48 protein-coding genes, 1 tRNA gene, 1 pseudogene, 2 riboswitches and 1 other annotated feature (1 of these 53 running past the window's edge) are annotated in these 57671 nt (G+C 58.9%); of the genes and pseudogenes, 26 read left to right on the top strand and 24 right to left on the bottom strand.

The annotated features are described in order from the left end of the window. The 4 genes from bilR to EJL02_RS03770 all read right to left on the bottom strand — a co-directional run. A protein-coding gene (gene bilR, locus EJL02_RS03785; RefSeq protein ID WP_125115091.1) for a bilirubin reductase crosses the window boundary here: on the bottom strand, positions 1-216 show its beginning. The gene continues 897 nt to the left of window position 1, outside the view; 216 of the gene's 1113 nt are visible here — the first part of the coding sequence; it begins with the start codon at positions 214-216; the stop codon falls past the left edge of the window. Next, positions 201-629, bottom strand: a complete 429-nt coding sequence (gene bilQ / locus EJL02_RS03780; RefSeq protein ID WP_125115090.1) for a bilirubin utilization transcriptional regulator BilQ — start codon at positions 627-629, stop codon at positions 201-203. The genes bilR and bilQ overlap by 16 nt, the downstream gene beginning before the upstream one ends. 140 nt (positions 630-769) lie before the next feature. After that, complete coding sequence (locus tag EJL02_RS03775) at positions 770-1354, bottom strand: 4Fe-4S binding protein (protein ID WP_125115089.1); 585 nt, start codon at positions 1352-1354, stop codon at positions 770-772. Continuing rightward, a complete protein-coding gene (locus EJL02_RS03770; RefSeq protein WP_125115088.1) occupies positions 1351-1557 on the bottom strand; it encodes a 4Fe-4S binding protein in 207 nt (68 codons plus the stop codon). Before EJL02_RS03770 ends, EJL02_RS03775 begins: the two co-directional genes overlap by 4 nt. A gap of 120 nt (positions 1558-1677) precedes the next feature. Next, a riboswitch (Fluoride riboswitch) is annotated at positions 1678-1751 on the top strand. Positions 1752-1810: 59 nt separating this feature from the next. On the opposite strand from EJL02_RS03770, the gene EJL02_RS03765 reads away from it, so the two are divergent. Further along, entirely contained in the window at positions 1811-3013 is a 1203-nt protein-coding gene (locus tag EJL02_RS03765) for a cation:proton antiporter (protein WP_125115087.1), read from the top strand. Positions 3014-3058: 45 nt separating this feature from the next. On the opposite strand, the gene EJL02_RS03760 is transcribed toward EJL02_RS03765, so the two are convergent. From EJL02_RS03760 to EJL02_RS03715, 10 genes are all read right to left on the bottom strand, one after another. After that, on the bottom strand, positions 3059-4699 hold the full coding sequence (locus EJL02_RS03760) for a class I adenylate-forming enzyme family protein (RefSeq protein WP_206426947.1): 1641 nt from the start codon (positions 4697-4699) through the stop codon (positions 3059-3061). A gap of 12 nt (positions 4700-4711) precedes the next feature. Next, positions 4712-5947, bottom strand: a complete 1236-nt coding sequence (gene fabF / locus EJL02_RS03755; protein ID WP_125115086.1) for a beta-ketoacyl-ACP synthase II — start codon at positions 5945-5947, stop codon at positions 4712-4714. A 339-nt stretch (positions 5948-6286) separates the two neighbouring features. After that, entirely contained in the window at positions 6287-8983 is a 2697-nt protein-coding gene (locus tag EJL02_RS03750) for an ABC transporter permease (protein WP_243114393.1), read from the bottom strand. Positions 8984-8996: 13 nt separating this feature from the next. Then, entirely contained in the window at positions 8997-9665 is a 669-nt protein-coding gene (locus EJL02_RS03745; RefSeq protein ID WP_125115085.1) for an ABC transporter ATP-binding protein, read from the bottom strand. Positions 9666-9772: 107 nt separating this feature from the next. Beyond that, on the bottom strand, positions 9773-10684 hold the full coding sequence (locus EJL02_RS03740; RefSeq protein WP_125115084.1) for a sensor histidine kinase: 912 nt from the start codon (positions 10682-10684) through the stop codon (positions 9773-9775). After that, entirely contained in the window at positions 10681-11352 is a 672-nt protein-coding gene (locus EJL02_RS03735; RefSeq protein WP_125115083.1) for a response regulator transcription factor, read from the bottom strand. The genes EJL02_RS03740 and EJL02_RS03735 overlap by 4 nt, the downstream gene beginning before the upstream one ends. A gap of 269 nt (positions 11353-11621) precedes the next feature. Then, the gene (locus tag EJL02_RS03730; RefSeq protein ID WP_125115082.1) at positions 11622-12590 is read right to left on the bottom strand and encodes a copper amine oxidase N-terminal domain-containing protein; all 969 of its coding nucleotides are present in this window, start codon (positions 12588-12590) and stop codon (positions 11622-11624) included. Positions 12591-12860: 270 nt separating this feature from the next. After that, a complete protein-coding gene (locus tag EJL02_RS03725) occupies positions 12861-14168 on the bottom strand; it encodes a sensor histidine kinase (protein WP_125115081.1) in 1308 nt (435 codons plus the stop codon). Continuing rightward, on the bottom strand, positions 14165-14872 hold the full coding sequence (locus EJL02_RS03720; protein ID WP_125115080.1) for a LytR/AlgR family response regulator transcription factor: 708 nt from the start codon (positions 14870-14872) through the stop codon (positions 14165-14167). The genes EJL02_RS03725 and EJL02_RS03720 overlap by 4 nt, the downstream gene beginning before the upstream one ends. Before the next feature lie 335 nt (positions 14873-15207). Next, a tRNA-Gln gene (locus tag EJL02_RS03715) sits at positions 15208-15281 on the bottom strand. Positions 15282-15637: 356 nt separating this feature from the next. On the opposite strand from EJL02_RS03715, the gene EJL02_RS03710 reads away from it, so the two are divergent. From EJL02_RS03710 to EJL02_RS03675, 9 genes are all read left to right on the top strand, one after another. Then, positions 15638-16051, top strand: coding sequence for a PaaI family thioesterase (locus EJL02_RS03710; RefSeq protein WP_125115079.1), 414 nt, complete (start codon positions 15638-15640; stop codon positions 16049-16051). A gap of 56 nt (positions 16052-16107) precedes the next feature. Continuing rightward, positions 16108-16337 (top strand) — a binding site (T-box leader). Between the two features lie 52 nt (positions 16338-16389). Continuing rightward, positions 16390-18027, top strand: coding sequence for a class I adenylate-forming enzyme family protein (locus EJL02_RS03705; RefSeq protein WP_125115078.1), 1638 nt, complete (start codon positions 16390-16392; stop codon positions 18025-18027). Positions 18028-18068: 41 nt separating this feature from the next. Further along, the gene (locus tag EJL02_RS03700) at positions 18069-19622 is read left to right on the top strand and encodes a sodium:solute symporter family protein (protein WP_125115077.1); all 1554 of its coding nucleotides are present in this window, start codon (positions 18069-18071) and stop codon (positions 19620-19622) included. A 99-nt stretch (positions 19623-19721) separates the two neighbouring features. After that, positions 19722-21464: an indolepyruvate ferredoxin oxidoreductase subunit alpha gene (gene iorA, locus EJL02_RS03695; protein WP_125115076.1), complete on the top strand. Its 1743-nt coding sequence runs from the start codon at positions 19722-19724 to the stop codon at positions 21462-21464. A gap of 4 nt (positions 21465-21468) precedes the next feature. Then, on the top strand, positions 21469-22041 hold the full coding sequence (locus EJL02_RS03690; protein WP_125115075.1) for an indolepyruvate oxidoreductase subunit beta: 573 nt from the start codon (positions 21469-21471) through the stop codon (positions 22039-22041). A 61-nt stretch (positions 22042-22102) separates the two neighbouring features. Further along, on the top strand, positions 22103-23404 hold the full coding sequence (locus EJL02_RS03685; protein ID WP_125115074.1) for a phenylacetate--CoA ligase family protein: 1302 nt from the start codon (positions 22103-22105) through the stop codon (positions 23402-23404). Positions 23405-23416: 12 nt separating this feature from the next. Beyond that, positions 23417-23851, top strand: coding sequence for an ACT domain-containing protein (locus EJL02_RS03680; RefSeq protein ID WP_125115073.1), 435 nt, complete (start codon positions 23417-23419; stop codon positions 23849-23851). Between the two features lie 163 nt (positions 23852-24014). After that, positions 24015-24182 carry a hypothetical protein gene (locus tag EJL02_RS14120; protein ID WP_164510274.1) on the top strand — a complete coding sequence of 56 codons (168 nt, stop codon included), beginning with the start codon at positions 24015-24017 and terminating at the stop codon, positions 24180-24182. Further along, complete coding sequence (locus EJL02_RS03675) at positions 24166-25812, top strand: recombinase family protein (RefSeq protein ID WP_125115072.1); 1647 nt, start codon at positions 24166-24168, stop codon at positions 25810-25812. The genes EJL02_RS14120 and EJL02_RS03675 overlap by 17 nt, the downstream gene beginning before the upstream one ends. A gap of 53 nt (positions 25813-25865) precedes the next feature. Here the strand turns inward: EJL02_RS03675 and EJL02_RS03670 are convergent. Next, positions 25866-26336 (bottom strand): annotated as a pseudogene (locus EJL02_RS03670) (sigma-70 family RNA polymerase sigma factor); the annotation flags it as partial. Between the two features lie 272 nt (positions 26337-26608). On the opposite strand from EJL02_RS03670, the gene yajC reads away from it, so the two are divergent. From yajC to EJL02_RS03640, 6 genes are all read left to right on the top strand, one after another. Continuing rightward, the gene (yajC, locus tag EJL02_RS03665) at positions 26609-26941 is read left to right on the top strand and encodes a preprotein translocase subunit YajC (protein ID WP_125115071.1); all 333 of its coding nucleotides are present in this window, start codon (positions 26609-26611) and stop codon (positions 26939-26941) included. Positions 26942-27001: 60 nt separating this feature from the next. Next, positions 27002-27415, top strand: coding sequence for a TIGR04086 family membrane protein (locus EJL02_RS03660; RefSeq protein WP_164510273.1), 414 nt, complete (start codon positions 27002-27004; stop codon positions 27413-27415). Between the two features lie 12 nt (positions 27416-27427). Further along, positions 27428-27571, top strand: coding sequence for a six-cysteine ranthipeptide SCIFF (scfA, locus tag EJL02_RS03655; protein WP_078096990.1), 144 nt, complete (start codon positions 27428-27430; stop codon positions 27569-27571). Between the two features lie 84 nt (positions 27572-27655). Then, complete coding sequence (gene scfB / locus EJL02_RS03650) at positions 27656-29026, top strand: thioether cross-link-forming SCIFF peptide maturase (RefSeq protein WP_125115068.1); 1371 nt, start codon at positions 27656-27658, stop codon at positions 29024-29026. Between the two features lie 112 nt (positions 29027-29138). Further along, positions 29139-29630, top strand: a complete 492-nt coding sequence (locus EJL02_RS03645; protein WP_125115067.1) for a hypothetical protein — start codon at positions 29139-29141, stop codon at positions 29628-29630. A 60-nt stretch (positions 29631-29690) separates the two neighbouring features. After that, entirely contained in the window at positions 29691-30230 is a 540-nt protein-coding gene (locus EJL02_RS03640; RefSeq protein ID WP_125115066.1) for a hypothetical protein, read from the top strand. Between the two features lie 79 nt (positions 30231-30309). On the opposite strand, the gene thiH is transcribed toward EJL02_RS03640, so the two are convergent. The 4 genes from thiH to thiS form a co-directional block, all read right to left on the bottom strand. Further along, positions 30310-31500, bottom strand: a complete 1191-nt coding sequence (gene thiH / locus EJL02_RS03635) for a 2-iminoacetate synthase ThiH (protein WP_125115065.1) — start codon at positions 31498-31500, stop codon at positions 30310-30312. A 345-nt stretch (positions 31501-31845) separates the two neighbouring features. Next, positions 31846-32610: a thiazole synthase gene (locus tag EJL02_RS03630; protein ID WP_125115064.1), complete on the bottom strand. Its 765-nt coding sequence runs from the start codon at positions 32608-32610 to the stop codon at positions 31846-31848. 33 nt (positions 32611-32643) lie between these two features. Beyond that, positions 32644-33279 (bottom strand): sulfur carrier protein ThiS adenylyltransferase ThiF, encoded by a 636-nt coding sequence (thiF, locus tag EJL02_RS03625; protein WP_125115063.1) that lies wholly within the window; start codon positions 33277-33279, stop codon positions 32644-32646. 4 nt (positions 33280-33283) lie between these two features. Continuing rightward, the gene (gene thiS, locus EJL02_RS03620) at positions 33284-33478 is read right to left on the bottom strand and encodes a sulfur carrier protein ThiS (protein WP_125115062.1); all 195 of its coding nucleotides are present in this window, start codon (positions 33476-33478) and stop codon (positions 33284-33286) included. 66 nt (positions 33479-33544) lie between these two features. Continuing rightward, positions 33545-33647, bottom strand: a riboswitch (TPP riboswitch). Between the two features lie 88 nt (positions 33648-33735). On the opposite strand from thiS, the gene dinB reads away from it, so the two are divergent. After that, positions 33736-34965: a DNA polymerase IV gene (dinB, locus tag EJL02_RS03615; protein ID WP_125115061.1), complete on the top strand. Its 1230-nt coding sequence runs from the start codon at positions 33736-33738 to the stop codon at positions 34963-34965. A gap of 5 nt (positions 34966-34970) precedes the next feature. On the opposite strand, the gene pdxR is transcribed toward dinB, so the two are convergent. From pdxR to EJL02_RS03595, 4 genes are read right to left on the bottom strand one after another with little or no spacing between them, the layout of a single operon-like run. Further along, positions 34971-36380, bottom strand: a complete 1410-nt coding sequence (pdxR, locus tag EJL02_RS03610) for a MocR-like pyridoxine biosynthesis transcription factor PdxR (protein ID WP_125115060.1) — start codon at positions 36378-36380, stop codon at positions 34971-34973. Between the two features lie 12 nt (positions 36381-36392). Next, complete coding sequence (locus EJL02_RS03605) at positions 36393-36770, bottom strand: DUF5655 domain-containing protein (protein WP_243114392.1); 378 nt, start codon at positions 36768-36770, stop codon at positions 36393-36395. Between the two features lie 59 nt (positions 36771-36829). Beyond that, positions 36830-37759, bottom strand: coding sequence for an AEC family transporter (locus tag EJL02_RS03600; RefSeq protein WP_279221203.1), 930 nt, complete (start codon positions 37757-37759; stop codon positions 36830-36832). A gap of 13 nt (positions 37760-37772) precedes the next feature. Beyond that, positions 37773-38237, bottom strand: coding sequence for a MarR family winged helix-turn-helix transcriptional regulator (locus EJL02_RS03595; protein ID WP_125115058.1), 465 nt, complete (start codon positions 38235-38237; stop codon positions 37773-37775). A 182-nt stretch (positions 38238-38419) separates the two neighbouring features. Here EJL02_RS03595 and EJL02_RS03590 point away from each other — a divergent pair, with 182 nt between their 5' ends. The 4 genes from EJL02_RS03590 (at position 38420) to EJL02_RS03575 (ending at position 50263) form a co-directional block, all read left to right on the top strand. Beyond that, entirely contained in the window at positions 38420-40573 is a 2154-nt protein-coding gene (locus EJL02_RS03590) for an ATP-dependent helicase (protein WP_125115057.1), read from the top strand. Positions 40574-40840: 267 nt separating this feature from the next. Further along, positions 40841-42043, top strand: a complete 1203-nt coding sequence (locus tag EJL02_RS14615) for a LuxR C-terminal-related transcriptional regulator (protein ID WP_125115056.1) — start codon at positions 40841-40843, stop codon at positions 42041-42043. A 159-nt stretch (positions 42044-42202) separates the two neighbouring features. Further along, complete coding sequence (locus EJL02_RS03580) at positions 42203-42409, top strand: hypothetical protein (protein ID WP_125115055.1); 207 nt, start codon at positions 42203-42205, stop codon at positions 42407-42409. Positions 42410-42535: 126 nt separating this feature from the next. Then, positions 42536-50263: an InlB B-repeat-containing protein gene (locus tag EJL02_RS03575; protein ID WP_125115054.1), complete on the top strand. Its 7728-nt coding sequence runs from the start codon at positions 42536-42538 to the stop codon at positions 50261-50263. A gap of 416 nt (positions 50264-50679) precedes the next feature. On the opposite strand, the gene EJL02_RS03565 is transcribed toward EJL02_RS03575, so the two are convergent. Continuing rightward, on the bottom strand, positions 50680-52464 hold the full coding sequence (locus tag EJL02_RS03565) for a hypothetical protein (RefSeq protein ID WP_125115053.1): 1785 nt from the start codon (positions 52462-52464) through the stop codon (positions 50680-50682). Between the two features lie 194 nt (positions 52465-52658). Between EJL02_RS03565 and EJL02_RS03560 the strand changes: the two genes are divergently transcribed. From EJL02_RS03560 to EJL02_RS03540, 5 genes are all read left to right on the top strand, one after another. Continuing rightward, positions 52659-54140, top strand: coding sequence for a ParB/RepB/Spo0J family partition protein (locus EJL02_RS03560; protein ID WP_125115052.1), 1482 nt, complete (start codon positions 52659-52661; stop codon positions 54138-54140). A gap of 291 nt (positions 54141-54431) precedes the next feature. Next, positions 54432-54773, top strand: a complete 342-nt coding sequence (locus EJL02_RS03555; RefSeq protein ID WP_087272945.1) for a DUF7768 domain-containing protein — start codon at positions 54432-54434, stop codon at positions 54771-54773. Then, the gene (locus EJL02_RS03550) at positions 54773-55486 is read left to right on the top strand and encodes an antirestriction protein ArdA (RefSeq protein ID WP_125115051.1); all 714 of its coding nucleotides are present in this window, start codon (positions 54773-54775) and stop codon (positions 55484-55486) included. Before EJL02_RS03555 ends, EJL02_RS03550 begins: the two co-directional genes overlap by 1 nt. A 17-nt stretch (positions 55487-55503) precedes the next feature. Further along, the gene (locus EJL02_RS03545; protein ID WP_125115050.1) at positions 55504-56019 is read left to right on the top strand and encodes a PcfB family protein; all 516 of its coding nucleotides are present in this window, start codon (positions 55504-55506) and stop codon (positions 56017-56019) included. Continuing rightward, positions 56006-57671, top strand: a 1666-nt coding sequence (locus EJL02_RS03540) for a VirD4-like conjugal transfer protein, CD1115 family (RefSeq protein WP_164510272.1), incomplete at its 3' end; no start/stop codon positions are given. The genes EJL02_RS03545 and EJL02_RS03540, both read left to right, overlap by 14 nt.

Below are 57671 nucleotides of genomic sequence, written 5' to 3'. Positions count from 1 at the left end.
GGCAAAGCCCTTTTTGGTGTAGAGCGACGGGCCGAAACCGTGTTTGCGCACGGGCACGTCGCCGATGATGATCATCGCGCAGCCGCCTTGGGCGATGGCGCGATAGCGCGCGATCAGTTCGTCCTCGGGCAGGCCCATCGAGGTGGGGGAGAAAATGATGCGGTTTTTTAAGGTCAGCCCGCCGTAGTTGACCGGGCTGTTTATCGTCTCGTACATAGCTTGGTACTCGCTTCCTTTTGCTTGACTTTGGCGAGCAGCGTCAGCAGCTGCGCGCGTTCTTCCGGGGTGAGCGGCTGCAGGGCTTGGTCATCCCAGTCGAAAAAGACCTGATGGCTGGTTTCAAACGCCCGCATGCCTTTCTCGCTGAGCGAGAGGCGGTAGGCGCGGCCCTGCTTTTCCCGCAGGAAGAAACCGTCCTCCACCAGCCGCAGCGTGCTGCGCTGGCAGTAGCCCCAGTCCAGACCGAGGGCGCTTGTCAGTTCGGACTGCGTGCAGCCCGGATGCCGGCCGACATACAGCAGCAGGTACAGCAGCCCTTGGCTCAGCCCGATCTGCTCGAGCACATGTCCGGTGTAGGCGGCAAAGCTGCGGGAAAGTACGGTGGAATAGTATGCCAGGGTATTGACCATGTGGTGTGCGCTCCTTTCTTGACTTTGTCAAGTATAAGCCGAACACTTGACAAAGTCAAGAAGAAAAAGAGAAGTTTTCGATTTGTTCACAAATGCAAAAAACCCGAAGAACGCGGTGCTGCGTTCTTCGGGTTTGCGGGTCAGTCTTTGCCGAGGCGTTTGAGCTTGCAGATGCCCTGTGTCATGCTGCCCATCGGGCAGAACGAGCACCAGGTGCGCGGCCGGAACAGCACCATGGCGATCAGGCCGATCAGGAGCGAGGTCAGCATCAGACTGTAAAAGCCGAAGCTGAACTGCGCGACCCAAGCGGGCACGGTGCCCGCGGTGTACGCCCAGTCCCACGGCAGGCGGAAGGTCCAGAACAGCTTGATGCTTTCGCGCAGCGAGGACGCGCCCGCGCCGACCAGATAGGTCTGGAACAGCATGTTGCCGAACATGGCAAGGAAAAAGACCAGAAAGCCGTAGCGGAACCATTTGGAGCTCAGCCAGCGGGGCGCGGGCTTGCCGCGCGACAGCCCAAAGCGTCCGCCGAGCAGGGAAAACAGCTGTCCGCGGCCGCACAGGTTGTTGCAGAAAAATTTGTTGCCGCCGAACAGGGCAAACAGCAGCGGCAGGCCGAAGTCCAGCATGCCGAGCCACGCGAACAGGATGTTGAAAAAGCCGAGCACGAAAAACGCGATCGACCACAGCCATAAGTAGTCATACCAGTGCTTTTGCTTGTTCATGCCTGCACCTCCCGTTCGTGCAGCGTGATGCAGTCGGCCGGACAGATCTTGGCGCATTTTCCGCAGCCGACGCAGCGCAGCGCGTCGATGACCGCGTAGCAGCCATGGTGGATGCGGATGGCGTCGCGCGGACATTGCTTGGTGCACGCGCCGCAGGAGACGCAGCGGGTGCGGTCGGTTTGGGCAAATCGTTTGGACAGCATAAGTACCTCCGTGCAGGCTGATGCCTGATGTAGTGATAGCAACAGTATACGCGTTCTGCGGGCCGCTGTATGTGATTTGCTCACATAGCGCTTGACAGCGGCGGCAGCGCGGGGTATAATACCATCCGAGGGAATGAAGTTCTCCCGTGGCATGGCGCCAAAACCGCTGATTAGCTGATGACTTCTGCAAATGGTTTGCAGGGGCATCGGCTTTTTTTGTGCCTGCAAACGGGAAAACAAGGAGGAAAACAATATGTTGACAAGTCTTGCCCTGATTTTTCTGGTGGGGATGAGTTTAGGGTGGATCGTGACGCGGCTGCGGCTGCCCAGTCTGCTGGGCATGCTGCTGACCGGTATCCTGCTCGGTCCGTATGTGCTCGACCTGCTGGATGCGTCCATTCTGGGGATCTCGGCCGACCTGCGGCAGCTTGCGCTCATCATCATCCTGACGCGCGCGGGCTTGTCGCTCAATCTGGAGGATCTGAAAAAGGTGGGCCGCCCGGCGGTGCTGCTGTGCTTCGTGCCCGCGTGCTTTGAAATCGTGGGCATGGTGACGATCGCGCCGCACCTGCTCGGGATTTCGGTGCTGGATGCCGCGATCATGGGCGCGGTGGTCGCGGCGGTGTCGCCCGCGGTGATCGTGCCCAAGATGCTGCGCCTGATGGAACTGGGCTTCGGCACGCGCCGCAGCATCCCGCAGATGATTTTGGCGGGTGCCTCGGTGGACGACGTGTTCGTCATCGTCATGTTCACCGCGTTCACCGGTCTGGCGCAGGGCGGCACGTTCTCGCCCGCGACCTTTGTGCAGATCCCGATCTCGATCGTGACCGGCATCATCGTGGGGTTGGCCGTGGGCGTTGCCTTCGGCGCGGTGTACCGTCGCATCCATGTGCGCGACTCGGTCAAGGTGATCGTGCTGCTCAGCGTATCGTTCCTGTTCGTCGCGCTCGAAAACGCGGTCAAGGGCATCGTGCCGTTTTCCGGCCTGCTCGCGGTCATGAGCTGCGGCATTGCGATCAACCGCCGCCGTCCCGAGCTGGCCGCGCGCCTGTCGGGCAAGTACAACCGTCTGTGGGTCGCGGCCGAGGTGCTGCTGTTCGTGCTGGTCGGCGCGACGGTGGACATCGGCTATGCCGCGGCGGCGGGCGTGGCGGCCGTGCTGGTCGTGCTCGGCGCGCTGGTGTTCCGCATGGCGGGCGTGTTCGTCTGCCTGCTGCGCACGCCGCTGTCCGCGAAGGAGCGCCTGTTCTGCATGATCGCCTACACGCCCAAGGCGACCGTGCAGGCCGCAATCGGCTCGGTGCCGCTGACCATGGGATTGGGCTGCGGGCAGATCGTGCTGACCGTGGCGGTGCTCGCCATCCTGATCACGGCGCCGCTCGGTGCGTTTGCGATCGACCTGACCTACCGCCGCCTGCTTGGGCAGGCGGAAGCGCCGCAGCAAAGCGCGGCCTGAACACAGAAAAAGACGGCTTGAGAAGTCCTCAAGCCGTCTTTTGTTTTACTTTTCCTGAGTTTGCTGGCGCAGTTTGTAGTGCATCAGCTTGCCGGTTGCCGTGTGCGGCAGTTCCTTGACGATGTTGTAAATGCGGGGCCATTTGTAGGAGGACAGCATCGGGCTGTGCACACAGTAGTCTTTGAGCTCCTCCACGGTCAGGCTGTCGTCCGACGGGACGACATACGCCGCGACGACCTCGCCGCGCAGCTTGTCCGGGATGCCGATGACCGCGCTTTCCGCGACCTTGGGGTGTTCGTTGAGCACCGCTTCGATCTGGGTGGGGTAGATGTTTTCGCCCGCGGAGACGATCATGTCGTCCTTGCGGCCGGACACGGTGACGAACTCGTTTTCGTCCCAGGTGCCCACGTCGCCCGTGTACAGCCAGCCCTTGTAGAATTTCTTGGCCGTCATTTCCGGGTTGTTGAAGTAGCAGAACGCGCTCTTGGCGGGCGAGGAAATGATGATTTCGCCCGGGGTCTCGCCGTCGCGCGGCACGGTCTGGTCGGGTTCGGCATGTGTGCCGTCCTCGCGGATCTGCACCAGCCGCACGTCGTCGTCCGTGCACGAGCGACCGGCCGAGCCGGCCATATCCGGCAGGTCGAACGGGCGCAGGAAGGTGTTCCAGAAGGTTTCGGTCGTGCCGTAGCCGTTGAAGATGTTGGGGGTCAGCAGCTGCATGTATTTTTCACAGGCAGCCTTTTCAAACGGCGCGCCCATGGTGACGATGCCGCGCAGCGCGGACAGGTCGGAGGGCGAGCGCTCCTGCGTGCGGGCGAGCATCGCGATGATGGTCGGCACGCCGATCAGGAACGAGATCTGGTACTTTTCCGCGTACTCCAGACAGCGCTTGGGCGCAAAGTCGCGCAGGATGACGACCTCGCCGCCGGCGTACAGCGTCGGGCACGGGCCGCCCGAGTGGATGCCGCCGCGGTGGAACCACGGGGTCATGTTCATCGTGCGGTCGGTGGGGCCGAGCGGGAAGTGCATCATCACGTCGTGCGCGGACAGCACTTCGTTTACATTGTTGATCGGCACACCCTTGGGGCGGTTGGTCGTGCCCGAGGTGTACAGACGGGTGGTTTCGTCGTAGATATGCGGCGCAAAGTCGATCGGGGGATCGGTTTCGGGCTGGCCGAGGACGTATTCCTCATACCGGGTGTGGCCCGCGGGTGCGGCGGCCTCGCCCTTGTAATCGACCATGACGACGGTTTCCGGCTTGCACTGGCACATTTCGAGTGCGCCGCCGGACAGTTCGCCGAACTCCGCGTCATAGAAAAAGGCCTTGGGGCGGCTGTCGTCGATGACGAGTGCAATTTCGCCCGCGCCCTGCCGGTAGTTGACCGGGCAGGCGATCGCGCCGACCTTGTGTGCGGCCAGATAGCAGAACACAAACTCGGGCGAGTTGAGCAGGGTGAACATGACCACATCGTTTTTGCCCACGCCGTCCGCGCGCAGCGCGTGCGCCAGACGGTTGGCCTCGGCGTTGAGCTGGGCATAGGTCCAGCGGCGGCCGGAGATCGGGTCATGCAGCGCGGGGCGGCTGCCGAAGCGCGAAACATTGCGCAGGAAACCGTTCAGGTAGGTGAACCGCGTTTCGAACGTGTCGCGGAACATGGTGACATCATAGGTGTATTGATTCTGCAAAGTGGGATTCCCTCATTTCTGGTATTTGCTGACGATCACGCTGGAATTCTGTCCGCCGAAGCCGAGCGAGTTGCTCATCGCGGCGGAAATCTGCGCCGGACGGGCGGTGTTCGGCACATAATCCAGATCGCAGTCCGGGTCGGGGGTGGTCAGATGCAGCGTCGGCGGCAGCATGCCGGTCTGGATCGCCTTGATGCAGGCGATCGCCTCGGTCAGGCCGCCCGCGCCCATCAGATGGCCGGTCGCGGACTTGGTCGAGGACATCGGGGGCGCACTTTCGCGGCCGCCGAACACGTTCTTGACCGCAAGCGTCTCGGCCTTGTCGCCGAGCATGGTCGAGGTGCCGTGCGCGTTGATGTATCCGATGTCGGACGGCTGCATGCCGGCCTTTTGCAGCGCCAACTGCATGCAGCGGGCAGCGCCCGCGCCGTCCGGGCAGGGCGCGGTGACGTGGTGCGCATCCGAGGTGTTGGCGTAGCCCGCCAGCTCGGCGTGGATGTGCGCGCCGCGCGCAAGCGCGTGCTCCTCGGTTTCGATCAGCAGCGCGCCGCCGCCCTCGCCGATGACAAAACCGTCCCGCTCCGCGTCGAACGGACGGCAGGCGGTTTCGGGGTCGTCGTTGCGGCGGGAAAGCGCCTTGGCCTGCGACAGGCCGGACACGACGATCGGGCACAGGATGCTTTCGCCGCCGACCGCGAGCACGGCGTCGGCCTCGCCCGCGCGCAGCAGCATGGCGGCGGTCATGATCGCGTCGCCGCCCGCCGAGCAGGCGGTGTTGAGTGTCAGGCTCGGGCCGCGGATGCCGCGCGCAATGGCAATCTGCGCGGCGGCGATGTTGCCGATGGTCATGGGCACAAAGCGCGGGCCGACACGGTGGCCCGCGTCAAATGCGGCCTGCGTCTGCGCAACCGTGGTCACGCCGTCCATGGCCGTGCCCATGACGATGCCGATGCGCTCGGCCTCGGGTTCGATGGCAAGGCCGCTGTCCTCAAGCGCTTCCTGCGCCGCGGCGAACGCGAACTGCATGAACGGGTCCATGGTGCGCGCCAGGGTTTTGGGCATGTACGCCGTCGGGTCGAAGTCCTTCAGCTCGGCCGCGATCTGCACCGGCAGGTCGGACGCGTCAAAACGCGTGATCCGGCCGATGCCGCAATGGCCGGAAATCAGCGCGTCCCAGTAGGCGGAAACCCCGATGCCGATGGGCGTTACCGCGCCCATGCCCGTGATGACCAGTTTTTTCTCTTTCATATATGTTCCCCATTTATGATTGTACTTCCATGCGTTTCCCCGCGGCAGATTTCTGCTGCGCATACAGCGGAAACAGTGGATAAAGATGATTTATTTTCATCTATTATACCAGAAAGTGGCGAAAAGTAAAAGTGCATTTCGGGGGCGGATTGCACATTAAATGCTGTACAGAAGGACGGGAAAGTGTGCATTTGTGCCTGCAGCGGCGGGGGAGGCATCGGATGGGAAAAACAGGGGGGACGATGAAAAAATCCGGCCGTGGATACGGAAAAGCGCGGACCGGCCCCGGCCGGTCCGCGCTTTGAGGCGGTTTTGCGGGAAAAGGGAGGTGCGCAGGCGTCATTCATCCGTCCGCAGCCGTTCGACGACCGTGCGGCGCATGGCGCTGCGGCAGGTGATGAGCGGGATGACCAGTCCCAGCAGAACAAACACCGGCAGCAGCAGGGCAAAGGGCAGCAGCGTAAACCGGTAGGAGAAAAACCAGAACACGGTCGTACAGCCCGTGCCGATCACCGGGCCGAGCGTCACGCTCAGCGCGAGGCTGACCCCGAGCGCGAGCAGCGCGTAATACAGCCCTTCGAGCATCAGCATGCGTTTGAGCTGCCGCCCGGTCATGCCGATGGCTTGCAGCACGGCAAATTCATGCCGCCGCGTGAGGATGCCGGTCAGCACGGCGTTTAAGAAGTTGAGCACGCCGATCAGGCCGATGATCAGGCTGAGTGCGCTGCCCAGCGTCAGGAACATGGAGCGGAAGCCGTCAAACTCCGCCTGATAGGTCGCCTTGCTCTCGTAGTCGAACAGCGGCTGGACGTTTTCCGTATAGTTGGCCAGAAAGGCTTCCATGCTGCCGGTCGCCGCGTCCTCGGTGTCGAACACATAGGTCATAACAGAGCTGGTCTGCGTGTCCTGTTTGAACTGTTCCGCGCCCATGACGAACTGGTCCGCGCCGTAGAAGCGGTAGTCGAGCGAGCCGGGAACCAGCACAGTCGCCGCGACCGTGTATTCTTTGTCGCGGTAGTTTTTGGCGCGCGAGGCGACTGGGCGGTCGCCGTCATAGGCCGCGCCCACCTGGTCCGCCGGGATGACCTCGCCCGTGTCTGCGTAATAGTATTCATACGCTTCGACATAGCGAAGGTGCACGGTGTCGCCTACCTTGGCCCAGTGGGACTGCATTTCCGGGTCGCCGTAGTCGTCGGTCGTGTAGACCGCCGCGACCGCATTGGCGGTCGGGTCGGACAGGGCGGACAGGTCGCCGTCCAGTACGGTCAGCTTGGACAGCGGGAAGTCCTCCATGCCGTAGAGCTGGGCGCGGTCGGCCATCCGGCCGGTCTGGTCGTGGTCGGTATGCGCAATCAGCCAGTCCAGCGATTCCGCCGAGTAAAACGTGCTGTTGTTCCGGCGGAACCAGTCTTCCGCGATGAATTCCTGCACGCTGGACACCTGCCCATAGATGCGGCCGGAATCCGTGATGCCGCCCTGGGCGTCGATGTCCGCGATGACGTTTTCGGGCACGGCTTCGTCGGTCGAGGTGAAGTTTGCGCCGGTCTGGAAATAGGACGCGTCGCCCACGATGAAATCGACAGCTGATTTGTCCGCCAGATATTTGTCCATATCAAAGCCGATGGCGAAGGTGTAGGTCATCTGCATCAGCACGACCGCAAGCGCGAGCGAGATGACCGTGATGGTGGTTTTGCCGCGGCTGCGGCCGAGGTTGGCCCACGCCATGCGCGGCAGGCGCGCGCCCGACGGTTTACGGGCGGCCTGCTTGCCGTGTCTTGCCTTGCGCGGGCGCACGCTGGCATCGGTATAGCGCACGGCTTCGACGGGCGAGACGCGCGCCGCCATTTTGCCGGGTTTGCGGCAGGAAATGCGCACGGTCAGCAGCGAAAACACCGCCGCGCCGACAAAAATCAGCGGGTTGAGCGACACATAGGTCGTGGTGAACGACGTCTGCTCCATGATGATCGGCGTCAGCTTGACGCCGACCAGAAAGCCGACGACCCAGCCGAGCGGGATGCCGAACAGCGATAGAAGGTAAGCCTGCCGCCGGATCATGCGGCGGATCTGCCGGCCGGTCGTGCCGATGGTTTTGAGCAGCCCGTAAAAACGGATGTCGCTCGTCACCGAGATCTGGAACACGTTATAGATGATGAGATAGCCGGTGAACATGATGAGCAGCAGCATGGCGGCGAGCGCAATGATGGTCATGGGATCGGCTGCCGCGTCCATCTGCGCGGCGGTATAACCCCAGTTGACGCCGATGGCGATGTAGTCCTCCGCCGTCGGGTCCTCGCACTGGTAGCCGTGGTTTGCCAGCACCTGTTCCGCGTTTTCGCGGATGTGGAACGCGCTGTCGAACATCACGTCCAGATGCCACTTGCCCGTCTGGCTGTCAGGCGCGCCCGAGGAAAGCGCGCACAGCGCTTCGGCCGCCGAACGCGGCAGGATCACGTTGGAGGCGACGATCGCGCTGTCATACTCCCACCAGCCGGACAGGGTGAAAGTGCGCTCGACATATTGCGCATCCCAGGTGTTTTCGTCGATGCCGACCGGGATGGTAAATTTGGCGCCCACCTTGGGCTCGACGCCGAGCAGGGCCAGCACGCGGGTGTCGGTCGCGGCCTCGTCCGTTCCTTCGCGGGGCAGACTGCCCTCCACGGGCTGGATGAAATAGTGCTTGGCGTCGTTCGCATCCATGTAGCTGATCTCCACATGGCTTTTGTTGAACGGCGGCTCGCTGTCCGTCATGCCGACGAACAGGCGCGTGCCGTGTTCCTGGATCAGCGGGTCGTCCTCCAGCTCGAGCAGCTGCTTTTCGGTCAGGTTTTTGAAGGTGGCGTGCGCGTCGCCGCCCGCCTGCCGGAAGTTCTGCTGCTGAAAGGAGTAGTTGATCGACGCGCCGATGGTGAACAGCGAGGTAAACAGCACGGTCGTCAGCGCGATGGCGATGACCGCGATGAGGTTGCGGGTCTTGGCCGCCTTCAGGCTGCGGTCGGACAGGCGGCGGATGCATTTGCGGTTGGGTACACTCAGCATGTCGCGCACCCCCTTACGAATGGACGATCCTGCCGTCCTCAATGCGGACGATGCGGTGCGCGAGCTGAGCGATCTCCTCGTTGTGGGTAATCATGACAATGGTCTGGCCAAATTTCTCGCCCGTCACCTTGAGGAGCGCGAGCACGTCCTGACTCGTGCGGCTGTCGAGGTTGCCGGTCGGCTCGTCGGCCAGCACGATCGCGGGCTTGGTCGCCAGCGCGCGGGCGATCGCCACGCGCTGCTGCTGGCCGCCGGAGAGCTGACTCGGCAGGCTAGACAGCTTGCTTTCCAGCCCGAGCGTGCGGATGATCTCGTCCACATAGGCGCGGTCGATCGCGCCGCCGTCCAGTTCGATCGGCAGCACGATATTCTCGTATACGCTGAGCACCGGCACCAGATTGTAGGCCTGAAACACAAAGCCGATCTTGCGGCGGCGGAAGATGGTCAGCGCGTCGTCCTTCAGCGCAAAGATGTCGCTGCCGTCCACGAATACCTTGCCGCTTGTCGGGCGGTCCAGCCCGCCGAGCATGTGCAGCAGGGTGGATTTGCCCGAGCCGGACGTGCCGACCACCGCGACAAATTCGCCGCTTTCCACCGTCAGGTCCACGCCGTCGAGCGCGTGCACCGCGGTGTCGCCCGCGCCGTATATCTTGCGCAGGTCCTGCGTCTGTAAAACCGTCATAACCATGTTCCTTCCTGAAAAAAGTCTGTATTGCGCCGGTATTCCGGTACAATACAGACGATACCACAACAATCTGTCCAGAGCCTTTCCAAAATCTAACGGTTTTGTCACATTTGGCCGTCCCCGCGCGGCAGGAACAGCGAAAACGTGCTGCCCGCGCCCGGACGCGAGGATACCTTGATGTATCCGCCGTTTTCCGCGGCGATCTCGCGCGCAAGGTACAGCCCTAGACCGACGCCGGGCGCGTTCTGCGCGGCGGGCGCGCGGTAAAAGCGGGCAAACACGCGGCTGGTTTCCTCTTCGGTCAGGCCGATGCCGGTGTCGGCCACGTCGATGCGGCAGAACAGCTCGTACGGCACGACCGACACGGTCACCGACCCGCCCGTGGGCGTATATTTGATGGCGTTGTCGAGCAGATTGCCCAGCGCCTCCAGCGTCCACTTTCGGTCAAAGCATGCGATTTCATTCGCAGGCGTGCCGGATAATGTGATGCCTTTTGCCGCCGCCTTGGGCGTGGCTTCGCGCAGCGCGTCCGCGACGAGCGAGCCGACGCGGTCCGGCTTGGGGTGGACGGCGATTACGCCGGTTTCCAGCCGTCCGGCCTTGACCAGCGACTCGATCAGAAAGCGCAGCTTTTGCGCCTGCGCGGACAGCGCCTGCACGCAGTCGCGGCAGTCGTCGGGCAGCGGCTTGTCGCCCAGCAGCTCGGCATAAAGCAGAATATTCGAGATCGGCGTTTTGGTCTGGTGCGATACGTCCGCAATCAGTCCCTGCACGCGCGCCTTTTGCTCCTCCAGCTGCGCTTTGGAAGTGCCGCTAGCTTGCAGATAGCGCTGCATTTTGACCTCGACCGCGGACAGGCGGCTCTCGTCAAAGTGCGTCGCGGTGAACGTACCGCGGATTGCCTCGTCCAGCATGCGGTCGAGCGTATCCATCGTGCGGCGCACCCGATACCGGTCGTATGCGATGACGGCGGCCGCCAGCAGCACGGCGCAGGCCGCGATAATCCACGGCGTCATGGATGCACCGCCCAGCCGTAACCCACACCGTACACGGTTTGGATGGGTGCGTCCGCGCCCAGTTTGCGGCGCAGCCGCCCAACCGTGACCGAGAGTGCGTTTTCGTCCACATATGCCGCGCCGTCCGTCCAGATGCGGTCGATCAGCGTGTCGCGCGGCACGGTGTGGCCGCGGTTTTCGGTGAGCAGGCGCAGCAGCCGCTGCTCGGTCTGGGACAGCTGCACGGCGCGCCCGTCCGCGGAAAAGGAGAGCGCGTCAAAATCAAAGACAAAGCCGTCCTGCCGGAATACGGCGGGCGCTTTGACGGGCGCGGTGCGGCGCAGCGCGGCCTCGACCCGGGCGCGCAGCACGGCGAGTGAAAAGGGCTTGGTGATATAGTCGTCCGCGCCCAGCGTCAGGCCGGTGACGATATCGGTCTCGAGGTCGTTCGCGGTCAGCAGGATGACCGGCGGGCCGCCCGCCGCGCGCGTCTCTTCCAGCAGCGCCAGCCCGGAACCATCCGGCAGGTTGACGTCAAACAATGCCAGCGAAAAGGGCGTCTCTTGCAGCGCCTGCCGCGCCTGCGCGCAGTTTTTCGCAAGCGTGCAAGTGTGCGCCCCGTCCGACAGCGCAAGCACCAGCCCGCGGCCGAGCGTTGCGTCGTCCTCGACGATCAGAATGTGGCTCATGGGATCACCTCTTCGCCCTATTGTAGCATAAAACCCGCGCGCCTGCCAATGGGCAGCCGCGCGGGCAGGGGTCAGCGGTGGATATGCAGCGCGCAAACGAAATGACAAAGCCCAATGCAAAGCAAATCGGCGTAATGAACACGGATCGCATCAGAAATGCGGCTGTTGAGGCCGTCAAACCATCGCTGCCGCCCGAAAGGCCGACGGGGCGGATGGCCGTGTGATAAAAAGACAGGAGGGATCCCGTAATCAGGAATCCCTCCTACTGTTCAAGTTTGCAATCCTACGCGCTGATAATCATTCAACAGGGCAGTTGCCGCGGTGGAAAGATTACTTTGGGTTGCGGCCTGCATCAGCACGCCGACCGCCTGCCCGTGTTCCAGCAGGAACAGTTCTTCTGCCGTCTGCGTTTGCAGTTTTGCCGCAGCATCGGTCAGCAGGGCACGATCCGCTGCCACAGCGTCGGTTATGGTTTTGCCCGAGTGCTGCAGATACGGCACATCCGGTATCGGCATTGCCGAAACTTGCTCCAAGATGTGCTGCATTTCGTCAAGCTGTGCTTTCAGCGCAGTTTTGTTGTCCTTTTCGGCCATCAAACCGGCGGCAGCATCCGAATAGGCTTTGGCCTGTTCGCTGACAGCGGCCAGGTATTGCAGGCAGGCGGTGGACTGCGCTTCCGTCATTGGTGTGTACAGAGAAATCAAGGGTGCGTCCTGTGCGGTCGCATTGCGCCATGCGGGCTGCATGCCAATCAGCGAAGCAACGCTGCGCAGCGGCAGATAGGTGGTTCCGCGGTACAGCAGCGGATAAATTTGAGTGCCTGATGCCGTATAGAAGGTCTGCGGCTGACTGTCCAGCAGGATCGTCATATCCGGACGCGGCTGAATGGAGATAGACTCCCCGTAGGAATAGGAGAAGGATGGCGCAGAGGGGAGCGCCGTATGGAATGACGGCTCGACTGAGCCGGAGAGCGAAACGGTTTGCGTTGTGCCGTCCCAGCTGACGTTTTTTCCAAGCCATTCTCCGGCTGTCCGGACAGGCAGATAGAAACTGCCTTGATACAGGATCGTCGGCACTTCCTGCTGCTGTTCGTTCAATGCGTATACGCGAAGCCCGTCCACATGAAGTGTCAGAGGATACAGCTTTGCGGTTTCGTCCGCAGCGCTTGCCAACGGTACGGATGCCGCCACTGTCAGTGCAGCCAGTGTTCCACATAAGATTCGCTTGAACAGTTTCATATGGTTATCACTCCTTTGCTTTTGGCAGGTGTAATACCCCTTTACAGTGTTGTCAGAAATTCCGGAACCGCTGTTTGACGTTGTGCAGGTTCCAAACGGATGCAGAGGTTGACCGCCATTATTTCGTGTCACAATTGGATGTCTGTAGCATAACCGCTTTTTCTGTTGGACGCAAGAGGGTTGACGAAAATAGCAGGATTTTAGACGAAATTAGTAACTGCTTCCGATCGGGATATTTGTCCGGATATTTTTTTGATACACCATATTGCTTTACTCTAAAATCGGGGTTGTCAGCAGCAGAATATCGCTGACAAATGTCCCGTTTTCTTCGTAAAAGCGAATGAGACCATGGTATTTCTGCACAACCTTTCGGATGTTTTTGATGCCATAACCGTGTCCATCTGTCTGAGCCTTTGTTGTTTTTAAAGCGGGATTCTCCGCAAGAACCTCCTTTGGGATACTGTTGGTCAAAACAATAGAAACATAGGTGTCTTGCGGCTGAATATGCAGGCTGATTTGCTTGGTCTCCGTCTGTGCGGCTGCCGAGATCGCATTATCAAGTAGATTGCCGAACAATACGCAAATATCATCGGCACACATAAATTGTAGTGAATCGACGATGATTGCATCAAATCGAATACCGTATTGATGCGCACTTGTTTGCTTGGTGTTGAGAATCGCGTCTAATGCGTTATTCTCAGAAAAAATAATGTTCTTTTGCGAACTTTCCTGCTGATTCAGTAAGTTCTGAATATAGTTTTGTGCTTGTTGATGGTTTGCTGCATCAGCTTGCAGTAAATTTGCGATGCAAAGCAAATGGTTTTTCATATCGTGCCGCAGTGCTCGGATGTTTTCGTACATCCGTCGGATATCCTCTGCGTTTTGTTTGGCACAATCGTACTGCAAATTCAGAAGCTCGTAATCCTGTTTCAGCTGGCTGTTTCGGCTAAGCCGGAAAAATAAATAATATGTTAAAAGACTTAGTGTGAGGATGAGGCATATGGCGTAAAAAATCCTCTGTTGTGCGCCCGGATATCCAAGAGCAACATTCGTTAAAATCGAAACGGTGCAGATCGAAAGAATAGGAATCACGATCAAGGGAATGAATTCCAGTTTGAGCAAATTTGTGTCTGTTCTGATTTTGAGAATGATTCGTGTGATTTGGAAAAATAACACTTTCGACATGACAATCGCGGTGATCCGCACAAGAGTAAACTGGGTATATATTTCGCCTATTCCATCTTGTGTGATATGTCCTATAAAAAAAGCAGTAAAACTGCTCAGCAGAACAATACCCACCATGGTAAAGGCGGAGATGAATATCTTTGTACCGGGATTTCCCTTCAAAAGCAGTATACAAAAAGCGATGTTGATGAAAACTTGCATCAGGCTGGAAAGAATCTCAAAAGATTCATTCCATGAAAAGACGGTGATTGAAACGGTCGATACCATCCAAAACACGCAAAACCCTATGTATCGAAGAGAAGCTTGGAAACGGAAACCGAAATACTGCGTTAAAAATTCGAGAATCAGGAATGCTTCCAATGTGTTGACGGCAGTTTCAAACAGAAAATTCATATCCTCAAACTCCCTTTGTAATTCATAAAGGCCTCCTGCGTTCCTTCTAATTTGTTTCTGCTGATCGGAATGCTGCTGTTGTCGCTCAATACGATTTTCCCTTTGCCAAGTGCTTTGACATATTGCAGGTTTACAAGATAGCTGGCATGGCAGCGCGCAAAAAGTTTATGATCTGCTTGCTTTTCTACATCGTTCAACTTTCCGCGAAAGCGATATGTCAAGTCTTTTGTATGCAGGATAATGTAGTGGTCCTTGCTTTCAAAATATAGAATTTCAGATAACGGGATGCGATGCTGTGTATTAGAGATTGTAATTTTAATATATTTTTTGGTTTGCTCAAATTTTTCGATGATTTTATGAATAACTGCAGGAAGCTGGTCCATGTTGCTTTTCAGCAGATACCATATTGGCTCATGCACAAATGATTGAAACACCAGCGTTTCAATATTGGTCGTGAAAACCAACAGTGGTTTGTGTTCTGATTTTGACAGCCGTTTTGCAACAGAAAAGCCATCTTCATCTGGCATCTCAATATCAAGAAAAATAACATCAGCTGATTGCTGGCCTAATGCAAGGAATAAGGCTGCGCCTGATGCAACGCAAATAATTTCTGCCGCCTGCTTATATTGATCGAATGCCTGTTCCAAAGTACGATGGAACTGCTGTAAAAACAGTTTGTCGTCATCACAGATAATCACGCGCATAAAACTTTATTCCTCCCCAAAACGGTTTCTATATTTTGGGTCTACTATAACATGCTCGCAGCGGATATGTCGATATTCTCTTTTCGGAATATCGGGTTTGTCTGTGGTTTAAAAGCAAAAAACCGCCCATGCGAGCGGAAAGCCAATCACATAGACGGGTTTTTATATAACGTGCAGAAAGATGATGTCAAAACGTTTGGGCAAAGATTGGGCCGTTGACCGTTTCAAAAACGGATTCCAAAAACCATTTGACAGACATCAAAAATCTGGAAATTCTGAAAGCTGCAAAAAGTTATGAAAAAAGCAGCTTTTCATCAGAAAAGCTGCTTTTCAGGTGGCAGCCGAAGAAGGATTCGAACCCTCACAAACAGAGTCAGAGTCTGTCGTGCTACCTTTACACAATTCGGCTATATTTTTTTGTCGTCGTCCTTGCGACTTGTATAGTATACAACGGATGACGGGCAGTGTCAAGCGTTTTTTTAGAAAAATTGAAAAATTTGAAAGCAGCCGTCGGGCCTCCCGCGCGGGCGGGGAAAGCGGGAAACAGTCCCGCCTTCCTCATTCGCTGTTGGCGAGCGACTGGCGCAGCTTCTCGAGCGCCCGTTTCTCAATGCGCGATACATCGCAGCGCGGTTACGGTAAGCGGCCGCGCGCCGCAAAAAAATTCCCCCATTCCTCTTTACAGCGGGCCGCGATTCGTGATACATTTTAATACAGTATCGCGGAAAAATCTCCGCGCAACCTCCCGGAAAGAAGGAATCCCCTATGCCTACGCTGGAACAGATCCGCGCCACGTTTGCCGCCGATCGCTTTGCCACCGATGCTGCCGGCTGTGAGATCCGGCTGGCCGAGCCGGGCCACTCCGTCTGCGCCATGACGCTGCGGCCGCATCACCTTAACGCCGCTGGCACGCCGCAGGGCGGCGCGATCTTCACGCTGGCCGACTTCGCCTTTGCCGTCGCGGTTAACGCCTTTGCCGAAACCGTCACGGTTTCGCTGCAGCATGATATCACGTTTCTGTCCGCCGCGCGCGGCACCGAACTGATCGCCGAGGCAAACTGCGTCCGTTCGGGCCGCTCGACCTGCTTTTATACGGTCACAGTCGCCGACAACTTGGACACCGTGATTGCGGAGATGACGGTCAACGGTTTTGTCACCCGTAAAAAAATCGGGGAATAATTTTAGTCATTTTGCCCTTGACTTTAACAGATAAAAGTGATAAAGTGGATTTCGTAAATAACGCGATGAAGAAACCAAGTACGTCCCGTTCCCCTGGCCAGAGAGCTGCCGGTTGGTGCAAGGCAGTGCAGACGCGGCGACGGAATACTTTTCGGAGCGGTACCGCTGAACCGGTCAGTAGGCGGCAACGGGGGCGCCCGTTACAGCGCAGGGGGCTTTTTGGCCCTGCTGAGGCCGCCTTTGGCGGCAAATAGAGGTGGTACCACGGGTTTTTCTCGTCCTCTGCTGATGCAGAGGGCGTTTTTTTATCCCTGCCGCCGAAAAAGAAGGAGATACTTATGGTCATTACGGATTTTCTGGAACGAAATGCACGGCTGTACGGTTCCGATATCGCGCTGGTCGAGATCAACCCTTCCGAGGAGCGCGACGCCGCCGTCACCTGGCGGGATTACAGCCTGATCGAGAGCGCCCGTCCCGACGCCCCCTATCGCCGGGAGATGACATGGAAGGACTTTGAACGCAAGGCCAACCGCTTTGCCAACCTGCTGCTCAGCCGTGGGCTGGAGCGCGGCACCAAGGTCGGCATCCTGCTGATGAACTGCCTGGAATGGCTGCCGCTGTACTTCGGCATCCTCAAGGCCGGCTGCGTCGCGGTGCCGATGAACTTCCGCTATTCGAGCGACGAGATCGAGTATTGCCTGGACCTCGCGGACGTCGAGGTGCTGGTGTTCGGACCGGAATTTGTCACCCGTATGGACCCGATCATCGATAAGATCCCCGGCGTCAAGCTGCTGTTCTATGTCGGCCGCAAGGTGCCGTCCTACGCCGAGGACTGCTGCCGTCTGGTGGAGTTCTGCTCGTCGAGCGCGCCCCCGGTCGCGCTGACCGAGGAGGACGACGCGGCGATCTACTTCTCCTCGGGCACGACCGGCTTCCCCAAGGCCATTCTGCACAAGCACCGCTCGCTGCTGGGCGCGTGCCGCACCGAGCAGAAGCACCACGGCCAGACCCGCAAGGACGTGTTCCTCTGCATCCCGCCGCTGTACCATACGGGCGCGAAGATGCACTGGTTCGGTTCGCTGATTTCGGGCAGCAAGGCCGTGCTGCTGCGCGGCGTCAAGCCCGAGTGGATTCTGCGCGCGGTCACCGAGGAAAAATGCACGATCGTCTGGTTGCTCGTGCCGTGGTGTCAGGATATCCTCGAGGCGATCGAGTCCGGCCGCATCGACCTGAACCATTACATGCTCGATCAGTGGCGGCTGATGCACATCGGTGCGCAGCCCGTGCCGCAGAGCATGATCCACCGCTGGCTCAAAATCTTCCCGCATCATCAGTACGACACCAACTACGGCCTGTCCGAGTCCATCGGCCCGGGCTGCGTGCATCTGGGCGTAGAGAACATCGACAAGGTCGGCGCGATCGGCAAGCCGGGCTACCAGTGGAAGGCCCGCATCGTCGATGAGCAGGGCAATGACGTAAAACAGGGCGAGGTCGGCGAGCTGATCGTCCAGGGCCCGGGCGTCATGGTCTGCTATTATAAGAACCCCGAAGCGACCGCCGAAGTGCTCAAGGACGGCTGGCTGTACACGGGCGATATGGCCCGCATGGATGAGGACGGCTTCATCTATCTGGTGGACCGCAAGAAGGACGTCATCATTTCGGGCGGCGAAAACCTGTACCCCGTCCAGATCGAGGACTTCCTGCGCCGCAATCCCAAGATCCACGACGTCGCCGTCATCGGCCTGCCCGACCATCGTCTGGGCGAGATCGCCGCGGCCATCATCGAGGTGGCCGACGGCCAGACCTGCACCGAGGACGAGATCAACCAGTTCTGCGCCGAGCTGCCGCGCTACAAGCGCCCGCGCAAGATCATCTTCGACCAAATCCCGCGCAACCCCACCGGCAAGATCGAAAAGCCGGTGCTGCGGGAGAAATATTGCAGCAACCGTCTGGTGGAAGAGCAGACCACGCACTGATGCTGCGCCTGCCATACCGATTCTATATGAGGTAAACTCCCATGTCCGATCTTATCATCAAACTTGCCATGCTGGTGGTGTTTTTCGGCATCATGATCGCCATCGGCCTGAGCTGCCGCCACCATGCGAATAACGTCGCGGGCTTTGTGCTGGGCGGCCGCTCGGTCGGCCCGTGGCTGACCGCCTTCGCCTACGGCACCAGCTACTTTTCCGCCGTCGTCTTTGTCGGCTACGCCGGCCAGTTCGGCTGGAAATACGGCATAGCCGCCACCTGGGCCGGCATCGGCAACGCCATTTTAGGCTCGCTGCTCGCGTGGGCCGTGCTGGGACGCCGCACGCGCGTCATGACCCAGCACTTAAACTCCGCGACCATGCCGCAGTTTTTTGAGGCGCGCTTTGCAAGCCGCGGCATGAAGCTGGCCGCGTCCGCCATCATCTTTGTGTTTCTCATCCCGTATACCGCGTCGCTCTATAACGGCCTGAGCCGCTTGTTCGGCATGGCCTTCCACATCGACTACGCTGTGTGCGTCATCGTCATGGCCGTGCTGACCGGTGTGTATGTCATCGCCGGCGGCTATATGGCGACCGCCATCAACGACTTTGTGCAGGGCATCGTTATGATCGTCGGCATCTGCGCGGTCATCGGCGCGGTGCTCAACAGTCAGGGCGGCTTCCTGGCCGCGCTGGACGGCCTTGCCAAGGTGTCCGACCCCGCGACGAGCACCACCCCGGGCGTGTTCGCCTCCTTCTTTGGCCCCGACCCGGTCGGCCTGCTCGGCGTTGTGCTGCTGACCAGCCTTGGCACCTGGGGCCTGCCGCAGATGGTGCAGAAGTTTTACGCCATCCGCAGCGAAAAGGCCATTGACAAAGGCATGATCATCTCGACGCTGTTCGCGTTTATCGTCGCGGGCGGCTGCTACTTCCTCGGCGGCTTCGGCCGGCTGTTCTCGACGCCAGAACTCGTCGCCGCGAACGGCTACGACTCCATCATCCCGACCATGCTCGAGGGGCTGTCGTCCTTCCTGATCGCGGTGGTGGTCATTCTGGTGCTGTCCGCCTCGATGTCCACGCTGTCCTCGCTGGTGCTCGCGTCCAGCTCGACGCTGACGCTCGACTTCATCAAGGACACGCTTGCCAAGGACATGAAGGAAAAGCAGCAGGTGCTCACCATGCGGCTGCTGATCGTGGTGTTCATCGCGATTTCGGTCGTGCTCGCGCTCGTGCAGTATTCGTCGAGCGTCACCTTCATCGCGCAGCTCATGGGCGTCAGCTGGGGCGCGCTGGCGGGCGCGTTCCTCGCGCCGTTCCTGTACGGCCTGTACTGGAAACGCACCACCAAGGCCGCCTGCGTCGTCTGCTTTGTCTTTTCGACCGTCGTCATGCTGGCGAACATCTTTGTCGGCTCGGCGTTCCCGGCGATCTTGCAGTCGCCCATCAACGCGGGCGCGTTCTGCATGCTGGCGGGACTGGTCATCGTGCCGGTCGTCAGCCTGCTGACCCGGCCGCCGGAGACCGCGCACGTCGAGCAGGTGTTCTCCTGCTATGAGCGCACGGTCGTGGTCAAGGTCAAGGAATCCATCGGGGATCAGACCTGACCCATCCTTTCTTTCGGCATCCATATGGGAACAGACCCGGCCATCGGTCGGGCCCGTCCCGTATATAGATATCCATTCAAAAAATAGGAGGAATGTCTCTTGAAAACGCTGATGTTGGGCAACGAAGCCGTTGCCCGCGGCCTGTACGAGGCCGGATGCAGCTTTGTCTCCAGCTATCCCGGCACGCCGAGTACCGAGATCACGGAGGCGGCCGCAAAATACCCGGAAATTTACGCCGAGTGGGCGCCCAATGAAAAGGTTGCCACCGAAGCTGCCTTTGGTGCATCGCTTTCCGGCCGCCGCAGCTTCTGCGGCATGAAGCACGTCGGCCTGAACGTGGCCGCCGACCCGCTGTTTACCCTGTCCTACACGGGCGTCAACGGCGGTATGATCATCGGCGTGGCCGATGACGCGGGCATGCACTCGTCCCAGAACGAGCAGGATTCCCGCCACTATGCCAAGGCGTCCAAGATCCCCATGCTCGAGCCTGCGGACTCGGCCGAGGCGCTGGCTTTCACCAAGCTGGCCTACGACCTGTCCGAGCAGTTCGACACGCCCGTGCTGCTCAAGATGTGCACCCGCGTGTCCCACTCGCAGAGCGTCGTCGAGACGGGCGAGCGCCCCGAGCGCCCCGCCAAGCCCTATGAGAAGAACGGCGCCAAGTACATCATGATGCCGGGCAACGCCAAGCGCCGCCATCCGATCGTAGAGCAGCGCACCGCCGACCTGACCGCGTGGGCGGAAACCGCCGAGATCAACCGCATCGAGGACGGCGCGGACAAGTCGATGGGCATCATCGCCTCCTCGACCAGCTATCAGTACGTCAAGGAAGTCTGCGGCGACAAGTATCCCGTGCTCAAGCTCGGTATGATCTGGCCGATGCCGGAGCAGAAGATCCGCGACTTTGCCGCGGGCGTTAACAAGCTGGTCGTGGTCGAAGAGCTTGACGGCTTTATCGAGGAGCACTGCCGCAATCTGGGTCTGAACCCGGTCGGCAAAGAGTTGTTCTCCTGCATCGACGAGCTGAGCCAGAATCAGGTTGCCGAAAAGCTGGGCGTTGTGCCGGACGCGGGCGCAAAGCTGGATGAGGCGATCCCCGCCCGTCCGCCGGTCATGTGCGCGGGCTGCCCGCACCGCGGCCTGTTCTATACGCTGGCGAAAAACAAGATCACCGTGCTGGGCGACATCGGCTGCTACACGCTGGGCGCGGTGCCGCCGCTGTCCGCGCTGGACTCGACACTCTGCATGGGCGCATCGGTGTCCGGCCTGCACGGCTTCCTCAAGGGCGGCGACCCGGCAGCCGCGGGCAAGTCGGTGGCCGTCATCGGCGACTCGACCTTCATGCACTCGGGCATCACGGGTCTGGTCAATATCGCCTACAACGAGTCTAACGCCACCGTCATCATCCTCGACAACTCGATCACCGGCATGACCGGCCACCAGCAGAACCCGACGACCGGCTTTAACCTCAAGGGCGACCCCTGCACCAAGATCGATCTGGAGACCCTGTGCCGCTCGGTCGGCATCAACCGCGTGCGCGTGGTCGATCCGTACGATCTGGACGCCTGCGACAAGGTCATCAAGGAAGAACTGGCCGCGGACGAGCCTTCGGTCATCATCGCCCGCCGTCCCTGCGCGCTGCTCAAATACGTCAAGCACAACAAGCCGCTCGTGGTCGATGCGACCAAGTGCATGAGCTGCAAGATGTGCATGAAGATCGGCTGCCCGGCCATCTCGATGACCAGCGGTAAGGCCGAGATCGACAACACGCTGTGCACCGGCTGCGGCGTCTGCGAGCAGCTGTGCAAATTCGACGCCCTGCACGCGCCCAAGGAGGACTGAGAACATGCAAACGAAAAATATCATGATCGTCGGCGTCGGTGGACAGGGCAGTCTGCTGGCTTCCAAGCTGCTGGGCCGACTGCTGCTGACCCGCGGCTATGACATCAAGGTCTCCGAGGTGCACGGCATGAGCCAGCGCGGCGGCAGCGTTGTCACCTATGTCCGCTTCGGCGACAAGGTCTACTCGCCGGTCATCGACAAGGGCGAGGCCGACTTTATCGTGTCCTTCGAGCTGCTCGAGGCCGCCCGCTGGACCGAATACCTCAAAAAGGACGGCAAGATCGTCGTCAACACCCAGAAGATCAACCCCATGCCGGTCATCACGGGCGCGATGCCCTATCCGGAGGATCTGGTGAGCAAGATGCAGGCTGCGGGCGTCAATGTGGACGCGTTCGACGCGCTCGCGCTGGCCGAGCAGGCCGGTTCGTCCAAGGCGGTCAACATCGTGCTGATGGGCCACCTGTCGAACTACTTCGACTTCACCGAAGAAGAATGGCTCACCGCGCTCGAGCAGAGCGTGCCGGCCAAATTCCTCGATCTCAACCGCCGCGCCTTCCATCTGGGCCGCAACGGCTGACTTTTTTCCCTGCGTAAATCCTCCCGCCCGCGCGGCGGGTCAGAAAGGAACAGAAATGCCAATGGAACGCTATTATCAGCCTGAAATCGAGTGTGCCAGCCGGGAGCAGATCCTGGCCTGGCAGAACGAGCGCCTGGTGGGGCAGGTGCACAACGTCTGGGACAACGTCCCATACTACCGCAAGAAGATGGAGGAGAAGGGCCTGACGCCGGACGACATCAAGGGCGTTGAGGACCTGCACAAGCTGCCCTTCGTCACCAAGGACGACCTGCGCGAGGCCTATCCGTACGGTCTGGTCGCGCGCCCGCTCAAGGACTGCGTGCGCATCCAGTCCACCTCGGGCACGACCGGCAAGCGCGTCGTCGCCTTCTACACCCAGCATGATATCGACCTGTGGGAGGACTGCTGCGCGCGCGCCATCGTCGCGGCGGGCGGCACGAATGAGGACGTCTGCCAGGTGTCCTACGGCTACGGCCTGTTCACCGGCGGCCCCGGCCTCAACGGCGGCAGCCACAAGGTCGGCTGCCTGACCATCCCGACCTCGTCCGGCAACACCGAGCGCCAGATCATGTTCATCCGCGACCTGAACGCGACCATCCTGTGCTGCACCCCGTCCTACGCCGCCTACATCGGCGAGACCATGAAGGAAATGGGCCTGACGCCCGACCAGATCCCGCTCAAGGCCGGCATCTTCGGCGCCGAGGCATGGAGCGAGGAAATGCGGCAGGACATCCAGAACACGCTGGGCATCAAGGCGTATGACATCTACGGCCTGACCGAGCTGTCCGGCCCGGGCGTCAGCTTCGAGTGCTCGGCGCAGACCGGCATGCACATCAACGAGGACCATTTCATCGCCGAGATCATCGACCCGAAGACCGGCGAAGTGCTGCCCGAGGGCGAGCAGGGCGAGCTGGTGTTCACCTCGATCACCAAGGAAGCCTTCCCGCTGCTGCGCTACCGCACGCGCGATATCTGCGTGCTCAGCCATGAGAAGTGCTCGTGCGGCCGCACCTTCGTCAAGATGTGCAAGCCGCGCGGCCGCAGCGACGATATGCTCATCATCAAGGGCGTCAATGTGTTCCCGTCCCAGATCGAGACCGTGCTCATCGCGCAGGGCTATCAGGCCAACTATCAGCTGATCGTGGACCGCGTCAACAACACGGATACGCTCGAGGTCATGGTCGAGATGACGCCCGAGAACTTCTCGGACAACCTCGGCAAGATCAACGAGATGGAAAAGCATCTGGTGGCCGCGCTCAAGGCGATGCTCGGCATCTATGCCAAGGTCCGTCTGGTCGCGCCCAAGACCATCGCCCGCAGCGAGGGCAAGGCCGTCCGTGTCATCGACAAGCGCAAGATTTAAGGAGGCGTTACCATGACCGTTTATCAGATCTCTGTATTTCTGGAAAACCGCACCGGCCAGCTGGCTGAGATCACCCAGATTCTGGCGGATAACCAAATCAACATGTGCGCCATTTCTATCGCCGAGACTTCGGACTACGGCGTGCTGCGTCTGATCGTCGACCAGCCGCAGAAAACCACCTCCATTCTGCTCGAGAAGGGGTTCATCCTGTCCAAGACGCCGGTGACGGCTGTCATGGTGCCCGACCGTCCGGGCGGACTCGCACCCGTTCTGCAGCTGATCGCCGAGGGCGAGATCGACGTCGAGTACATGTACTCGCTGTTCACCCACAAGGCGGGCAATGCCTACATGGTGTTCCGCGTGTCCGACAACGAAAAGTTTACCGCGCTGCTCTCGCAGAACGGCATCCACGTTGCCGACCGGCAGGAACTGGGCATTGGCGACTGATTTTCCGATATCCTACGCTTGCAAATCCCCCCGGACGCCTTGGGCGTCCGGGGGGATTGTTCTGTCTCGGGGCAAATCTGCGCCGCCCGCGCGCCGGGCGGACAGGCAAGCCGGCTCCCCTTCGTGCATAGGCTTTTACTGTTTGGGAAAGGGGGAAAGCCGTATGCAAAACCGGCTTCTTGCCGTGCACTGCGTGTTCGCGTCCGACGGCCCGGCGCTGTCCGCGCTGGTGGAGCAGTCATTCCGGCTGTATCTGCGCCGCGTGCTGGACGCGGAGACGCAGGAGGACGGCGCGCAAGGGCAGGAGGGAGTGCATGCACTTGGAGATTGACAACCCTGCGGACTATCGGGCGGCCCTGTATATCCGGCTGTCCAAGGAGGATGAAAGCGAAGGGCCGTCCCAGAGCGTGCAGAATCAGGACTCCCTGCTGCGGGCGTTTGTGCAGCAGCACGGGCTGTGCGTCTACGACACCTATATCGACGACGGCTGGAGCGGCACAAATTTCGACCGCCCGGGCTTCCGGCGGATGATTGCGGACATCGAGGCGGGCAAGGTCAACATGGTCCTCACCAAGGACCTGTCCCGTCTCGGGCGCGACTATATCTTGACCGGCCACTATATGGAACGGTACTTCCCGGAGCACCGGGTGCGGTATCTGTCGCTGCTGGACGGCATCGACACCGGCGTGGACTCCACGGCCAACGACATCACGCCGTTCCGCGCGATCATGAACGACATGTATGCCAAGGACATTTCCAAAAAGATCAAGTCGGTCAAGCGGGACCAGCAGCGCAAAGGGCTGTTCATCGGCGGCAAGCCGGTGTACGGCTATAAGATGCATCCGACCGAGAAAAACCGCATCGTCATCGACGAGGCGGCGGCCGATGTGGTGCGGCGCATTTTTGCCATGGCGCTCGATGGCATGAGCTGCCGCAGCATTGCCATGACGCTGAGCGAGGCGGGCGTGCCGACCCCGGCCGTCTATGCCAACCTGCCCGTCGCCCGGCGCGGCGCGCACAGCGGCCGGTGGAGCGGCGAGCGCATCTCGGAAATGCTGCAAAACGAGACCTACATCGGCAATATGGTGCAGGGCCGCATGGTGAAGATCAGCTACAAGTCGAAAAAATGCCTGCGGCAGGACCGCAGGGACTGGGTGGTGGTGCAAGGCACGCACGAGCCGCTGGTCGATCCGGAAACCTTCCGCAGCGTGCAGCGGCTGCTTGACAGCCGCAGGCGCACCCGCAGCCGCACCTATGATTTCCTGCTCAAAGGGCTGATTTTCTGCCACGAATGCGGGCATCCGCTCGCGGTCGTCAACCGCAAAAACGCCAAGGGCGACGATGTGCTGTACTTTGTCTGCCGCACCTACCAGCGCGACACCCGCGCGGGCGTCTGCACCTGCCACGCTGTCAAGGAGCAGGCGGTCACGCGCGCGGTGCTGGCCGAGGTGCGTGCGGCTTGCCGGGCGGCGCTCGATCCGGGCAGGCTGCTGCCCATCGCGCAGGCCGAGGAACAGGACACCGGGCGGCGGCGCGCTGCGCAGGGGAGGGCGCAGGCAGTGCAGGGCGAAATCGACCGTCTGACCGCGCATCTGGACCGCCTGTATGCCGACCGGCTGAACGGATTGCTGCCCGAGGCGGACTTTACGCGCCTTTGGGACCGCATCCAGCGGGAGCGGACGCAGCTGGAGGAGAAGCGGCAGGCGTGGGAGCGGCGGCAAAAAAGCGCCGGCTGCCGCGGGGACAGGGCGCAGGACTGGGTGCGGCGGTTTGTGGAAACGGCGGGGACGAACCGGGAGCTGCTGGTGCGCCTGATCGAACGCGTGGAGCTGACCGAGGAAAAAGAGGTGATCCTCCGGTTCCGGTGTGCGCCGCCGGATGACGCGGCGGAAGACAAAACGGCAGGGCGAGGCACGTCGCCGCAGGCGGCGGTTTTTTTGCCGGGCGGGCGCTTACCGTAAGCGCGGCGCGATACATAGCTGCGTGAAATGCCGAAATGCTTTGCGATCTCGCGCTGCGGCAGCGGCGCGGGGATGCCCAGCCCGTACCGCAGACGGATGATCTCCCGCTCGCGGGGCGACAGCGAAGTCGCCAGCGCATGGTGCATGGCGTTGTAGCGGTCGTGCTCCTCCACGGCCGCCAGACCGTCGTCCTCGCAGCAGATGATGTCCTGCAAGGCCAGCGCGTTGCCGTCGCCGTCGGTCTCGAGCGCGTCGGATAAGGAAAGTTCGCCCGCGGACTTGCGCTTTTGCCGGAAGTGCATCAGCAGCTCGTTTTCGATGCAGCGGGAAGCGTAGGTGGCCAGCCGGATGCTCTTGTCCGGGCGGAAGGTGCTGACGGCCTTGATCAGTCCGATCGTGCCGATCGAAATCAGGTCATCCTGCTCGGCGCTCGACGCATAGTATTTTTTCACGATGTGCGCCACCAGCCGCAGGTTGTGTTCGATCAGCTGCGCGCGGGCGTTTTCGTCGCCTTCCTGCTGCATTTTCCGCAGCAGTTCGGCCTCTTTCTGCGGCGGCAGCGGCTTGGGAAACGAGCCGTCCGCGCCCTGCACCCGCAGGACCAGAAAGAAGAATGCGCCGCCCAGCGCAAAAAGGGCGGGAAACAGCATAATATGCACCTCTCTTTCGTCAGATACCGCTACTTTATGCGGGGGATCGGCTGTCCTATGCCGCAGAAAATAGGGCTTGTAATTTGCACGCAAATCCTTTATAATATGGTAGTATTCATGGCAAAATGCACGAGGAGGTGTAAGCAATGCCAAGTGGCCAGCAATACCTGACGGCACTCGCCCAGTTCGCACCGCTGGTTGTCCTGATCGTTTTGTTTTATTTACTGCTGATCCGTCCGCAGCGCAAGCGCGATAAGGCCGAGCGCGAGATGCGCAATTCGATCGAGGTAGGCGATGAGATCTCCACGATCGGCGGATTTATCGGCCGCGTCGTCAACATCAAGGATGATGTGCTGATCATCGAGACGTCGAACGACCGCACCAAGCTCAAGATCTATCGTTGGGCGATCCGCGGCAAGGAGGCTCCGGCGACCGAGTCGGTCGAGGCGCCCAAGGAAGCGGATAAGAACGCAAAGTAATAAACCGGTTTCTTGCCGAATAGGATAAACCACAATCATTCGGCGGGAGGAAGCGCAATGATGAGAAAAACCAATGAAGGGCCTTCGCCCGTCGGCGTGTTGCTGCCGGCGGCGGTTGCGGGCCTGCTGACGACTTTGCTGCTGATGCTGGTGGGCGCCGTGCTGGTGCATCGCCGGGTGTTGGCGGAACAGGCAATCACCCCGTGCGCGCTGATCTTTTTGGCGGTCGGCTGCGCGGTGGCGGCGCTCGTTTCGGCAAAGCGCGCCCCGGGCGGAAAGTTCCTGTGGGCGATGGGCGCCGGTGTCCTGGTTTTTCTGGTCCTGCTGCTGGTGAGCGTCATCCCGCTTGCCCAGCCGGTCAATGTTGTGCGTATGGCGGTCAGCCTGCTGTGCACGCTGGCGGCCTCGGCGCTCGGCGGTTTTGCCGGCGCCAATATGCGGAAACGAAAAAAATATCGTCATATCAAAAAGTAGGAGGGAATTTCCATGAAGCATGTATCCACGCTGACCTCTGCAACCCTGAAGCAGACCGCGGCACACGGCGGCTGCGGCGAGTGCCAGACTTCCTGCCAGTCTGCGTGCAAGACCTCTTGCACCGTGGCAAACCAGAAGTGCGAGCACGCGAAGTAAGTCGCGGGTTTTAAGAAGTCAATCGCAAGGCGTGCCGGAAAGCGGCGCGCCTTGTTTGTTGCGTATCGGAGGAAGAATAGAAAAATGATTCATCGTTATCAAAAAAACGGTTTGAATTTTGTTCTGGACGTCAATTCGGGCGCCGTGCATGTGCTGGACGACATCAGCTATGCCGTATCCGGCCTGATCGACGAGAACATGGCGGACAACTGCCCACAGCAGATCGTGGACGAGCTTGCGCAGTATCCGGCGGACGAGGTGCGCGAGGCATACGGCGAGCTGTACGAGCTGAAAAAGGCAGGCCAGCTGTTTGCCGAGGACGACTATATCGACGTCAGCAAATACATTCCGGTCGGCGCGCCGGTCAAGGCGCTGTGCCTGCATGTCGCGCATGACTGCAACCTGCGCTGCAAATACTGCTTTGCGTCCACGGGCGACTTCGGCCAGGGCCGCAAAATCATGCCGCCCGAGGTCGCGAAAAAAGCGATCGACTTTGTCATCGCGCGCTCGGGCAAGCGCCACAACATCGAAGTGGACTTTTTCGGCGGCGAGCCGCTCATGGCGTGGGATACGGTCGTGCAGACGGTGGACTATGCGCGCAGCCTGGAAGAGAAATTCGACAAGAAGTTCCGCTTCACCATCACGACCAACGGCCTGCTGCTCGACGAGGACAAGCGCGCCTACATCAACGAGAATATGGACAACGTCGTGCTGTCGCTCGACGGCCGTCCAGAGGTCAACGACGAGTTTCGCAAGACCGTGTCGGGCGCGGGCAGCTATGACGTCATTGTGCCCAAGTTCAAGGCGCTGGTCGATGCGCGCGACCCGGAGAAGGATTACTACGCGCGCGGCACGTTCACCTCGCACAATCTGGATTTTGCCGACGATGTGGTGCACATCGCGGACGCGGGTTTTGACCGCCTGTCGGTCGAGCCGGTCACGGCCGACCCGGGCTGCGGCTACGACCTGACCGAAGCCGACCTGCCCAAGATCGAGGCGGAATACGACCGCCTGACCGAGATCATGCTCGAGCGCAAGAAGGCCGGCAAGCCGTTCACCTTCTTCCACTTCATGGTCGATCTGGATCAGGGTCCGTGCGTGGTCAAGCGCCTGCGCGGCTGCGGCGCGGGTTATGAGTACGTTGCGGTTACGCCGGACGGCGACATCTATCCCTGCCACCAGTTTGTCGGCAAGGAGGAATTCAAGCAGGGCAGCGTGCTCGACCAGTCGTTTGACATGGAGATCGCGACCAAGTTTGCGGGCATGAACATCTACACCCGCCCGAAGTGCCAGAAGTGCTGGGCGAAGTTCTACTGCTCGGGCGGCTGCTCGGCGGCGAACTACAATATGAATCACGATATGAACGATTCGTATGACCTCGGCTGTGAGATGGAACGCAAGCGTTTGGAATGTGCAATCTACCTGAAAGCAGCGGAGAAAATTTGTGCAGATTAGTCATTACGCCAAAAAATATCAAGAAAGCGTAAAAGACATTGCGCAGTGCCGCAAAACTGCCGTATAATGACTACTGTATTTGCAAAAGTCCCTCTGTGAAGGAGATGATGATATGCCGCAGAACGTATTGGTGTCGGTGCTGGGCGAAGGGGAATATCTGCCCTTGATGGTGCGTGCCATTTTGGAGAAAGAGGTCATCCCCACGCGCAACCTGTTTCTTTCCGCAAAGAATCAGGCAGCCTGCCAGGCCGCCGAGGGGTACGACGTGCGCATTTGTGAGGACGAATATTCTGCCATGATCAAAAGCGAGATCGTTTTGGTGGTCGCCTCCAAGCGCGAAATGCCGACCCAGCTTGCCATGATCTCCAGCAGTTCGCAGAAGCGTGTGGTCGTTTCCGTGTGCGACAGCGAAAAGGTCGATCTGGCTTATCTGTCCGAGCGCATTGCCGCCGCGACCGAGCTGATTGCCGCCGTGCTGCACCGGGATGAAAACGGCAAGCTGTACGCTACATACGAGATCAGCCAGAAGGCGCGCCTGTTCCTGCATCAGCCGTGCCGCGATCTGGTGGACGCGATGTGCGACCTGATCAACCAAGGGAACTGAGTTCTAAAACACGAAAACCGGGAATATGCTGTACCATGACCTTCCATAAGGGGGAGACGCATGAACAAGCAGCATATTCTCGGTTTTTTTGATGATCTGGTGCGCACACCGGTGTTCCTGTTTTTGTGCGCGATGTTTTTGTGCGGCGCGGTGGCGGGCGGCCTGACCGGCCTGCGCGCGGGCGAGGGGGACAGTGCGGTCGAGCTGACGGCCTTTCTGGCGCAGCTGCCCGGACAGGCACTCAAAAGCACGCTGTGCGCGCTTTTGTGGATTATGCTCGCGCCGCTGTGCGCGCTGCTGCGGCCCGCGCCGCTGTTTTTGTCCGCCGTGGTGGCCGCGCGCGGCTTTGTGCTCGCGCTGACCATGGCGGTCGGCCTGGGCCAGCAGGAGGGCGTGCTGCTGTCGCTCGGCGCGGCGGCGCTGCCCGCCATGTTGGGCGTGCCCGCGCTGCTTGCCGCCTGCGCCATGGTGTGGCAGAGCGGGGAGGCGATGGGGCGGTACTCGCTGCGCGCCTGCCGCGCTCCGTTCGCGGCCTGTCTGCTGCTGGCGGCGGCAGGCGCCCTGCTGCGTGTGCTGTTTGCCGCCCTGTGGAACCTATGACAAAGAGCCGGACGCTTTTGCGTCCGGCTCTTTGTCATAGGTGTATGCCGTGTGCGCGGAGAGAGCACGCCAAGCGGTGTTATACATACAGATAATCCGCCATTACGGGCTGCAAGCCGTGCGCGCAGATCGCCTGATAGACCTCATCGACCGAGCGGCCGTCCGAGATCTCGAACTGCTCGTCGCCCTTGTCCTCGCCCGAGTGGCCGCCGATGCCGACGTCCACGCCTGCGGAGATTTTGGTCGCGGCGATGCCGATGATGTTGTCGCGGAAGCCTGCGCGCTCGCGCGTCGAGATCGTGATGGACGCGAACGGCATGAAGATGCGGTAAGCGCATACGACCTGTAACAGCTGCGGCTCGTGCACGTCCTTGGGGTTAATTTTGTCGTTGTTGATGATTGGCCGCAGACGCGGGCAGGAGAACGCGATCTCCGCGTGCGGGTACTTGCGCTGCAGCAGATAGGCGTGCAGACCGGTCGCAAAGGCGTCCTTGCGGAAGTCGGACAGGCCGAGAAGCGCTGCAAAGCCCACGCCGCGCATGCCGCCCATCAGGGCGCGCTCCTGCGCGTTCAGGCGGTAGGGGAAAATGCGCTTGTGGCCGCCAAGGTGGAGCGTTTTGTACTTGTCTGCGTCGTAGGTCTCCTGAAATACGGTCACATAGTCCACGCCGCATTCGTGCAGATAGGCGTATTCCTCGACGTTGAGCGGATAGATCTCGATGCCGATGACGCGGAAGTATTGGCGTGCCAGTTTGACCGCCTCGCCGATGTATTCGACGGGCGACATCGTGCGGCTCTCGCCGGTCAGCAGCAGGATCTCCTGCAAGCCGGTCGCGGCGATGGCTTTGAGTTCTTGCTCGATCTCGTTCCTGTCGAGCTTGGCACGGCGGATCTTGTTGTGGCAGTTAAAGCCGCAGTAAATGCAGTAGTTTTCGCAGTAGTTGGCGATGTAGAGCGGCGTGAACATCTGCACCGAGTTGCCAAAGTGCTTACGAGTCTCCATCTGGGCGCGCTGCGCCATCTGCTCAAGGAAGGGCGCGGCGGCGGGGGAGAGGAGTGCCGCGAAGTCCTCGGGCTGGAGTACATCGCGGTTTAAGGCGCGCTGCACGTCAGCGGCGGTGTAGCGGTCCGCGTCGTAGGCGTTCATGCGGGCGATAACCTCGTCCTGAATTTCCGAGCCGATGTTATCCATGCCGGGCTGATAGGCCATGTGGTCGGTCTCGGCGGTGATATATTTGGCGGAGATGACCTCCGATTTGCTTTCATACATGACAATGATCCTTTCTTAGTTTGTGCTTTCCCCGCAAGTCGGTGCGGACGATGCCGCTGCGCGCGTCGGGCGCACAAGAAGGGGACAACCTGCGGTTTTCCCCTTCTTGCGAATCAACCCCTTTCCTTTCAGGGCGCGCTGCGCGCGCAAAGCAGGGTTCTGGCTTCCGGTTGCCGCCCGGTTGTCTTTTCGAAACAGCAAGGGCGGCTGCCACCCCGGAGTCGGCGCCTGCCGCGCGCAGCGGCAAACTCCACCGCCCGAGGGACGGGCGCAAGCCGCACAGCTGCGCGCAGCTCCAACGACAAGGACGGCTGCCACCCCAGAACGGTGGGGTAACTGCCTGCTTTAGTCCCGCAGGAACCCCGTCAGCGGCGAGGACGCGGACGCGCTCTCGCGCACGCGGCCGAGACCCGCCAGATACGCCGTGCGGCCGGCTTCGATGGCCTTTTTGAACGCTTCCGCCATCGCCGGGATGTCGCCCGCGGTCGCGATCGCGGTGTTCGCCATCACGGCGGCCGCGCCCATCTCCATCGCCTCGCACGCCTGCGACGGACGGCCGATGCCTGCGTCCACGATGACCGGCAGCTCGATCTCGTCGATCAGAATTTTAATAAATTCGCGCGTCGCGAGTCCCTTGTTCGTGCCGATCGGCGCGCCGAGCGGCATCACGCACGCCGCGCCCGCGTTCACCAGATCACGCGCCACGTTCAGGTCGGGGTACATGTACGGCATGACGACAAAGCCCTCTTTCGCGAGGATTTCGGTCGCGCGGATGGTTTCCTGATTGTCGGGCAGCAGGTATTTCGAGTCGCGCATGATCTCGATTTTGACAAAGTCGCCGCAGCCGACCTCGCGCGACAGGCGCGCGATGCGCACCGCTTCGTCCGCGTTGCGCGCGCCCGAGGTGTTGGGCAGCAGGGTGACGCCCTTGGGGATGTAATCGAGGATGTTGGCCGTGCCGCCCTCGTTGGCGCGGCGCAGCGCGAGCGTGATGATCTGCGCGCCGGCGTTGTGGACCGCGGCGTTGATCAGGTCGAGCGAGTATTTGCCCGAGCCGAGGATGAACCGGGAGGTAAATTCGTGTCCGCCTAAAATCAGCTTGTCTTCCATGGTTGTTTTTCTCCTTTGTGTCGTCAATGATGGTTAAGGTTCGGTGTATCCGAGCAGCAGCCGCAGCACCATGGTGGCCTCATGCGCGGCGCACACCGCCACGCGCGGCGCCATCAGGCCGACGCCGTCCGCGATGTCGCTTGTGCCGTCCCCGCAGAGGTACAGCCGCGTAAAGCGGCGCTCGGTGCGGATGGCATTGGCCGAGCCGCAGCCCGCCATGCCGCTGCCCGAAACGATGGGCGTGTCCGGCAGATGCGCGAGCAGCGTCTCGATCAGCATGGCTTTTTGGTCGGCGCGGTCGAACGCCTCGCAGACCACGTCGCAGTCCGCGAACAGCTGGGGCGCATTTTCCGGTGTCACACGCGTAGTATACGTTTCGTAATCAAGATATGGGTTGATTTCTATGAGTTGATCGCGCAGCGCGTCGGCCTTGGGGCGGCCGAGGTCGCGCATCGTGTAGTGCTGCCGGTTGAGGTTGCTGACTTCGACCGTGTCAAAATCGACCAGCACGAGCCGCCCGACACCCAGCCGCGCGAGAAATACGGCGATATTCGAGCCGAGCCCGCCCAGTCCCGCGATGCCGACCGCCGCGCGGTCGAGCTTTTGCTGGATGTCCGCGCCGTGGCGCTCGACGAGTGCGGCGTGCAGTTGTTCCTGTGTCAGACGCATGGCATCAGCCCCCGCCGACAAACTGCACGACCTCGATCACGTCGTCCTCGTGCAGCGTTTCTTCGGCAAACTTTGCGCGCGGCACGATCTGCCCGTTTTTCTCGACCGCGACGCGCTTGGGGTCGTGCCCGCGCTGCTCCAAAAGCGACTGTACGGTCATTTCTGGCGTAACTGCACAGTTTTCTCCGTTTACTTTCAAAAAATCCCCTCTTTTCGGCAATAAAAATACCCCGGTTTCACCATGCGGTAAAACCGGGGCATAAGTTTTTGCGATGCGACAGCTTCCCTACGATGGTGCTAACCAACAGGTTCAAAAGGTTAGGCTCTCGCCCTCTCAGCCGCTCATCACGGCACCCTTGCTTGCAAATCCAGTATAGACCCGTGTCAGGCGCTTGTCAAGATGCGAATTTTCTGCTACAATTTTAGAAAACAAATGTTCGATGGGAGGGACACGCCGTGGAGCGCACGATTCTGCACTGCGACTGCAATTCGTTTTACGCCTCGGTCGAGACGCTGCTCGACCCGACGCTGGCCGAGGGGCCGAGCGCAGTCTGCGGCGACCCGGAAAGCCGCCACGGCATCATTCTGGCGAAAAACGAGCAGGCCAAGGCGTTCGGCGTGCAGACCGCCGAGACCATCTGGCAGGCCAAACGCAAGTGCCCCGACCTGCGGCTGGTCGCGCCGCACCGCGAGGAATACGTCAAATACTCGCGCCGCTGCAACGAGCTGTACCTGCAATACACCGACCTGGTCGACCCGTTCGGCATCGACGAGTCCTTTCTGGACGTGACCGGCTCGATGCACCTGTTCGGCACGGGCGAGCAGATCGCGGACGAGCTGCGCCGCCGCATGCGCGAGGAGGTCGGGCTGACGATCTCGGTCGGCGTGTCGTTCAACCGTGCGTTTGCCAAGCTCGGCAGCGACTACAAAAAGCCGGACGCGACGACCGTCTTTTCGCGCGAGAACTTCCGGGAGCGCGTCTGGCCGCTGCCCGCGAACACACTGCTGTACGTCGGCCGGCGCGCCGCCGCGCGGCTCGACCAGCTGGGTGTGCACACGATCGGCGATCTGGCCGCGTGCGACCCGGCCTTCCTGCACGGCATTTTCGGCAAGCTGGGCGACACGCTGCTGCGCTATGCGCGCGGCGAGGACGACGAGCCGGTGCGCTCGTTTTACGCCGAACGAGAGGTCAAAAGCGTGGGCAACAGCATGACCTTTGCGCACAACCTGCTGGGCGAGGAGGAATGCCGCATGGGGCTGACCGCGCTGTGCGACAACGTCGGCCGCCGTCTGCGGGCGCGCGGCATGGTGTGCCAGACCGTGCAGATCGGCATCCGCGACCCGGAGTTTCACAACCGTTCGCGGCAGATGACGCTCGAGCGGCCGACCAACGCCACCCGCGTGCTGTTCGAGACCTCGCTTGCCCTGCTGCGCGCGCACTGGCCGATGGACAAGCCCGTGCGGCTGCTGTCGGTCACGGCGGCGGGCCTGCTGCCCGAAAGCCAGTCGTGCGAGCAGCTTTCGCTGTTCGACAGTCCGCAGCAGGCGCAGACGCGGCAAAAGCAGCGCCAGCTGGACGCGACCGTGGATGCGCTGCGGCAGCGGTTTGGGAACCGGTCGGTCATTTTTGCAAATTCGGTTCGAAAACCAAAGGAAAACGAGAAAAAAGACGAAAAAGAGCCATGACTTTGTCATGGCTCTTTTTTGGTCCACGCCTGCCGCAGCAGGGCGCAGGCGGCGTCGATCTGCGCTTCGGTCAGGCCCGCGTAGCCCAAAACCAGCGTCGCTTTGGGTGGTCTGACCGGCGGGGTGTAGTACGCCGACAGGCCGTACACCCGCACGCCCACGGCGGCCGCGCGCTCGATCAGCTCGCGCTCGAGCATGCCGTTGCGCATGTGCAGCAGCAGGTGCAGGCCGGCCTCCGAGCGCGAGACCTCGTGCGGAAGGTCGTGCAGCTCGCGGTCCAGCGCGGCCAGCAGCGCATCGCGCCGCGCCTGATACACCTTGCGGCTGCGGCTGATGTGGCGCTCGAACGCGCCCGTGCGCACAAAGGCCGCGAGCGTGTGCTGCTCGAAGCTGGGCACAGTGGACGAATAAAGCGAGAAGCGCGTGTGGTAGCGCGCCATCAGCGCGTCCGGCAGCACCAGATAGCCGATGCGCAGGCCGGGCGCGAGGCTTTTGGCGAAGGTGTTGACATACACGACTCGCCCTGCGCGGTCCAGCTCGCCCAGCGCGGGGATGGGGCGCGAGGCGTAGCGGAACTCGCTGTCGTAGTCGTCCTCGATGATATAGCGGTCGGGCGCGGCGGACGCCCAGCGCAAAATCTCGAGCCGCCGGGCGGCCGGCATGACCGTGCCGAGCGGGAAGTGGTGCGAGGGCGTGAGATACACGACCGAGGCGTCGCTTTGCTCCAGCGCATCCGCGCGCAGGCCGCTTTTGTCCAGCGGCAGCGGGCGCACCGCCGCGCCGTTCGCGTCAAAGATCTGGTACAGCTTGCGGTAGCCCGGGTTTTCCAGCCCGTAGACGCGGTTGCGCCCGAGCAGCTGGATGACCAGATGCATCAGGTATTCCGAGCCCGCGCCGACCAGAATGTTGTCGGGCGAGACACCGATGCCGCGGAAGTCGTACAGATAGCGCGCGATCTGCTGCCGCAGCTCGGGCGCGCCGCAGGGGTCGGCTGCGCGCAGCAGCCGGTCAGAGTATTCGCTGAGTACCGCGCGGCTGAGCCGCGCCCAGGTCGAAAACGGAAAGCAGCCGTTGTCCACGATGTTGGTGCGGAAGTCATAGCGATAAGGTTTTTCGTCCGGGTGAGACGGCTGCACGGCCGCGTGGGGCGCTTGCGCCGGGGCGGGCACGGCCAGCTGCCGCTGCACGAAATAGCCGCGTCGCGGCGCGGAGACGATATAGCCCTCGGCCAGCAGCTGGCCGTAGGCGGTTTCGACCGTGATCTGGCTGACGTGCAGGTTGGCGGCGAGCTGGCGCTTGCTGGGCAGCCGGTCGCCGCCCGCGAGCGCGCCCGACATGATGTCCGCGCGCACCGCGCGGTACAGCTGCTCGTAGAGCGGGGTGTCGCTGTGCGGGTCAAGGGGATAGGTGAGCATCGTGGTTCCTCCTCACTTTGTTGCCGCGAAGACTGCGGCTTCCTGTACCCAGCCGAGCAATTCCGCGTCCAGCTGGCCTTCGTCCGACACCAGCACATGATGCGTCCAGCGGTTGGGATAGGGTTCGGCTGCCTGCCAGATGCGCGGCGAGGACAGCCGGTGCGACAGGCCGAAAGAAATGACGATGGTCGGCTCACTGACCTTGTGGCGCGGCAGCGACACAAAGGCAAAGCCGTGGCGGTTTTGGAGTGTGATCTGGGTTTTGTGCACACGAAGTTGCGTATCCGGGCAGGTGTCCAGCACCCGCTGCAAAAACGCCTGACACAGTGCGAGCTCGCGCGGGTGGCGGTCGAAAAACTGCATCAGATCCATTTCGGTGAAATCCGGCATAAAAAATCCCTCCCAAACTGGCATGGTTACTTTTACAATACCAGCAGGGAGGGATAATGTCAAATCAAACCGGCGGTGCGCAGGATAAACAGGATGGCGGTCAGCGTCACGGCGCTCAGCGCGGTGCTCAGTACGACGATGGACGCGGCCAGCACATGGTCGCCGCCCATGTTTTTGGCCATCACATAGCCGGAAACCGTGCTCGGCGCACCGCACAGGATGACGAGCGCGACCATCGCCTGATCGCGGAAGCCCATCCACGCGGCGATGGGCAGGAAGATCGCCGGCAGCAGAATGAGCTTGATGAAGGTCGCGGCGCAGGTGGGGGCGAGCTTTTTGATCGCCTTGGCGCCCTCAAAGCCCGCGCCGATGCTGAGGAGCGCGACCGGCGTGGCGCAGGTGGCAATCATATCCAGCCCCTTGGACAGCATGGGCGGGAAATCCACCTGCAGGAGCGAAAACGGCAGGCCCGCCAGAATGCCGAGGATGATCGGGTTGGTGATGATGCCGCCCAGCGTGCGCGACACGACGCCCTTGTGCTGGGCGTTTTTCGCGTCCGGCGCGGTGACGGTCAGCACCAGCACCGAGAAGATGTTGTACAGCGGCACGCTGGCCACGATCATCAGCGGCACCAGCCCGGCGTCGCCGTACAGGTTCTGCACGAACGCGACGCCCAGAATCGCCTGCGAGCCGCGGAACGCGCCCTGCGTGAACGCGCCGACCATGGCTTTGTCCGGCAAAAGCTTTGCCGCGCCGAACCAGATGGCGAAAAAGTAGACCACGGTCACACCCGCGCAGAACAGGAAAAACCGCAGGTCGAATTGTTCGGTGATGCGTCCCGCCGCGATGTCGCGGAACAGCAGAACGGGCAGCAGCACCTTGAAGGACAGCCGGTCCAGGTCGGCCAAGGTCTGCTGCGCAAAAAAATGCCGGCCGCGCAGCACGCGGCCGAGCAGAATGATCGCAAAAATCGGGACGGTTGCGTTCAGACAGAAAATCAGATTATCCGTTGTCTTCCCCTCCAGCTGCGGATTCCTCCTGCCGGAAGAAATCCTGCAATTTTTCCAAACTCTGCACGAGCACGGCCGTCTGCTCGGGCGACAGGGTGTCCAGCACGGACGCGATCATGCGTTCGTGGAACGCCTTGTGGTGCTCGTACGCGGCGCGGCCCTTGGGCGTGAGCGTGATGTTGACCACGCGCCGGTCGGTATGGCTGCGCGCGCGGCTGACCAGCCCCTTGGCTTCCAGCTTGTCGCAGGCAACGGTCAGCGTCGCGAGTGTCACGCCGATGGATTTGGCCAGCTCGCTCATGCGCACCGGTTCCATCGCGCCGATCTTCTCGATAATGTGGATTTCCGTGATTGAAACCGTGCTGCCCAGACCGCCCGTCATGGCGCGCTCTTCGATCTTGTTGATGCGGCCGAATACATCGACCAGAAAGGAGTTGAGCTGTTCCGCGCTGGCCATATCCGCACCGCCTTTCCAAAGATTCACTAAGCTAATCTAAATATTAGCATATCTAAACGTGAAAAGCAACACAAAGCCGGTCGGTTCGACAGCCGCGGCGGGGCGCTGCTTTTTGGGTTGAGCGAAGCGCGGTTTCATTGTATAATAAAAGAAAACAAATGTTCTATGGAGGAGGTGCGCGCATGACGGATTTGCTGCAAGGGCTCAACGCGGCCCAGCGGGAGGCGGTCACCGCGACGGAGGGCTTCGTGCGCGTGATCGCGGGGGCAGGTTCGGGCAAGACCCGCGCGCTGACCCATCGGTTTGCCTATCTGGTGAATGAACTGGGCATCCTGCCGGGCAATATCCTGTGCGTCACGTTCACCAACAAGGCGGCCGCCGAGATGCGGCAGCGCATCCATCAGCTGACCGGCGACAATGACACCGGCATCATCAACACCTTTCACGGCTTCTGCGTGACGGTTTTGCAGGAGGACAGCCATGCGGTGCAGTACCCCAAGAGCTTTCTCGTGCTGGACAACGCGGACATCGACGCGATGCTGCAGCTCATCTATGAGGAGCGCGGGCTGACGCTGCGCAACATGACCTTTTCCGCCGCGCGCGACATGATCGAGATCCGCAAGCTGTTCAAGGACCCGAAGTATTACGAGGACATGATCACCCTGCCGCTCGATACGCTGCGGGAAAAGTACGAGCGGGCGACTGCGACCACGGATATCATCTTTTACGGCTATTTGTATCAGGAGAAAAAGTGCTTCGGGCTGGATTACAACGACCTGATCAAGTTTTCGCTCTATATTTTCCGCGAGCACGCGGATATCCGGCGCAAGTGGCAGCAGCGGCTGGAATACATCATGATCGACGAGTTTCAGGACATCGACCAGCTGCAATACGAGCTGATGGAGGTGCTGTGCGGCTACCACAAAAATCTGTTTATCGTGGGCGACCCCGACCAGACGATCTACACCTGGCGCGGGGCGAACGTCAAATACCTGCTGGACTTTGATAAGGCGTTTCCCGGCACCAAAACCATCCTGATGATGCAGAATTACCGCTCCACGCCCGAGATCCTCGCGGCGGCCAACGCGCTGATCGGCAAAAACCAAAACCGCATCAAAAAAGACATGATCCCGACGCTGCCGGGCGGCGCACCGGTCGTGTGCCACTTTGCCGGGACGCAGGAGGCCGAAGCCGCGTGGATGGCGGGGGAGATGCAGCGCCTGCACGAAGAGGGGATCGCCTACCGGGACATGACCGTGCTGTACCGCGCGCACTATGTGACGCGCGCGGTCGAGGAAGTGCTGCTGCGGGAAAAGATCCCGTACACCATTTACAGCGGCGTGCCGTTTTTCGGCCGTATGGAGATCAAGGACGCGCTCAGCTACCTGCGCATGATCGTCTATCAGGACGACCTGTCCTTCCGCCGCGTCGCCAACGTGCCCAAGCGCAATCTGGGCAAGCGGCGCATGGCCTTTTTGCAGGAATACGCCGAGCAGCACGGCTGCACGCTGTACCGCGCCTTGCAGGACAACGTCGAGGAGCCTTTGTTCAAGGGCACGCGCGCGCGGCAGTTTTTGTCGCTCATCCAGTCCTTCGCGCAGGACAGCGCCGGGCGGCCGGTGTCCGAGGTGCTGTCCGCTCTGCTCAATGCGAGCGGGTATGAGGCCATGCTGCGCACCGAGGGCAGCCAGGAACGGCTGGACAATCTGGCCGAGCTCAAGCAGTCGGTGTACCTGTATGAAACCACCTGCGGCGAGGAGTGCACGCTCGAGCATTACCTGTCGCATGTGGCGCTGCTGACCAACGGCGACACCGCGGAGCAGGGCGACAAGGTCAAGCTGATGACCGTGCATGCCGCCAAGGGACTGGAATTTCCCTGCGTGTTCCTGTGCGGCATGAATGAGGGCATTTTTCCCTCGCGCAAGGTGCGCACGCTGCCGGGCATGGAGGAGGAACGCCGGCTGGCGTTCGTGGCGCTCACGCGCGCGGAACGGCGGCTGTACCTGTCCGAGGCGGACGGGCGCAATTTTGACGGCTCGCCGCGGTATCCGTCGCGGTTTGTGCTGGATATCGGCCGGGACCGGCTGCGCTTCACCGCGCCGCCGCCGGAAGGGCTGATCCGCGAGGCCGAGGACTACATCGCCGCCACGCAGCGCTTTTTCCCGGCGCGGGACAGCGATACGGTGTTCCCCGTCGGCCAGCGGGTGCGGCATCTGCTGTTCGGCGAGGGCACGGTGCTCGAGGTGGATCGGGACAACGGGGCGCATCTGGTGCAGTTCGACGACATGCCGACCCCGCGCAAAATCTCCTTCCGCGCCAAGCTCGAGCGGTGCTGACGCCGCAACCCACAAGGAGAAAACGGGCGCGCCGAAAAGGCGCGCCCGTTTTGTGTTCTGCCGGAGCGCTTCGCGATGTGAATGCGGCACAGCGGTGGAGCGGGCCGGCATCGGGAAAACCGGTGCTGCCCGCTTGAAAATCTACTGATATTCGTATACAATGGAGTGGGAAAAGATGTATGTGCTGCAAGTGCCTGACAAGAGGGAGTACTCTTTTGCCGCACGGGTCATACAGACAGGACGGTTTTCCTGGAAAGGCGGTGCAGAATGAACGGTTATCTTTCTATCAAGGAAGCTTCTCAAAAATGGGGCGTTTCCGAACGGCGGGTCAATCAGTATTGCGCGGAAGGCCGGATTCCCGGCGTGGAGCGTTTCGGCGGCTCTTGGGCGATCCCCGAAAACGCGGAAAAACCCGGCGATCCCCGCAAACAAAACAAACAGTCCGTGCCTCACAAAGCGCAGAAGCACGCAGAGCTGTTTCCCGGCTTTATGCCGCTGATGAACACGCCCTTTGAGCCGGGCCACTGTGTGGAAACCATCGATAAAATGAAAGCAGGGGCAAAAAAGAACATTGCCGTGGCCGAGTATCATTATTTCAGCGGGCAGGCGGAAAAAGCCATGCAGGAAACCGAGCCTTATCTCACGGCAGCGGATGATGCGACCCGGCTTTCGGCTTGCTTGATTTTTGCCTATGCCTGCCTGACCATGGGGCGGATCGATCACGCCCGCCGCGCCTTGCAGGAGATTCAAAGCACGCTGGCTGCCGGCGTGGAAACCGCGCCGTCGGCGCGTGCGATGGAAGCGTTTGTCGCATTTGCGGCGGCGGTGCTGCTGCACCTGCCCTTGTCCGAGGAAATGCCGCCCACGCGGGAGTTTTTGCCGCTGCTGCCCCCCGGCCTGCGGGCATTTGCGATCTATGTGCAGGCCCACTATCTCTATCTGAAAGGGGACTATGCGCGCAGCGCCGGGATGGTGGAAGCCACGCTGGCCATGGGCGCGGATGCCTATCCCATTTCCGCCATCTATCTGCATCTGGTGGCGGTGATGGACTACATGAGCCTCAAGCAGACCAACCGCGCCCAGACGCATCTGTTGACGGCGTGGGAGATTGCCCGTCCGGACGATTTGATCGAAGGCTTCGGGGAGCATCACGGACTGCTGGGGGGGATGCTGGAGGCGACCATCAAACCCAACTGGCCGGAAGATTTCAAAAGAATCATTGACATCACTTATCGTTTCTCTTCCGGCTGGCGTAGAGTCCATAACCCCATCACCGGGCATGACGTGGCGGATGATCTGACCACCACCGAGTTTGCCATGGCGATGCTGGCCGCCCGCAACTGGACAAACCAGGAAATTGCGGACTACCTGAATATTTCGGTAAATACCGTCAAGAGCCACCTCTCGGAGGCGATGAAAAAGCTCCATGTGGAGAATCGAAAAGACCTGAAACAATACATGCTGCGATAGCAAAACCACGGCGACCACGCCACGGTTCCTCACCCGTTTTGGGGGTCAAAATGGGTAATAGTCACCCCGCTTTCTTTCCGGTATAATGGAACTATGTTATTTCACCGATACGCATCATGCATGCGGCGGAACTGACCGGAATGAGAGCGGGGCGATCCAATGGAAATTTACAGCAAAGGTCGTGACAACGGAAATTTTGTTTCTGGGATTGGACAGGTTGAACAATTCTGCCTGTCCGCGATTTTTAAAATTGTATATTATTTCCAAAGAGCGCGTTATGTTTGCGGTTTTTCCGTGGGTGTAACGCGCCCTTTTTGCGTCGCCGAAAGGCTGCTGCTTGGGGAAAGGAGGGTACCAAGTGGCTAAGTTTACTTCCATACTGCGAACGAAGAGTTTGATGTGCCGGCACGGCACGCTGCCGATGGGCAGCCACAAGAGAACGGGCTTCGGTGCGGGATCGTCTACCGCGTGAGGAGCAAAGGAGGAAACCAGATGAAAAAGAGATTTTTAGCGGCGTTTGTCAGCCTGTGCCTGTTGGTGCCCCTGCTGCCCATCAGCGCTTTTGCCGATAACCGAAGCGTGGTAGTGGTGGTCGGCACCGGCGACAAGGAGCAGGACGAAAAGTTTGAACAGATCCTGAACATGCAGAACAGCTACCCTGCGGGGTTTGATCCGAATAGTACGGAAAACCCCTATGGGCAGGACGTGAACCAGCCGTTTTTGCTCTCTGAGAGCAATGAGCTGCTGATGTACTATACATCAGAATACGATGGAGAGGAAGGCACACTCAAGCAAAAGCGGTTTGAGAATTGGAGAAACGACGAGAGTGCCAATTTGGAAAACGGATTTGCTTCATCCCAGGATACTCCTGATCTTACAAATAGTCATTTTGCATATAAAGGCATGAAAGCAGTATCCTTTGATCCTACCGGTTCCGGGCGTCGCGACCATGTGGCCTATGTGGGCATAGACGGAAGCGATGGCGAAAACATGGTATATCTTTGGGTCTACGATACGGTTAATAAGACGCGTTCTGGGAGCATTTTAATCGACAATGTTACTCTGCCAACAACGAGAAATAACACTCGGAATCAGATAGAAACCTACCAGCTCAGCAACTATCTGGACATTACCGCAGGTAATTACAGTGGTGGCTCTGCCGATGGAGACACCATCATTGTCTCCATGTCCACCGGAACAACCCATGATGTCAAGTTGTATCAGTACCAGTATAATGCCGAGGAAAATGCAATCAGTCAAATCAAGGTCATCACGAATAATCACCCGGAATATGATGACGAACTGAAAGGAAAAGATCCGCTCCAGAAAGCAAACTTGGGCTTTAAGCAGGGATCTGCCGTCGACACCGGCGACTTCAACGGCGATGGTATCGACGATCTGGCGGTGATCACCTACTTTAACGTAAAAGCGGAACAGAATGACACCGAGGAGAGCTTCGATTTTTACAGCCCGCAGCTCAGTCTGTACTACGGCGTGCAGGGCTCTGATTTGACCGCTCAGAATGTTTATCTGAAAAACGTAGGCTCCCGGGGTCAAGACGGCGTGGTTAAGGTGCAGACAATGGTAGGGCCGGGCTTGGCCACGGGCGACATTGACGGCGACGGCAGGGATGAGGTCGTCGTGACCGGCATCAAAAACGAGATCACGTCGGTGGCAAACAAGAACACGGCCAAGAGAAATCAGGCCTACAGCATTAGCGACCAAAAGACCGTGGCCTTCGTATGCAGCGGAGACCGCGCGGATTCCGCCCCCACCATCCAATATAACGAGCTGGACACCAACAACTGGACCCACTACGGCTTTATTGAAGGTCACAACTGCTGGCAGCAAATGGGTGTGGAGTGCGTCGCCATCAACGGTCACGCCAGCGCCGAGTTCGTGTTTATCAGCGGCACACTGTATCAGTACGATGGCGAGTTTAATGCTGTGATGACTCCTTCGTACTTCACAGGTGACGACTTTGGCAGCGACTGGGCAAGATCTTTCGTCAGCATCGCTGTGGGCAATTTTGACGATAATGATGTGGGCCGGGAGCAGCTGGCCTTCATCTCTAGCGATAAAAAACATAGCCAGTATAATGGCGGAACCATTTATTTTAAATACGCCGTATTGGGCGGTAAGGACTATTCGGAGGACATGTTCGGTGCAAACGGAACTGCCCAGAGCTATTATTGCACAAATCCGGTAGATATATCACAGCCCCTAACTCCAGCGGATGGCGCAATATACGATTGGTGGATATATAAAAACAACGCGGTGCTGGTTGCCATCGACGATGACAACGACGGTACGATGGTACGGTATAAGAGTAAATCCTATGTCTATTCCGACCCTCAGGTCATCTCCGTGCTGCAGATGGCGCCCTACTTTGATGAGATCGACATCGGCAACGACGCAGGCCAGACCACCTATTCCTTCACCACGGGATATGAGTACACCACCGGTACAGCAACAGAGATCTCGTACGGCATCGGCGCGTCTATGAGCGTGGAGGGCGGCGGCGTGAACCTCTCCGTAGAGGCGGGGTATGCCCACGATTGGTCGGAGGAATTTGAAAACACCCTGACCCGCTCAACCACCGACAGCTTTACGGCCAAGGCCTATGACAGCGTGGTGGTATACCGAACGCCGGTATTCATCTACGAGTATGAGGTATTTAACAATGACACTGGAGAGTGGTTCGGAGCAGATGACACTCTTGCCATCTCGGTGCCCAAAACGCCGGCCTATGTCCAGATGTCGGTGGACAACTACAACGCCTTTGTGGACGTTTACAACGACATGGCCAAAAAGGCGCTAACGGATAAGGGAAAAGAAGATCCGGAAGACTTTACTCATATGGTGAAGTTGACGGAAGAGAACGCTCCTTATCTCTTCGGCAACGAGGGCAACCCCTGGGCCTACGGAGACACTCACTTTACACGCATCAGCGAGTCCGACTACAATCTGGGTTACAACGGCGGCGAGACTTCTTCCGCCAGTGAGCAGGGATCCGCCAACACCCACACCATTTCTGAAGGCAACGGTTTCTTCTTCGAGATGTCTTTGGAGTTTGGCTATACGGGCTCCTTCGTGACCACCACGGCGGGCATCAATGCGAGCTTGGATTATATGTCGAGCAACAGCTCCAGCACCACCACCTCCACCTCGGAGGAAACCAGCGGCACCGTGCAGGACCTGGATGAACAGTATCTGCTGGAGGAATACGGAATCCCGACGAGCGTGACCAGAGATTACGGTTTCACCTGGAATGTGGGTACCGATAAGGTGGATCTGGGCATCGACGGAGCGGAGGACACGCTGGTCATCGGCTATAACGTTTCGGAGATCACGGCTCCGCCCCCGCCGGTAACAGACCTGAAAATCACCAACGTCACAACGACACCGGACGGCCTAACCGACGTGACTCTGGAATGGAGCGCCCCCGAGGCGATAGGACGCATACAGCCGAGAAATTATGCCATCTACATGAAAACTGAAGACGGCGAGTGGGAAGAATGGATACCTGCGACAGGCGGCGAAACAACGAGAACGATCCAGCATCTTGAAAGCAACACGGAGTACGGCTTTGTGGTGCAGACCATGGGCCGGGATGTAAATCAAACGGAGTATTGCTACAGCGTTTGGTCCAACGAGGCCGCGCTCACAACGCCCAAGGCCAACAAAAAAGTAAATTTCGTCTATGACGAGAACCAGGCGACGGTAACGGCCCACCATCTGGGCAATCTGGAGATCAAGGACGGCGACACCATCCCCGAGGAGTCTTTGATCTATGTGGAGGCGTTGGCGAAACCGGGCTACACCATCACCGGCGTAACCTTACAGCAGGGCGACGGCGAAGCGCAGGGCGTCTCCCTGATGGGCGGAAAGTTCACCTTCGTCATAGAGGAAAACGCCGTCATCAAGGTGACCACCCGAAAGACGGTGGATAGCAGCCATGTGAGCTATGATGCCGAATCCAAAGAAGGGGAAACCGTCACCGGCACGGTGAGCGCCGTGACCCAAAGCGGCAACCCCGTTGATCCCGCCGGAGCCCAAGTGACGGGTGCCGTCACCTTCACCGCTGAGCCCGCCGAGGGTTACGCCCTGAAGGAGTGGCATGTCACGCAGGCAAACGGCGAGCCGGCCGTGATCGCGGCCGCCGGCAGCACCTGGACCTTCTATCCCTATGAGGCGACTCATGAAGTCACCGCGGTGTTCGTCGCCAAGGGCGACGCCGACGTGAGCCGTACCATCACGGTAAAGCAGCCGGCAAGCGGCGGCAGTATTCAGATCAAGGACGCGGATGACAACATCCTTGCGCCTGACGGCAGCGGCAAAATCAGCGTGGCAAAAGGTCAGGAGATCACCGTGACCGCCGTGCCCGACAGCAAGTATTATAACTTCAAGGGCTGGACGGACGATTTCGCAGATTATAAATTACAGACTCCCGTGACCATTATGGTGCCCGAAAACGATCTCACCATAGGCGCCGAGTTTGTACCCGATCTGTCGTATGCAGTCACCTTCGGTGCGCAAAGCGACAATGGCGGAACGGGAACGGTGACCGCGTCCGTAGGCGGCAAGGCCATTACCTCGGGAGATAAATTCGTACCCGAAACCACGGTGGACTTTGCAGCCAATGCCGATGCAGGCAGCCGCATTATGAAGTGGGCGATCACCGAGGGTTCCTTTGTCACCTTCAAGAACATCGAAGAAGGGCTGCTGACCCGGGATACATACACGATAGAGTCCCTGAAGGCCGACAGCGATGTGGAGGCCGTCTTTACAACCGCCAATAAATATGATTTGACAGGCAATATCTTCAGCGATACAACGGGCGGTACGGTCACCGTAACCCGCAATGGCGGCACAGCGGTAACCCCGGGCACTGACGTTTTAGACTATCATGACGATCTCACCATCACGCTGAAGCCGAATAAGGGATATGTCGTCGCAGAGCAGCCTGCTTTGCAAGGCACCGATACCTATACCTACACCGTTGAGAATGTAGAAGCCGATGTTGATGTCAATTACTCCTGGAAGGCGCTGGAGCAGTATGACGTCACCTACTCGGTGGTTGACACGGTCGGCGACGGCAGCGGTACCAACGGCACGGTTTCCGCCGTGGCCGAGCGCAAGGGCATGGCGCTGTATCATGACGAAAACCCCAGCGTGGTCTATGAGGGCGGCACCATCACCTTTACCGCTGCGCCCGATGAGGGCCATCGGGTGAAGGAGTGGATTGTCAATGGTGTGGTACAGCCTGAGACCGGCAAAACACTTACCCTTACGCCGACAGAAGATCTGAAAGTCACTGTGCAGTACATCTCCGGCCTGCCCGAGGTGCACTTCGCCGATCCCGCTCACGGCAAACTGACCGCCAAGATGGGCGAGTATTCCATCGAAAGCGGCGCTGCGGTGTCCGACGACGTCACCTTTACCGTAGTTCCCGATGAGAATTACGAGGTCAAGTGCTGGACGGTCAACGGCGTGGAGCAGCCCGGCGAGACCGGCAATACCTTCACCTACGCGGTCAGCAACGACTGCACCGTAGCTGTGGAGCTGTGGGGCGTGAAGCAGGATGTGACGCTGCAAACCGGTGACGGCGGCGCCGCCACCGTGACCGATCCCGCCCGCTACGGCGAGACCATCACCATCACCGCGACCCCGAATGCCGGTTATGTGGTAGATACGATCACGGTCTCCGGCGCAGAGACGCCGCTCTATCAGAACACCAACAAGGTAAACGGCGTGCAGACTGCGAAATATCAAATTACCGCCGGTACGACCTTTGCAATCACCTTTGCCGAAAAACCGGTTGTGACCTTCTCCGCGGCAAACGGCAGCCTGACGGCCTCCGGCACCGTTGACGGCACGGCAGATACCAAACTGACGAGCGGAGGCTATGTGGACTTTGGCTCTGCCGTCACCTTTACGGCCGCCGCCGACAGCGGCTACACCCTCGACGGCTGGTATGTGGACGGCGAAGCGATCGAGAATACCGATCTCACCTACACGACCGCGGCCCTTTCCGACAATGTGCGCGTGGAGGTTCGCTTTGCGGCCATCGCGGACATTCCGGTCAGCTATGCGGTCAATGATGAAACCATGGGCACCATCACCGCCACCGCAGACGGTTACAGCTTCCAGTCCGGCGATCAGATCGCCGGCGGTCAGGAAATCGTCTTTACCGTCACGCCGGCGGAAGGCTACCGCATGAAGGATTGGACCGGTCTGCCGGCTGATGCGAAGATCAGCGCAGACAAGAACACGGCCACCGTGCCGGTCCTGACGGCGGGCACCTGGAACGTGATGGCAAATCTGGAGGCCATTCCGCAGTACACCGTCACCATCGAGCCGACCACCCACGGCAGCATCACCGCTGCGGTGGACGGCAAGCCCATCCACTCCGGCGATACCGTGCCCGACGGCACGCAGGTGACCTTCACCGCCGAGGCGGAGGACTACTGGATGCTCGATGAGTGGACGGGCGACGCTTCCGGCAGAACAAAGACCGTCACCCTGACCGTGAATAACGACATCACCGTGGGCGCAGCCTTCACCGAGGCACTTCTGTACGAGGTGGAGTATTATGTGGATGGCGAGCATGGTGAGGCCTCCGGTACCTGTGAGGAGACCGCCTTTGCGGCCGCTATCGAGGTCCAGTTCGCCGGCGGCAGCGAAATCGAAGTCACCGCCGACCCGGATGTGGGCTACATGGTGAAGGAGTGGAAGATCAACGGCGAAGTGGTGGAAGGCAACATTTCCAACGACCTGATCATCGACTCCCTGCACGAAGATGTCGTCGTTTCCGTAGAGTTTGAAGAGTATGTGGGCTTTGCGATTCCCACGGGCGGCAATGGATACACCGTCACCATTGATGAGCGCAATCCGGCGGAAACCTATACGGATATCTATGCCACCGCGCCGGATACCGAGATTCGCCGGGGCGGCGACGTGACCTTCACCGTCAGGCCCAAGGCGGACGCCGCCCTCAAGACCGTGACCGTGGCCCGTAAGGATGCGACGATCACGCCCAACGAAGACGGTTCTGTGACTGTGTTCATCTCCAATGTGCAGGAGGACATCGGTTTGTCGGTCGATGTGCTGAGCGGCATTCCGCTGACCATTGAACCCACTAAAAACGGCACCGTGAACGTCACCCGTGGCGGCGTTGCGCTGACGAGCGGGGTCAAGGTGCTTGCCGGTGACAAACTTGTCATCACCGGACAGCCGGATAACGGCTATCGTCTGGATACCATTACCTTGAACGGTGCGGCCTTTGCCAACGGGGATACCTATACCGTTGCGGAAACCGACACCGCCCTGACCGTTGCGGCGACCTTCGCCGAGTATAGCGGCGACGGAGGCGGCGGCGGCGGAGGCGGCGGAGCCGCAGCCACCAGCTACAAGATCACCGTGGCACCGGTGAACCATGGTACGGTCAGCGCCGACCCGAGCAGCGCTGCCGCAGGCACCAAGATCACCCTGACCGTAACGCCGGACGACGGTTACCAGCTGTCCAGCCTCACGGCGACCAATGAAAACGAGCAAACCATCTCGCTGGATGACGCGGGCGATGGTACCTATACCTTTACCATGCCGGCCAGCGCCGTTACGGTGCACGCGTCCTTCACTTCCATCGCGCCGGAAGAGCTGCCCTTTGTGGATGTGCCCGCGGGCGCCTGGTATGAAGACGGCGTGCGGTACAGCTACGAACAGGGCCTGATGACGGGCACCAGCGCAACGACCTTTGCGCCGGAAGTGACGACTTCGCGCGGCATGATCGCCACCATCCTGTGGCGGCTGGAGGGCAGCCCTGTGGTGGATTACGCCATGACGTTCGAGGATGTGGACCCGGATGCCTGGTATGGCGAGGCAGTCCGCTGGGCGGCCAGCGAAGGGATCGTTATGGGATACGGCAACAACAAGTTCGGCCATGACGATTTCATCACCCGCGAGCAGATGGCAGCCATGCTTTACCGCTACGCACAGTACAAGGGCTACGATGTGAGCATCGGGGAGAACACCAATATCCTCTCCTACACCGACTTTGCGGATCTGAGCGAATATGCCATCCCTGCCATGCAGTGGGCTGTCGGCGCCGGCATCATCAACGGCACCAGCGACAGCACGCTCAGCCCCGGCGGGAATGCGACCCGTGCGCAGGTTGCCGTGATCCTGATGCGGTTCTGCGAGCAGATCGCCAAGCAGTAAACACCAATTCCCGGTAAGGGAGACACCAAACGAGCGGGGCTTTTCTGCGGAAAAGCCCCGCTCCTGCTTTTGCCCTTGTATCTGACCGAAAATCAAAAACCGGCACCGCCGAAGCGGTGCCGGTTTCTCTTGCCTTGTGATATGTTGCTGCCGGGAGGTGCCATGCGATGCGCCTGGGCAGGATGGGAAAGGGATAGGGAAAAGAAAAAAGCCTGTTTTCCAGAGAAAACAGGCTTTTATGGATGGTGGAGACGGTGAGGATCGAACTCATGACCTCCACACTGCCAGTGTGGCGCTCTCCTCGTACAAGCGTGTAGCGCCCCCCCTAAAGGGGGTGGGGAGAGTGCTCTTTGTATGCAGGAGAACTTGCCACGTTACATAGGCTCCCTTTCAATTATTTCCTAATTAAAGGACATCTATTGTTTGAGGGAGTATTCTATAAAATCTGCATCAATACTTTTAGCTGCGTTCTTCTTTTCAACATTCGCATTCCATTCGCACTCACTCGCAAACAGTTCTTGACGCATAGAATTCATTGTATGGCCGTTAGAGAGTTCTGTAATTACATAATTTAGCAGAGTATCAACATAGGAATGGAGATTTTCAACGAGTAGTGCACTATAAGGCATCGTTTCCCCATTATGCACAATTAGATTGCGGTTTCTATATGCACGCATTATTTGCCAACGAACCCTTTGTGCATGATTCTCGATATACTCTGCCAAACTTCCTCTGGTCTTAAAAATGGTTCTATACCTACGAATTCTAAATTTGAGTAAAGGAAAATCATCACATGAATTAAGCCACAAATCACAATCATCTTGTGATGTATCCAATAAGACATATTTTGCAAGTGAGAGCACATTTTGAAAGGCATCTTCACAATCGCCAATTATTTCAGAATATTTGTCTTCATCATAACTCTTTATATCTATTGAAAGTTGCTCAAAAATCGAATAAAGGTATTTATACTTAATAATTGGAACTAAATAACTACAAACCTGTGTGATTCTATCAGATGTATGCTCTTGGCTAATATTTAATATACATTCTACGATTGCCCATAGATCAAGGATTTGGTTTTCTTCAGATGTGCTTCTAAGTGAGAGCCTGTGAAGATTAGCAGCCAATAGCAGTAATATTCCTGTATTTTTTGATTTTGATATTGCTTGGTGAGTTAACTCGATTTTCTTTTGGACAATATTATATTTTGGGGTTCTCATTCGATGAACGGCGCTTTTTTGAGGAATAATTATAGTATAATAATTATTCTCATCATAAACTATAAATTTGGCCCCATCTAAGGAAATATCAAGGCCATGATCATACAAAATATAAAGTGATAGGCCAACATTTACAAAAGATTCCACAGAATTTGCAGCAGAATATGGGTCAAACTCATCTTGTTCGTCAAAAATATAATATCTTTCTGTATCTTTCTTTTGCAAATATGTACTTTCTTCTGGTATTCTTGTCTTTGGGAAAAATCTGTTAACTACTTTTACATTTTCAGGGTTTACAAGTATAGATTGTAAATGATGATCTGCTATCAATACGACCTTGTATTTACGATTAGCACATGGAAAGGCATCAAAAAAAGTATCAATTTGTTCGCACGATGTAACCTGAGTCCTAAGATTGAAAAAGTTATGTACTAACACATCTCGAATATACCGCTGATCATAACCAGAGTTTACTAACTCTGTAATGAGAGATTTGGTAAGCGCAAAAAGTGTACTTTGTTCATCTTCGTTATTCGCTTTAACAATGGCCACTATTTTTTCTTTTAATTTTTCAAAATAACTATTTCCGCTAAAAACTCTTTTTTTAATTGTATAAATTATATTTCGTCTATCAGTGTAGCTAAAATCATTGGGATTATACCCTCTAACATATTTGCCTTTTTGCTCTTTTACGAAGTATTTTAGAGGAGAATTGTCTGGCGAAAATACCGGATCTTTATCTAATGTATAGTATAATTCCTCGAAAATTGGTCGTAGTGAGCCCTCCGGAACCCCGTTATGTTCTATATCAGCAATCGTATATATAGCATCAATACATAAGTAATGGGAATTAAGTGTTGCCAATCGATGTGATGGGATGGAATAACTGAAAATAAGTTCATCAACAGTCTGCGCGAAAAACAATAGATTCTTACATTCAGTTAAGTTGTCCCATTTATCTACACAACCTTTTCTCATAATTTCCCTCCTTAGCACAATCTGGATAATGAAATATTATACCACAGTCGAAATGAAATGTAACTATCTGTCTTCAAAATGCACTTGACCAGGACTAAAAGCGCATTTTACATTTTCAAATCTAAAAAGGAGGTGAACAATGTTGCCAGCCATTGGGCTGGCTTTTTTCATGCCATCACGAAGGAGGTAAGTATATGGCAGATGACAAACTAAACACGAGCCCACAAGAAAATAACCCCCCGGAGGTTGCTGCTCCCCTGGGGCCGGACGCTCCACCCGCCCTGGAACCAGTCAAAAGCCCCAGCAATCCACTTAAGCATGAACAGGCGGTGATTTCCGGCATGGGCGAGGAGGCTCCTGCTCCTGCCGGAAAGGTGATTGACTTGTCCGGCATCAAGACTGCTGCCGATCACAGTGGCAAGGAACCTACCGCTCCCAATGTGGCCGACAGGCCGCCGGAGGTTGTACCCGATCAAAAACGCCGTGGCCGTCCCCCGAAAGACCAGGCCGGGGTGTTTGTGGGAAAAAAGGAGAAAGCGGCGGAGCCCCGCACAGGCCGCCCGCCTAAGGTTGACAAGGCGGCCCGTGAGGAGGCCCCGCCCTCTGTTCGGGACAAAGTGTCCAGAGGTAAGAAAGCTGACAAGAGCAAGGAAACGGGCTCCGGCGGTGCGCCTGCGTCTAAATCCGCTAAGGCGGCAAAGCTGGGCAAGGCTGCTCCCGTCAAGGAGGCGGCAGTCCCGCCGCCGGAGATCAATCTGCCGTCCACGCCTGACGTGCCACCCCGCCCGGTGGAAGAGGGAAAAATCGTCTATCTGAAAATGGCGGAACTTCATCCGTTCCATACGTTCCGGGAGCACCCCTACAAGGTGCAGGACGATAAGGAGATGGACGATCTGGTGGGGACGATCAAGGAACACGGCATTATGACCCCCGCCACCGTGCGCCCGGAAAAAGACGGCAAGGGCTATGAGATTATTGCAGGCCACCGCCGCCATCACGGTGGCACACGGGCCGGGCTGGAGGAAATGCCCTGTATCGTCCGCGAGATGACCGATCTTGAAGCTGTCCGGGAAATGCGGAACAGCAACAAGCAGCGTGGCGATCCTCTCCCCAGCGAACTGGCAAAGCTGCTGGATTTGGAGGTGGAGGCCATCAAACGCCAGGGGGCCCGCCCGAAAAATGAGAAAGAGGCGGAGGCCCTGGGTAAGCTCTCGGTAGAGATTGTGGGCAAGGAACACGACATGAACTATAAAAAGGTCATGCGGTATATCCGGCTCAACTCCCTGGTGCCGGAGCTTCTGGACAAGGTGGACACAAAGCAGATGGGCTTTATGCCTGCGGTGGAGATCTCGTATATCAGGCCGGAAAACCAGCGGCTGATTGCCGTTTCCATTGATGGGGAGCAGTCCTCCCCCTCGGTGGCCCAGGCGAAGCGGCTCCACGAGCTGGACAAGGAGGGCAAGCTCAACGGCGATGTGATTGACGGCATTTTGAGTGAAGAAAAAAAGGAGGATCGTGGTGTGATTATTTCGACTACTGAACTGTCTAAGTATTTCGGTAAGGAGGTTACTCCTGCCAAAATGAAAGAGCAGATCATGGCGCTACTGGACGAGTGGAAGGAGAAGCAGCCGCCCGAACTGGCGCAGCCGGACAGGAAAAAGGACTTGGAGAAGTAACCGGGCCCTGCTTCTGGACACTTTGTCCAGAGGTGAACGCCCCGCGCCGGGGATGGGCTCTGTGGTGATATATCCCCCGTCGCCGGGTATTTTGCAGCACAGCCGGGATCGGGCAGTCAAGGGGCGGAACGCCCGCCGTTTGCGGCGGCTTGCCCTTGACGGTCTGGCCCGGCTGTGCTATTTCCGGCAAGGCGGCGGGGGTATATCCTCCAGAGCCGCCCCCTTTCCCATGAATGGGAAAGGGCGGGGGATAGGGTTGAACTACCTATATAAATATCGGAGGTGTTGACAATGAAACGATCCCTTGCTTATATCACCGCTGCGTGGCGCGGTGATCCTGCGGTGGATATGGAGCAGGCGGCGCATTACTGCCGCGTGGTCTATGATGCGGGCTATTCCCCCATCTGCCCTATGCTCTATCTGCCGTTGTTCCTCAATGACGCGGTGCCGGAGGAGCACAAGAACGGCATCGACATGGGCCGCGATTTGCTCCGGCGCTCCCGTGTGCTGGTGGTGTGCGGCCATTCCGTGACCGAGGCCATGAAAAATGATATTGCCGTGGCCCAGCGCCTGGGGATCACCGCGACTACCCTTGAGGGCATCCTCACCGTCAAGGGCCAGGGCCGCCGCTGATGGCGTCCCTGTTTGAAGCCTACATCACCAACCTGGGAAAGTACAACGAGGGCGAGCTGGTTGGCGAAACGCTGAAATTCCCCACGACTACCGAAGAAGTACAGGCCCTTTTGAAGCGGATCGGTGTGGACGGGGTACGTTATGAGGAATTTTTCATTACCAGCTTTGACGGTGATGTGCTGGGGCTCTATGACTATCTCACGGAATATGAAAACCTGGACGAGCTCAATTATCTGGCCTGCCTGCTCTCCGAGCTGGATCAGGGCGAACTGGAGAAATTTGAGGCCGTCATTGACAGCGGTGAACATACGTCCAGCGTGGCCGATCTCATCAATCTGGCGCAAAACCTGGATTGCTACGAGTTTTATCCTGGTGTCGAGGACGATGAAACCCTGGGCCGCATCTATGTGGAGGACATGGAGGCCATTGACGTGCCGGAGCACCTGCTGAATTATTTTGACTATGAGGCATACGGGCGGGATATTCGGCTTGAAGAGGACGGCCACTTTGCCCCTGGAGGCTATGTTTTGAACAACGGCGGTCAATTTATCGAGCACTACCACGGGATCGAGGACATTCCCGACGAGCACAAAGTCTTTGCCTTTCCGCAGCTCACGGTGCGGGAGCAGATGGCGGCCTACAAAGAAATTATTGACGGTTCCTCCCTGGAGGGCTATCGGAAGATTGCCGCAAAGGAACACGAGGAACGATAACGGCACTTCTGGACGTTTTGTCCAGAGGTGCTTTTTCATGGAAAGGAGGAATACGGCTGATTGACGAGGACGTTTCCAGACGTACCATAGCAGTTTCGATCAAGGCGACAAAGCTCACGGGTCGGGTGCTGGCCCAGGCGTGTCTGGCGGTGGGCCGGAAGATCAAGAAAATGTACCGGGCCCGCCAGACACCCCACGGAAAACAGACTGTGCGCCAGCTCATGGGCCACGGGGCCACCACAAACAGCATCGAGGTGGAGTCCCCAAAGGATTTTGACCGGGTGGCCCGGCGCTGGAATGTGGACTATGCCTTTTACAAGACCGGGCCGGACAAATACCTGTTGTTTTTCAAGAGCGGGCAGGCCGACGCCATCACCGCTTGCTTTTCGGAATATTCCCGGCGCGTGTTGAAGCGTTCCAAGTCCCAGCGTGTTCCCATCCGGGAACAGCTCAAACGGGCTGCCGCTGAACTGGCCCGCCAGCCGTCCCACAAGAAAGAACGTGCAAGGGAGGCGGTACATGAGGACAGATAGCGTCAAAAAGTATGTGATACCCAATATCCCGCATCTGTTTATTCTGTGGGCCTGCCTAAAGCTGGGGACGGCCTACCGCCTGGCCCCTGGAGCAGACTTTGCTCACAAGCTCATGGGCCTGGGGCAGAGCATCGGCCCGGCCTTTGCCGACTTTGCGCCGGGGCTGGCCCCCTTTGACTGGCTCATCGGTATTGTGGGCGCGGTGGGGTTTCGCCTGCTGATCTACTTCAAAAGCAAGAACGCAAAGAAATTTCGGCGGGATGAGGAATACGGGTCGGCCCGATGGGGTGGCCCCAAAGACATCAAGCCCTTTGTCAATCCGAAGTTTGAGAACAACGTCATTTTGACAAAGACGGAGTTTCTCACTATGAACACCCGGCCCAAAAATCCCGCCAACGCCCGCAACCTCAACGCCTGTATCATCGGCTCGTCCGGCTCCGGCAAAACCCGTTTCTGGCTCACGCCCCAGCTGCTCCAGGCGCACAGCTCCTATGTGTGCGTCGATCCGAAAGGCGGGGTGCTCTCCCAGGTGGGGGCTTTCCTGCAACGCCGGGGGTATCAGGTCAAAGTGTTCAACAGCATAGATTTTTCAAAATCCATGCACTACAATCCGCTGTCCTACATCCACAACGAGGCGGACATCCTCAAATTCGTGGATACCCTCATAGCCAACACCAAAGGCGAGGGCAAGGAGGGCGATCCATTTTGGACGAAGGCGGAAACGCTTTTGTACTGCGCCCTGATTGCCTATATCATTTTCGAGGCACCCGCCGAGGATCGGAACATCAATACCCTGGTGGATATGATTTCCGGCATGGACGTGAAAGAGGATGACGAGTCCTATATGAACGCGGTGGACTATATGTTTAAGGGCCTGGAAAAGCGCAAGCCGGATTGCTTTGCCGTGAAGCAGTACAAGAAATATAAGCTGGCAAGCGGCAAAACAGCCAAGTCGATCCTTATTTCCTGCGGCTCCCGGCTGGCCCCCTTTGACATCCCCCAGCTCCGGGAGATCATGAGCTATGACGAGCTGGAGCTTGACCGCATCGGGGATCGGAAAACGGCGGTTTTCTTCACAATTTCCGACACAACCCCCACTTATAACTTCATTGTTGCCCTGGCCTTTTCGCAGATGTTCAATCTCCTGTGTGAACGGGCCGACAATGTTCACGGGGGCCGCCTGCCCCATCATGTGCGGGTGCTGTGGGACGAGGCGGCCAACACGGGCCAGGTACCCTCGCTGGAGAAGCTGGTGGCCGTCATCCGTTCCCGTGAGGTAAGCCTGTGCCTGTTCTACCAGCAGTACGCCCAATGCAAGGCCATATACAAGGACAACGCCGAAACGATCCTGGGAAACATGGACAGCGTGATTTTCCTGGGCGGACGGGAAAGCTCCACCATCAAGGAGATTTCCGAAAACTGGCTGGGAAAGGCCACGATCTCCATGCAGACCGAGGGCCGCTCCCGTGGGCAGTCGGAAAGCTACAACCAGAACACCCAGCGGCTGGGCCGGGAGCTGATGACACCCAGCGAGCTGGCTACCATGCCGGGCGATAAGTGCATTTTGCAGCTGCGGGGCCTGCCCCCGTTCTTCTCGTCCAAATACGATTTGAAGCAGCACCCCAACTACAAGTACACGGCTGAGGCCGATA

The sequence above is a fragment of the Agathobaculum sp. Marseille-P7918 genome (assembly GCF_900625105.1).
Lineage (GTDB): Bacteria > Bacillota > Clostridia > Oscillospirales > Butyricicoccaceae > Agathobaculum.
Note: the sequence above shows the minus strand (reverse complement) of the source record. Positions and strands in the feature narration are given on the sequence as shown.

Coding starts and splice junctions, on each gene's coding strand:
- EJL02_RS03710 (WP_125115079.1), top strand. CDS start 15,638: ATGCCTACGCTGGAACAGATCCGCGCCACGTTTGCCGCCGATCGCTTT.
- scfA (WP_078096990.1), top strand. CDS start 27,428: ATGAAGCATGTATCCACGCTGACCTCTGCAACCCTGAAGCAGACCGCG.
- EJL02_RS03555 (WP_087272945.1), top strand. CDS start 54,432: ATGAAACGATCCCTTGCTTATATCACCGCTGCGTGGCGCGGTGATCCT.
- EJL02_RS03720 (WP_125115080.1), bottom strand. CDS start 14,872: ATGCGCGTGATTATCTGTGATGACGACAAACTGTTTTTACAGCAGTTC.
- EJL02_RS03640 (WP_125115066.1), top strand. CDS start 29,691: ATGAACAAGCAGCATATTCTCGGTTTTTTTGATGATCTGGTGCGCACA.
- EJL02_RS03725 (WP_125115081.1), bottom strand. CDS start 14,168: ATGAATTTTCTGTTTGAAACTGCCGTCAACACATTGGAAGCATTCCTG.
- EJL02_RS03595 (WP_125115058.1), bottom strand. CDS start 38,237: ATGGCCAGCGCGGAACAGCTCAACTCCTTTCTGGTCGATGTATTCGGC.
- EJL02_RS03680 (WP_125115073.1), top strand. CDS start 23,417: ATGACCGTTTATCAGATCTCTGTATTTCTGGAAAACCGCACCGGCCAG.
- thiH (WP_125115065.1), bottom strand. CDS start 31,500: ATGTATGAAAGCAAATCGGAGGTCATCTCCGCCAAATATATCACCGCC.
- EJL02_RS03565 (WP_125115053.1), bottom strand. CDS start 52,464: ATGAGAAAAGGTTGTGTAGATAAATGGGACAACTTAACTGAATGTAAG.
- EJL02_RS03700 (WP_125115077.1), top strand. CDS start 18,069: ATGTCCGATCTTATCATCAAACTTGCCATGCTGGTGGTGTTTTTCGGC.
- EJL02_RS03580 (WP_125115055.1), top strand. CDS start 42,203: ATGGAAATTTACAGCAAAGGTCGTGACAACGGAAATTTTGTTTCTGGG.
- EJL02_RS03775 (WP_125115089.1), bottom strand. CDS start 1,354: ATGAACAAGCAAAAGCACTGGTATGACTACTTATGGCTGTGGTCGATC.
- EJL02_RS03605 (WP_243114392.1), bottom strand. CDS start 36,770: ATGCCGGATTTCACCGAAATGGATCTGATGCAGTTTTTCGACCGCCAC.
- EJL02_RS03750 (WP_243114393.1), bottom strand. CDS start 8,983: ATGCTGAGTGTACCCAACCGCAAATGCATCCGCCGCCTGTCCGACCGC.
- EJL02_RS03770 (WP_125115088.1), bottom strand. CDS start 1,557: ATGCTGTCCAAACGATTTGCCCAAACCGACCGCACCCGCTGCGTCTCC.
- EJL02_RS03735 (WP_125115083.1), bottom strand. CDS start 11,352: ATGAGCCACATTCTGATCGTCGAGGACGACGCAACGCTCGGCCGCGGG.
- EJL02_RS03560 (WP_125115052.1), top strand. CDS start 52,659: ATGGCAGATGACAAACTAAACACGAGCCCACAAGAAAATAACCCCCCG.
- EJL02_RS03740 (WP_125115084.1), bottom strand. CDS start 10,684: ATGACGCCGTGGATTATCGCGGCCTGCGCCGTGCTGCTGGCGGCCGCC.
- bilQ (WP_125115090.1), bottom strand. CDS start 629: ATGGTCAATACCCTGGCATACTATTCCACCGTACTTTCCCGCAGCTTT.
- yajC (WP_125115071.1), top strand. CDS start 26,609: ATGCCAAGTGGCCAGCAATACCTGACGGCACTCGCCCAGTTCGCACCG.
- EJL02_RS03630 (WP_125115064.1), bottom strand. CDS start 32,610: ATGGAAGACAAGCTGATTTTAGGCGGACACGAATTTACCTCCCGGTTC.
- EJL02_RS03685 (WP_125115074.1), top strand. CDS start 22,103: ATGGAACGCTATTATCAGCCTGAAATCGAGTGTGCCAGCCGGGAGCAG.
- EJL02_RS14120 (WP_164510274.1), top strand. CDS start 24,015: ATGCAAAACCGGCTTCTTGCCGTGCACTGCGTGTTCGCGTCCGACGGC.
- EJL02_RS03765 (WP_125115087.1), top strand. CDS start 1,811: ATGTTGACAAGTCTTGCCCTGATTTTTCTGGTGGGGATGAGTTTAGGG.
- pdxR (WP_125115060.1), bottom strand. CDS start 36,380: ATGCTCACCTATCCCCTTGACCCGCACAGCGACACCCCGCTCTACGAG.
- EJL02_RS03675 (WP_125115072.1), top strand. CDS start 24,166: ATGCACTTGGAGATTGACAACCCTGCGGACTATCGGGCGGCCCTGTAT.
- EJL02_RS03705 (WP_125115078.1), top strand. CDS start 16,390: ATGGTCATTACGGATTTTCTGGAACGAAATGCACGGCTGTACGGTTCC.
- EJL02_RS03590 (WP_125115057.1), top strand. CDS start 38,420: ATGACGGATTTGCTGCAAGGGCTCAACGCGGCCCAGCGGGAGGCGGTC.
- fabF (WP_125115086.1), bottom strand. CDS start 5,947: ATGAAAGAGAAAAAACTGGTCATCACGGGCATGGGCGCGGTAACGCCC.
- EJL02_RS03645 (WP_125115067.1), top strand. CDS start 29,139: ATGCCGCAGAACGTATTGGTGTCGGTGCTGGGCGAAGGGGAATATCTG.
- EJL02_RS03575 (WP_125115054.1), top strand. CDS start 42,536: ATGAAAAAGAGATTTTTAGCGGCGTTTGTCAGCCTGTGCCTGTTGGTG.
- EJL02_RS03745 (WP_125115085.1), bottom strand. CDS start 9,665: ATGACGGTTTTACAGACGCAGGACCTGCGCAAGATATACGGCGCGGGC.
- EJL02_RS14615 (WP_125115056.1), top strand. CDS start 40,841: ATGAACGGTTATCTTTCTATCAAGGAAGCTTCTCAAAAATGGGGCGTT.
- EJL02_RS03730 (WP_125115082.1), bottom strand. CDS start 12,590: ATGAAACTGTTCAAGCGAATCTTATGTGGAACACTGGCTGCACTGACA.
- EJL02_RS03550 (WP_125115051.1), top strand. CDS start 54,773: ATGGCGTCCCTGTTTGAAGCCTACATCACCAACCTGGGAAAGTACAAC.
- EJL02_RS03660 (WP_164510273.1), top strand. CDS start 27,002: ATGAGAAAAACCAATGAAGGGCCTTCGCCCGTCGGCGTGTTGCTGCCG.
- EJL02_RS03690 (WP_125115075.1), top strand. CDS start 21,469: ATGCAAACGAAAAATATCATGATCGTCGGCGTCGGTGGACAGGGCAGT.
- thiF (WP_125115063.1), bottom strand. CDS start 33,279: ATGCGTCTGACACAGGAACAACTGCACGCCGCACTCGTCGAGCGCCAC.
- scfB (WP_125115068.1), top strand. CDS start 27,656: ATGATTCATCGTTATCAAAAAAACGGTTTGAATTTTGTTCTGGACGTC.